Annotated in this window: 58 protein-coding genes, 1 pseudogene and 1 riboswitch (1 of these 60 only partly in view); of the genes and pseudogenes, 33 read left to right on the top strand and 26 right to left on the bottom strand. The window is 70.6% G+C overall.

The window, feature by feature from the left end:
- Window positions 1-308, top strand: partial view of a cyclase family protein gene (locus Psi02_RS16930; protein ID WP_308442245.1) — the 3' portion only. The gene continues 607 nt to the left of window position 1, outside the view; only the last 308 of its 915 coding nucleotides appear in the window; its start codon lies off the left edge, out of view; it ends in the stop codon at window positions 306-308.
- A 44-nt stretch (window positions 309-352) separates the two neighbouring features.
- Here Psi02_RS16930 and Psi02_RS16925 read toward each other — a convergent pair whose 3' ends face one another.
- Entirely contained in the window at window positions 353-1,216 is an 864-nt protein-coding gene (locus Psi02_RS16925) for an NAD-dependent epimerase/dehydratase family protein (protein ID WP_203975160.1), read from the bottom strand.
- A gap of 156 nt (window positions 1,217-1,372) precedes the next feature.
- On the opposite strand from Psi02_RS16925, the gene Psi02_RS16920 reads away from it, so the two are divergent.
- On the top strand, window positions 1,373-2,251 hold the full coding sequence (locus tag Psi02_RS16920) for a LysR family transcriptional regulator (protein ID WP_203975157.1): 879 nt from the start codon (window positions 1,373-1,375) through the stop codon (window positions 2,249-2,251).
- Between the two features lie 3 nt (window positions 2,252-2,254).
- Here Psi02_RS16920 and Psi02_RS16915 read toward each other — a convergent pair whose 3' ends face one another.
- Window positions 2,255-2,764 (bottom strand): HIT family protein, encoded by a 510-nt coding sequence (locus tag Psi02_RS16915; protein WP_203975156.1) that lies wholly within the window; start codon window positions 2,762-2,764, stop codon window positions 2,255-2,257.
- Window positions 2,761-5,019, bottom strand: coding sequence for an NACHT domain-containing protein (locus Psi02_RS16910; protein ID WP_203975154.1), 2,259 nt, complete (start codon window positions 5,017-5,019; stop codon window positions 2,761-2,763). The genes Psi02_RS16915 and Psi02_RS16910 overlap by 4 nt, the downstream gene beginning before the upstream one ends.
- A 131-nt stretch (window positions 5,020-5,150) precedes the next feature.
- Between Psi02_RS16910 and Psi02_RS16905 the strand changes: the two genes are divergently transcribed.
- Together Psi02_RS16905 and wrbA are read left to right on the top strand one after the other, a co-directional pair.
- On the top strand, window positions 5,151-7,853 hold the full coding sequence (locus Psi02_RS16905; protein WP_203975152.1) for a helix-turn-helix transcriptional regulator: 2,703 nt from the start codon (window positions 5,151-5,153) through the stop codon (window positions 7,851-7,853).
- Between the two features lie 147 nt (window positions 7,854-8,000).
- The gene (gene wrbA, locus Psi02_RS16900; protein ID WP_203975151.1) at window positions 8,001-8,633 is read left to right on the top strand and encodes an NAD(P)H:quinone oxidoreductase; all 633 of its coding nucleotides are present in this window, start codon (window positions 8,001-8,003) and stop codon (window positions 8,631-8,633) included.
- Window positions 8,634-8,794: 161 nt separating this feature from the next.
- On the opposite strand, the gene Psi02_RS16895 is transcribed toward wrbA, so the two are convergent.
- A complete protein-coding gene (locus Psi02_RS16895; RefSeq protein ID WP_239094944.1) occupies window positions 8,795-9,508 on the bottom strand; it encodes a ferritin-like domain-containing protein in 714 nt (237 codons plus the stop codon).
- A gap of 447 nt (window positions 9,509-9,955) precedes the next feature.
- On the opposite strand from Psi02_RS16895, the gene Psi02_RS16890 reads away from it, so the two are divergent.
- Window positions 9,956-12,145, top strand: a complete 2,190-nt coding sequence (locus Psi02_RS16890; RefSeq protein ID WP_203975150.1) for an NACHT domain-containing protein — start codon at window positions 9,956-9,958, stop codon at window positions 12,143-12,145.
- Here Psi02_RS16890 and Psi02_RS41070 read toward each other — a convergent pair.
- Window positions 12,027-12,374 (bottom strand): annotated as a pseudogene (locus Psi02_RS41070) (hypothetical protein); the annotation flags it as partial. The gene Psi02_RS16890 and the pseudogene Psi02_RS41070 overlap by 119 nt on opposite strands.
- A gap of 113 nt (window positions 12,375-12,487) precedes the next feature.
- On the opposite strand from Psi02_RS41070, the gene Psi02_RS16880 reads away from it, so the two are divergent.
- Complete coding sequence (locus tag Psi02_RS16880) at window positions 12,488-13,009, top strand: SRPBCC family protein (protein ID WP_203975149.1); 522 nt, start codon at window positions 12,488-12,490, stop codon at window positions 13,007-13,009.
- Between the two features lie 142 nt (window positions 13,010-13,151).
- Here Psi02_RS16880 and Psi02_RS16875 read toward each other — a convergent pair whose 3' ends face one another.
- Window positions 13,152-15,470, bottom strand: a complete 2,319-nt coding sequence (locus Psi02_RS16875) for a hypothetical protein (protein WP_203975148.1) — start codon at window positions 15,468-15,470, stop codon at window positions 13,152-13,154.
- 18 nt (window positions 15,471-15,488) lie between these two features.
- Window positions 15,489-16,016 (bottom strand): ricin-type beta-trefoil lectin domain protein, encoded by a 528-nt coding sequence (locus tag Psi02_RS16870; protein WP_203975147.1) that lies wholly within the window; start codon window positions 16,014-16,016, stop codon window positions 15,489-15,491.
- A 304-nt stretch (window positions 16,017-16,320) separates the two neighbouring features.
- Here Psi02_RS16870 and Psi02_RS16865 point away from each other — a divergent pair, with 304 nt between their 5' ends.
- Genes Psi02_RS16865 through Psi02_RS16855 form a run of 3 tightly spaced genes read left to right on the top strand, consistent with a single transcriptional unit; the run spans window position 16,321 to window position 18,793 of the window.
- Window positions 16,321-17,529 carry an RNA ligase RtcB family protein gene (locus Psi02_RS16865; RefSeq protein WP_203975146.1) on the top strand — a complete coding sequence of 403 codons (1,209 nt, stop codon included), beginning with the start codon at window positions 16,321-16,323 and terminating at the stop codon, window positions 17,527-17,529.
- Entirely contained in the window at window positions 17,526-18,227 is a 702-nt protein-coding gene (prfH, locus tag Psi02_RS16860) for a peptide chain release factor H (RefSeq protein ID WP_203975145.1), read from the top strand. The genes Psi02_RS16865 and prfH overlap by 4 nt, the downstream gene beginning before the upstream one ends.
- A gap of 59 nt (window positions 18,228-18,286) precedes the next feature.
- Window positions 18,287-18,793 carry a DUF6933 domain-containing protein gene (locus Psi02_RS16855; protein WP_203975143.1) on the top strand — a complete coding sequence of 169 codons (507 nt, stop codon included), beginning with the start codon at window positions 18,287-18,289 and terminating at the stop codon, window positions 18,791-18,793.
- An 81-nt stretch (window positions 18,794-18,874) separates the two neighbouring features.
- Here the strand turns inward: Psi02_RS16855 and Psi02_RS16850 are convergent, their stop codons facing one another.
- On the bottom strand, window positions 18,875-19,579 hold the full coding sequence (locus Psi02_RS16850) for a GNAT family N-acetyltransferase (RefSeq protein WP_203975141.1): 705 nt from the start codon (window positions 19,577-19,579) through the stop codon (window positions 18,875-18,877).
- 45 nt (window positions 19,580-19,624) lie between these two features.
- Window positions 19,625-20,128 carry a DinB family protein gene (locus Psi02_RS16845; RefSeq protein ID WP_203975139.1) on the bottom strand — a complete coding sequence of 168 codons (504 nt, stop codon included), beginning with the start codon at window positions 20,126-20,128 and terminating at the stop codon, window positions 19,625-19,627.
- A gap of 174 nt (window positions 20,129-20,302) precedes the next feature.
- Here Psi02_RS16845 and ltaE point away from each other — a divergent pair, with 174 nt between their 5' ends.
- Window positions 20,303-21,307 carry a low-specificity L-threonine aldolase gene (gene ltaE / locus Psi02_RS16840; RefSeq protein ID WP_203975136.1) on the top strand — a complete coding sequence of 335 codons (1,005 nt, stop codon included), beginning with the start codon at window positions 20,303-20,305 and terminating at the stop codon, window positions 21,305-21,307.
- 115 nt (window positions 21,308-21,422) lie between these two features.
- On the opposite strand, the gene Psi02_RS16835 is transcribed toward ltaE, so the two are convergent.
- Entirely contained in the window at window positions 21,423-21,959 is a 537-nt protein-coding gene (locus tag Psi02_RS16835) for an SUKH-3 domain-containing protein (protein WP_203975135.1), read from the bottom strand.
- Window positions 21,960-22,079: 120 nt separating this feature from the next.
- Between Psi02_RS16835 and Psi02_RS16830 the strand changes: the two genes are divergently transcribed.
- Complete coding sequence (locus Psi02_RS16830) at window positions 22,080-22,820, top strand: hypothetical protein (RefSeq protein ID WP_203975133.1); 741 nt, start codon at window positions 22,080-22,082, stop codon at window positions 22,818-22,820.
- 204 nt (window positions 22,821-23,024) lie between these two features.
- Here Psi02_RS16830 and tenA read toward each other — a convergent pair whose 3' ends face one another.
- Window positions 23,025-23,720 (bottom strand): thiaminase II, encoded by a 696-nt coding sequence (tenA, locus tag Psi02_RS16825; protein ID WP_203975131.1) that lies wholly within the window; start codon window positions 23,718-23,720, stop codon window positions 23,025-23,027.
- Window positions 23,718-23,829: riboswitch (TPP riboswitch) on the bottom strand. (Overlaps the previous gene by 3 nt.)
- Before the next feature lie 116 nt (window positions 23,830-23,945).
- Between tenA and Psi02_RS16820 the strand changes: the two genes are divergently transcribed.
- The 6 genes from Psi02_RS16820 to Psi02_RS16795 all read left to right on the top strand — a co-directional run bounded on the left by Psi02_RS16820 (window position 23,946) and on the right by Psi02_RS16795 (window position 29,753).
- Window positions 23,946-24,551: a hemerythrin domain-containing protein gene (locus Psi02_RS16820; protein ID WP_203975129.1), complete on the top strand. Its 606-nt coding sequence runs from the start codon at window positions 23,946-23,948 to the stop codon at window positions 24,549-24,551.
- A 171-nt stretch (window positions 24,552-24,722) separates the two neighbouring features.
- Window positions 24,723-25,721: a FecCD family ABC transporter permease gene (locus tag Psi02_RS16815; RefSeq protein ID WP_203975127.1), complete on the top strand. Its 999-nt coding sequence runs from the start codon at window positions 24,723-24,725 to the stop codon at window positions 25,719-25,721.
- Window positions 25,718-26,758: a FecCD family ABC transporter permease gene (locus Psi02_RS16810; RefSeq protein ID WP_203975125.1), complete on the top strand. Its 1,041-nt coding sequence runs from the start codon at window positions 25,718-25,720 to the stop codon at window positions 26,756-26,758. Before Psi02_RS16815 ends, Psi02_RS16810 begins: the two co-directional genes overlap by 4 nt.
- Window positions 26,758-27,594: an ABC transporter ATP-binding protein gene (locus Psi02_RS16805; protein WP_203975123.1), complete on the top strand. Its 837-nt coding sequence runs from the start codon at window positions 26,758-26,760 to the stop codon at window positions 27,592-27,594. Before Psi02_RS16810 ends, Psi02_RS16805 begins: the two co-directional genes overlap by 1 nt.
- Before the next feature lie 25 nt (window positions 27,595-27,619).
- The gene (locus tag Psi02_RS16800; RefSeq protein ID WP_239094943.1) at window positions 27,620-28,594 is read left to right on the top strand and encodes an ABC transporter substrate-binding protein; all 975 of its coding nucleotides are present in this window, start codon (window positions 27,620-27,622) and stop codon (window positions 28,592-28,594) included.
- A gap of 172 nt (window positions 28,595-28,766) precedes the next feature.
- Window positions 28,767-29,753: a helix-turn-helix transcriptional regulator gene (locus tag Psi02_RS16795; protein ID WP_203975122.1), complete on the top strand. Its 987-nt coding sequence runs from the start codon at window positions 28,767-28,769 to the stop codon at window positions 29,751-29,753.
- A 29-nt stretch (window positions 29,754-29,782) separates the two neighbouring features.
- Here the strand turns inward: Psi02_RS16795 and Psi02_RS16790 are convergent, their stop codons facing one another.
- Window positions 29,783-30,058 carry a helix-turn-helix domain-containing protein gene (locus tag Psi02_RS16790; RefSeq protein ID WP_203975121.1) on the bottom strand — a complete coding sequence of 92 codons (276 nt, stop codon included), beginning with the start codon at window positions 30,056-30,058 and terminating at the stop codon, window positions 29,783-29,785.
- A gap of 63 nt (window positions 30,059-30,121) precedes the next feature.
- Here Psi02_RS16790 and map point away from each other — a divergent pair, with 63 nt between their 5' ends.
- Window positions 30,122-30,889, top strand: coding sequence for a type I methionyl aminopeptidase (gene map / locus Psi02_RS16785; RefSeq protein WP_203975120.1), 768 nt, complete (start codon window positions 30,122-30,124; stop codon window positions 30,887-30,889).
- 45 nt (window positions 30,890-30,934) lie between these two features.
- Here the strand turns inward: map and Psi02_RS16780 are convergent, their stop codons facing one another.
- Window positions 30,935-31,447, bottom strand: coding sequence for a MarR family winged helix-turn-helix transcriptional regulator (locus Psi02_RS16780; RefSeq protein WP_203975119.1), 513 nt, complete (start codon window positions 31,445-31,447; stop codon window positions 30,935-30,937).
- A gap of 61 nt (window positions 31,448-31,508) precedes the next feature.
- On the opposite strand from Psi02_RS16780, the gene Psi02_RS16775 reads away from it, so the two are divergent.
- Complete coding sequence (locus Psi02_RS16775; protein WP_203975118.1) at window positions 31,509-32,780, top strand: amidohydrolase family protein; 1,272 nt, start codon at window positions 31,509-31,511, stop codon at window positions 32,778-32,780.
- Here the strand turns inward: Psi02_RS16775 and Psi02_RS16770 are convergent.
- A complete protein-coding gene (locus tag Psi02_RS16770; RefSeq protein ID WP_203975117.1) occupies window positions 32,777-33,313 on the bottom strand; it encodes a hypothetical protein in 537 nt (178 codons plus the stop codon). The two genes, Psi02_RS16775 and Psi02_RS16770, sit on opposite strands and share 4 nt — an antisense overlap.
- 73 nt (window positions 33,314-33,386) lie before the next feature.
- Between Psi02_RS16770 and Psi02_RS16765 the strand changes: the two genes are divergently transcribed.
- Window positions 33,387-34,220: a hypothetical protein gene (locus tag Psi02_RS16765; RefSeq protein ID WP_203975116.1), complete on the top strand. Its 834-nt coding sequence runs from the start codon at window positions 33,387-33,389 to the stop codon at window positions 34,218-34,220.
- Window positions 34,217-34,585 carry a GntR family transcriptional regulator gene (locus Psi02_RS16760; protein ID WP_203975114.1) on the top strand — a complete coding sequence of 123 codons (369 nt, stop codon included), beginning with the start codon at window positions 34,217-34,219 and terminating at the stop codon, window positions 34,583-34,585. Before Psi02_RS16765 ends, Psi02_RS16760 begins: the two co-directional genes overlap by 4 nt.
- A gap of 46 nt (window positions 34,586-34,631) precedes the next feature.
- Here Psi02_RS16760 and Psi02_RS16755 read toward each other — a convergent pair whose 3' ends face one another.
- On the bottom strand, window positions 34,632-35,495 hold the full coding sequence (locus tag Psi02_RS16755; protein WP_203975112.1) for a helix-turn-helix domain-containing protein: 864 nt from the start codon (window positions 35,493-35,495) through the stop codon (window positions 34,632-34,634).
- 236 nt (window positions 35,496-35,731) lie between these two features.
- Between Psi02_RS16755 and Psi02_RS16750 the strand changes: the two genes are divergently transcribed.
- From Psi02_RS16750 to Psi02_RS16740, 3 genes are all read left to right on the top strand, one after another.
- Window positions 35,732-36,760 (top strand): aldo/keto reductase, encoded by a 1,029-nt coding sequence (locus Psi02_RS16750; RefSeq protein ID WP_203975110.1) that lies wholly within the window; start codon window positions 35,732-35,734, stop codon window positions 36,758-36,760.
- 202 nt (window positions 36,761-36,962) lie between these two features.
- A complete protein-coding gene (locus Psi02_RS16745) occupies window positions 36,963-37,778 on the top strand; it encodes a helix-turn-helix domain-containing protein (RefSeq protein WP_203975108.1) in 816 nt (271 codons plus the stop codon).
- Window positions 37,779-37,857: 79 nt separating this feature from the next.
- Window positions 37,858-38,178, top strand: coding sequence for a plasmid stabilization protein (locus Psi02_RS16740; RefSeq protein WP_203975106.1), 321 nt, complete (start codon window positions 37,858-37,860; stop codon window positions 38,176-38,178).
- Here Psi02_RS16740 and Psi02_RS16735 read toward each other — a convergent pair.
- A complete protein-coding gene (locus Psi02_RS16735) occupies window positions 38,100-38,540 on the bottom strand; it encodes an NUDIX hydrolase (protein WP_203975104.1) in 441 nt (146 codons plus the stop codon). The two genes, Psi02_RS16740 and Psi02_RS16735, sit on opposite strands and share 79 nt — an antisense overlap.
- A 205-nt stretch (window positions 38,541-38,745) precedes the next feature.
- Between Psi02_RS16735 and Psi02_RS16730 the strand changes: the two genes are divergently transcribed.
- From Psi02_RS16730 to Psi02_RS16720, 3 genes are read left to right on the top strand one after another with little or no spacing between them, the layout of a single operon-like run.
- Entirely contained in the window at window positions 38,746-39,633 is an 888-nt protein-coding gene (locus Psi02_RS16730) for an alkaline phosphatase family protein (RefSeq protein ID WP_203975102.1), read from the top strand.
- Window positions 39,634-39,635: 2 nt separating this feature from the next.
- Window positions 39,636-40,961: an MFS transporter gene (locus Psi02_RS16725; RefSeq protein WP_239094942.1), complete on the top strand. Its 1,326-nt coding sequence runs from the start codon at window positions 39,636-39,638 to the stop codon at window positions 40,959-40,961.
- Complete coding sequence (locus Psi02_RS16720; RefSeq protein WP_203975100.1) at window positions 40,958-41,974, top strand: TolB family protein; 1,017 nt, start codon at window positions 40,958-40,960, stop codon at window positions 41,972-41,974. The genes Psi02_RS16725 and Psi02_RS16720 overlap by 4 nt, the downstream gene beginning before the upstream one ends.
- A gap of 167 nt (window positions 41,975-42,141) precedes the next feature.
- Here the strand turns inward: Psi02_RS16720 and Psi02_RS16715 are convergent, their stop codons facing one another.
- Window positions 42,142-42,636, bottom strand: coding sequence for a hypothetical protein (locus Psi02_RS16715; RefSeq protein ID WP_203975098.1), 495 nt, complete (start codon window positions 42,634-42,636; stop codon window positions 42,142-42,144).
- Window positions 42,637-42,729: 93 nt separating this feature from the next.
- On the opposite strand from Psi02_RS16715, the gene Psi02_RS16710 reads away from it, so the two are divergent.
- The 3 genes from Psi02_RS16710 to Psi02_RS16700 are packed head-to-tail and all read left to right on the top strand — an operon-like array spanning window position 42,730 to window position 45,318.
- On the top strand, window positions 42,730-43,410 hold the full coding sequence (locus Psi02_RS16710) for a response regulator transcription factor (protein WP_203975096.1): 681 nt from the start codon (window positions 42,730-42,732) through the stop codon (window positions 43,408-43,410).
- Window positions 43,407-44,684 carry a sensor histidine kinase gene (locus tag Psi02_RS16705; protein ID WP_203975095.1) on the top strand — a complete coding sequence of 426 codons (1,278 nt, stop codon included), beginning with the start codon at window positions 43,407-43,409 and terminating at the stop codon, window positions 44,682-44,684. The genes Psi02_RS16710 and Psi02_RS16705 overlap by 4 nt, the downstream gene beginning before the upstream one ends.
- A 46-nt stretch (window positions 44,685-44,730) precedes the next feature.
- The gene (locus Psi02_RS16700; protein ID WP_203975093.1) at window positions 44,731-45,318 is read left to right on the top strand and encodes a PepSY domain-containing protein; all 588 of its coding nucleotides are present in this window, start codon (window positions 44,731-44,733) and stop codon (window positions 45,316-45,318) included.
- 45 nt (window positions 45,319-45,363) lie between these two features.
- On the opposite strand, the gene Psi02_RS16695 is transcribed toward Psi02_RS16700, so the two are convergent.
- Both Psi02_RS16695 and ccmA read right to left on the bottom strand, forming a co-directional pair.
- Window positions 45,364-46,947: a DUF6297 family protein gene (locus Psi02_RS16695; protein ID WP_203975091.1), complete on the bottom strand. Its 1,584-nt coding sequence runs from the start codon at window positions 46,945-46,947 to the stop codon at window positions 45,364-45,366.
- Window positions 46,944-47,570, bottom strand: coding sequence for a heme ABC exporter ATP-binding protein CcmA (ccmA, locus tag Psi02_RS16690; RefSeq protein WP_203975089.1), 627 nt, complete (start codon window positions 47,568-47,570; stop codon window positions 46,944-46,946). Before ccmA ends, Psi02_RS16695 begins: the two co-directional genes overlap by 4 nt.
- A 154-nt stretch (window positions 47,571-47,724) precedes the next feature.
- Between ccmA and Psi02_RS16685 the strand changes: the two genes are divergently transcribed.
- Complete coding sequence (locus tag Psi02_RS16685) at window positions 47,725-47,919, top strand: DUF3099 domain-containing protein (RefSeq protein ID WP_203975087.1); 195 nt, start codon at window positions 47,725-47,727, stop codon at window positions 47,917-47,919.
- 25 nt (window positions 47,920-47,944) lie between these two features.
- Here the strand turns inward: Psi02_RS16685 and Psi02_RS16680 are convergent, their stop codons facing one another.
- The 6 genes from Psi02_RS16680 to Psi02_RS16655 form a co-directional block, all read right to left on the bottom strand.
- On the bottom strand, window positions 47,945-48,445 hold the full coding sequence (locus tag Psi02_RS16680) for an isochorismatase family protein (RefSeq protein ID WP_203975085.1): 501 nt from the start codon (window positions 48,443-48,445) through the stop codon (window positions 47,945-47,947).
- Window positions 48,446-48,509: 64 nt separating this feature from the next.
- On the bottom strand, window positions 48,510-49,016 hold the full coding sequence (locus tag Psi02_RS16675) for an HAD domain-containing protein (protein ID WP_203975083.1): 507 nt from the start codon (window positions 49,014-49,016) through the stop codon (window positions 48,510-48,512).
- A 77-nt stretch (window positions 49,017-49,093) separates the two neighbouring features.
- Window positions 49,094-50,311 (bottom strand): PP2C family protein-serine/threonine phosphatase, encoded by a 1,218-nt coding sequence (locus Psi02_RS16670; RefSeq protein ID WP_203975081.1) that lies wholly within the window; start codon window positions 50,309-50,311, stop codon window positions 49,094-49,096.
- Between the two features lie 100 nt (window positions 50,312-50,411).
- Entirely contained in the window at window positions 50,412-50,687 is a 276-nt protein-coding gene (locus tag Psi02_RS16665; protein WP_203975079.1) for a hypothetical protein, read from the bottom strand.
- Between the two features lie 101 nt (window positions 50,688-50,788).
- Entirely contained in the window at window positions 50,789-51,199 is a 411-nt protein-coding gene (locus tag Psi02_RS16660) for a VOC family protein (RefSeq protein WP_203975077.1), read from the bottom strand.
- Window positions 51,196-52,062 (bottom strand): AraC family transcriptional regulator, encoded by an 867-nt coding sequence (locus Psi02_RS16655; RefSeq protein WP_203975075.1) that lies wholly within the window; start codon window positions 52,060-52,062, stop codon window positions 51,196-51,198. The genes Psi02_RS16660 and Psi02_RS16655 overlap by 4 nt, the downstream gene beginning before the upstream one ends.
- 234 nt (window positions 52,063-52,296) lie before the next feature.
- On the opposite strand from Psi02_RS16655, the gene Psi02_RS16650 reads away from it, so the two are divergent.
- Window positions 52,297-52,941, top strand: coding sequence for a carboxymuconolactone decarboxylase family protein (locus Psi02_RS16650; RefSeq protein WP_203975073.1), 645 nt, complete (start codon window positions 52,297-52,299; stop codon window positions 52,939-52,941).
- A 301-nt stretch (window positions 52,942-53,242) separates the two neighbouring features.
- Window positions 53,243-54,007: an SDR family NAD(P)-dependent oxidoreductase gene (locus tag Psi02_RS16645; RefSeq protein WP_203975071.1), complete on the top strand. Its 765-nt coding sequence runs from the start codon at window positions 53,243-53,245 to the stop codon at window positions 54,005-54,007.
- A gap of 70 nt (window positions 54,008-54,077) precedes the next feature.
- On the opposite strand, the gene Psi02_RS16640 is transcribed toward Psi02_RS16645, so the two are convergent.
- Window positions 54,078-54,987, bottom strand: a 910-nt coding sequence (locus tag Psi02_RS16640; RefSeq protein WP_239094941.1) for a glycoside hydrolase family 64 protein, incomplete at its 5' end; no start/stop codon positions are given.

Below are 54,987 nucleotides of genomic sequence, written 5' to 3'. Positions count from 1 at the left end.
GCGACGACGCCCGGTTCGGCTCACCGGCCTACGCCGAGGACCCCCACTTCCTCACCCGGGACGGCGCCGCCCACCTCGTCGACCGGGGCGCCGCGCTGGTCGGCATCGACGCGATCAACATCGACGACGTCGCCGACCTCGAACGGCCCGCCCACACGCTGCTGCTCGCCGCCGGCATTCCCGTCGTCGAGCACCTGACCGGTCTCGGGCGCCTCCCGCCCACGGGGGCCCGGTTCACCGCCGTGCCGCTGCGCATCGAGAAGTTCGGCACGATCCCCGTCCGTGCCTTCGCGCGCCTGCCCGAGTGAGTCCGCCCTCGTGCGTCCCGTTCGAGCGGGGGATGACAAGAAGATCAGCCGGCCAGGCCCTTCAGCACGTCGCGCGGGGCGGGCTTCCAGCCGAGCTCCGTGCGGGCCCGGGCGGCGGTGAACCGCTGGTCGAGGGCGAACGCGTCGGCGATCGGGCCCATCCGCTCACGAGCCTGCGCGAGCGTGACGGAGGCGACCTTTCCCGGGTGCCCGGCCGCTGCACTGACGGCGTGGGCGATCTCCAGCACGGTGGGCGCCTCGGCGTCGACGCCCGCGTATCGCGCGCCGGCCTCGGCCCCGAGGGCCAGTACGTACAGCTCGGCGATGTCGTCGACGTGCACGAGCGCCCATCGGTTCGAGCCGTTCTCGATGTAACGGACCTCGCCGTCGTCCCGGGCGGGGCCGGTGAAGAACCCCTCGATCAGCCCGCTCGCCCTGCCCCACACGACGCCCGGCATCACGAGCACCGGCCTGCCGCCTTCGGCCGCACGTGCGAGGACCCGCCTCTCGTTGTCCAGCCGCCAGGCGACGACCGGAGGCGGTGACAGCGGGGCGTCCTCGTCGGCGAGACCGTCGGTGTCGCCGTAGATCCAGACACCTCCGGTGTGCACGTACGGCCGGTCGCCGGCGCCGTCCTGCATCGCGGTGGCCGCGGCCAGATCGACCCCGGCCACGTCGGGGCCCTGATGCTGGGCGAGGTGGATGACGCCGTCCGCCCCGGCCGCGGCGCCGCGCAGGACGTCGAGGTCGGTCAGCCCGCCGGGGATGACCTCGGCCCCGAGGGCGGTCACGGTTCGTGCGGCGGCGTCGCCCCGCGCGAGCGCGGCGACGGTGTGCCCGTGTTCGGCCAGCGCGCGGACGACGGCCTGGCCGATGTAGCCGGAGGCCCCGGTGACGAAGACCTTCATTTCCTGCTCCTTCAGATGGCACTCAGAAGATGGATCGGCGGGCCGGCCGGATCCCACCGTGGACGCGTGCGAAGACGCGTTCTACGAGGTCAACTGTGGTCCCGAAGGGCGGTGGCCGTCCAAGACCTATATCCGAGCAGGTAATACCCTGAAGGTATGGCACACGCGGATGTCGACCTGCGGAAGCTGCGCTACTTCGTGGCGCTGGCCGAGGAGCTGAACTTCGGCCGGGCCGCCGAACGGCTGCACATCGCCCAGCCCGTCCTGTCACGGCAGATCCAGGCACTCGAGAAGGAGCTGGACGCGCAGCTGTTCGTGCGGGACAAGCGCCGCACCAGGCTGACGCCGGCGGGGGAGCAACTGGTCACCGAGGCCGAGCTGGTTCTGGCCGGCGCGGAGGCGCTGCGCCGCCGGGTCGCTCAGGCGGCCCGGGCCGTCGACACGCTCACCGTCGGCTTCATGCCCGGCCTCACCGTAACCGGTCCGGTCCGGGCGCTGGGCGAGGCGCATCCCGGGCTCACGGTCGAGGTGCTGCGCACGAACTGGACCGACCAGGTGAGTGTGCTGCACGACGGCCGGGTGGACGTCGGCTACATGCGGCTGCCGGTCGACTCCGCCGGGCTTGAGTTGCGTCCGCTCTTCGGTGAACGGCGGATGGCCGTCCTCCCCGCCGATCATCGGCTCGCCGGCGAGACGTCGGTGAACATCACCGATCTCGCCGACGAACGCCTGCTGCAACATCCCGACTCGGTGCCGGAGTGGGGCCGGGTGTCGCGGATGTCCCGGGGGCCGCGGGAACGTGGGGAGACGCCCGCCTCGGAGACGCGCAGCGTGGAGGAGAAGCTCGAGCACGTCGCGGCAGGCCGGGGGTTCAGCATCCTGCCCGAGTCGACGGCCGCCTATTACCAGCGGCCCGACGTGGTCTGCGTGCCCATCCTCGACATACCGCCGAACGAGGTGGCACTCGCCTGGGTGGCGGCCCGTCACCATCCTCTGATCGGCGAGTTCGTCGAACTCGCCGTCGCGATGCGCTGACGGTCAGTCCCCGTCCAGGTGCGCCCGGATGCGGGCGGCCACCTCGGCGGCCCGCTCGGGCGTCTGTGAGACGACGCCGTTCTCGGTCATCAGCGCGTAGTGCTGCTGCCGGCCGTACGGGACGCCCGGCGGGAGCGGCGCGACGTGCCAGTGCAGGTGCGCGTTGCCCTGCCCGCTGCCGAGCGACAACAGGTAGGTGCGCTCGGTGGGGACGCTCGCCTCGACCGCGAGGGCGACGCGGCGGACGAGCGCCATCAGCGCCAGATAGTCCCGTTCGGCGAGGTCGCGGACGACGTGCTCGATGTGGGGCTTGGGCGCCACCAGCGTCCTGCCGACCATCGTGGGATGGCGGTCGAGGAACGCGATGTGCCGCTCGTCCTCGTAGACCACCTCGTGCCGGTAGCCGGGGTCGCCGCCGAGGAGGGAACAGATGAAGCAGGGGCCCTGCCGGGCGCGCACCTCGTAGGCGGTCACGTCGAACGGCACGCGCCGATCAGCAACCGGATCGTTCATGACCTCTCGACCTCCCGGGTGTCGTGCGGCGAGGCCGGGGCGTTCCCGGCCGGGCCGTACCGCTGGTGGAGCTGAGCGAGGCGATCCTGAAGTCTGGCGTGGCGGAACTGGTAGACCGGGCCCGCCTGGCGGAGCAGGCCCATCCGGTGGGCGTCCTCCAGAAGGCTCATCAGCCGCCGCGGCGTCCGGCCCCGGAGGCGGAGCATCGACACGGCGACGAAGTAGATCGAGCTGGCGCCGGTGAATCCGAAGGTGAGTGTGAAGACCACACCGCCCGCGATCCCGAAGGCGATCCCGGCCTCGACTCCCCGCAGAAGCCCGGAGAATCCGTTCACCAGCGTTCCGGCGATTCCGAAGGCGAGGCCGAGCGCCAGCCCGAAGGTCAGCGACCGTCCGTACACCAGCTGGAGATCGCGCCGCAGGGTGATCAGCGGGGCCTGCGGCCGGTCGCTCGTCAGCGGAGTCGTCACCCACCGGTTCAGGCCGAGGGTGAGCCCTCCGACGGTCCCGACGACCAGCCCGAAGAAGATGAAGTCCCCGGCCTCCGAGCTGATCCCGGCGACGCGCCACAACGCGTACGCGGCGATCATGCCGACGGGAAGCACGAGGACCAGCCCCAGCGTGAGCTGCCCGGCGAGCCGCTGGAGATGGCCGCCCAGCCGTAGGTTCGCGTAGGCCGGCTCGAGCGTGGAGCCCTTCAGCCGCTCCAGGATGAACCCGCCGGTGAGACCGCCCACCAGTCCGCCCACGGGACCTCCGGCGAGCCCGAACAGGAGCGCGTTCCAGAGGCTGCCCTCGTGCGGGCTGCGGAGGGCGACGATGGCGTCGCTGGTCAGCCCGACCGTCAGGCCGACCGTGAGTCCCACGGTCACGCCGCCGACCAGTGTGCTCCAGCGCCGGGACACCGCGCGGTGCAGGTGCCACCACCGGAAGTCCCGGGTGCCGGTCACGGACATGTGATGGGCGACGAAGGACAGCCAGCGTCTGGCGTCCTCGGGATCCCACGCGCGGTGCGGCCGGAACGGATGGTCGTGGTCGTGCGGGTCGGCGGGGTCGTGGTCGGGCGGAGTCGCCGCGAAGGTGGCCTGAACGAGGTTGTCGAGGAGGTGCTCGGTGACGGCCTCGGCCGTCGGAAAGCGCGCGGTGTCGCACAACGGGGCGGGGTCGGCGTGGGTCTCGATGTAGACCTTGCCCAGCAACCACAGCGCGAGCGGGGTGGACAGGGCGTCGGCGAGGGGCCCGTCCGGATCGTTCTTGATCGCGGACAGCAGGCCGGTCCAGCTCGCCGCCTGCCGCGGCGCCAGGCGGTTGCGGACGTACGCGATCACATCGGCGTTCTTGACGGGGCGAGGCTCGATGACGGCCCCACCGGCGAGCACGTCGCCGCCCGGGAGGCTGACGGCGGTCAGGTACTCCCTCGTGCGGCAGGTCAGGATCACCGCCTCGGTGGTCGGAGCCGCGTTCAACGCGGTGATCACCCTTGGCTGCACCTTGTCGGGCAACTCGTCCAGGCCGTCGAGGACCGGCAGGATGCGCCGGTGCGCGACGAGGCCGCGCGCGGCGTCGGGCCCGAAGTCGGGGGCCCGGAGTGCGGAGTAGTTCTCGCGGAGCCGCCTGACCAGCCACGTGTGCACGGACTCGGCTTCCGGATCCCAGCCCGACATCGACAGCAGCACGGGCACGGGGTCGCCGGGCTGCGGATCCTCCAGGAGTTCCCTGAGCAGCAACACGGCCAGAGTGGTCTTGCCCATTCCCGGCTCGCCCAGAATCACCAGGCGGCGCCGGGCGAGCTTGCGGAAACGCCCGGCCATCTCCGGCATCCGGTCGGTGCGCCCGTCGAACCGCACGCGGCCCAGACCGAACCAGGAGCGGAGGAACCTCGGCCGGTCGACCCGGTCGTCCTGGTCCATGACGTCGAGGCCGGAGATCCGCCAGCGGACCGGCAACGGGGACGGCTCGTCGAGCTCGCGGATGAGGATCTCCTCACGCCACTGGGCGCGCACGAGCACCCGCAGCGCCTGCTCCGCCCGGTCGACCTGGTCGGGGGTGCTCGTCCTGCCGGGCCGCCGCTCCCGCCAGGTGCCGACGACCGGGGGGATCAGCGCCAGGACGCCGAGGGCGACGCTGGCGAGTTGCGCCCAGTTGGCGGCCTTGTCCGACTCGGACAGCTCGGCCAGGGCGTAGCTGATCGCGATGATGACCGCCACGGCTGCGACCGGGACCGCGACGCGTCGCCACCCGGGCAGGCCTCTCATTCCCCCATGGTGACAGCGTTGAAGATTCACTGCGGAAATTGGCCGCATTAGGACAGCGCGGTCAATGCTGTCGGATTATGGGCCTGATCTGCTCAAACGTGGGATATGGCGAGCGCAGGGTAACCTCAACCGTGCTGTACGGGAGAGACCGGGAGACGGCGGAGCTCGACCGGCTTATCGACGCGGCTCTGCGGGGGCGGGGCGACGCGTGCGTGCTCTGGGGCGATCCGGGCATCGGCAAGACGGCGTTGCTTCGCTACATCGAGGGCCGGGCCGAAGGCCTTGCCGTTCTCAGGAGCAGGGGGACGCGGTCGGAATCCGCCATGGCCTTCGCCGCGCTGCACGAGCTGCTCTGGCCCGTGCTTGATCGCGTGGACGCGCTCCCCGCCCCCCAGGCGGCCGCGCTGCGTGCCGCCTTCGGCCTGGGCGAGGGCAGGACCGACAGCCTTCTGCTCGGCGCGGCCACGCTGACTCTGCTCTCGGAACTGGCGCGCCGGCGGCCGGTGCTGATCCTGGTGGACGACGCCCAGTGGATCGACACGGAGTCGGCGAGCTGTCTGGCCTTCGTCGCCCGGAGGCTGCGCACTGAGCCGATCACCCTGGTGGCGGCCCACCAGGGTGATCCGGCCGACGGCAGATGGAGTGGCGTCCAGGGACTTCATGTCGAGCCGCTGGACGAGGCCGCCGCACATGAATACCTGCGGGCCGAGCATGCCGAGCTCACCGAGCCGGCCGCCAAGGCGGTCCTGCGTTCCGCCCACGGCAATCCCCTGGCGCTGCATGAGTTCTCCGGAATGGCCGACGTGGACCCCGCCGAGGGGGACACGCTGTCCCCGGGGCCGCGGCTGCGCCAGGCGTTCCTGGCCACGGTCGCGTCCCTTCCCCGGGCGGCGAGGACCCTGCTCCTCCTGGTCGCAGCGGAGGACCGCGGCGACCTCGGGACGGTGAACACCGCGGCCACCGCGCTCGGGATCGGCGCCGAGACGTGGGACCAGGCCGTCGTGGGCCGGTTCCTCGACCTGACGGGGACGCGGGTGAGTTTGCGGCACCCCCTGATCCGCAGCGTGATCTACGAGGCGGCGCTCCTTCCCGAACGGCAGGCCGTCCATCGTGCCCTGGCCGCAGCACTCGGGGGCCAGGACGACACGGACCGCCGGGCCTGGCATCTCGCCGAAGCGACGCTCGAATCGGACGCGGAGGTCGCCGACCTGCTGCACCATTCGGCGCAGCGGGCCTTGGCCCGAGGCGGATGCGCGGCGGCCTCCAGGGCGCTGCGGCGTTCGGCCGAGCTGACACCCGATGCGGTGCAGGCGGGTGGCAGGTACGCCGTGGCCGCACGCGCCGCCTGGGAGTCGGGGGAGCCGGAACGCGCGCGCGAACTGCTGGCGCAGGCGCGGAGCCGGGCCCCCGAGGCTGTCGTCACGACGCTCAGCGGAGGGTTGCGGGGCCTGCTCGAGTTCGTCCACGGTGAGCAGGCGCGCGCCCATCGGCTGCTGCTGGCCGAGGCGCTCATCGTCGAGGATCCCCGGCTGGCGGTACAGCTCGCGTGCCTCGCGCTGCGGGCCGCGTGGAACATCGACTCACCTGAACACTGGGCTCGGGCACTGGGGGTCCTGGACGGATTGCCCGCGACGGGGGATGAGCGGATCGATCTGCTGGTCACGGGGTTTCGCCATTGGTGGTTCGAGGAGGCGCTGCCCGACCGCCAGGCGATGCCGGAGATCACGCCGGGAAACGACCTGGACCTGCTCATATGGCTGATGGTTCCCGCTCCCATCGCCCTCGCCTGGGGCCTGGAGGAGCAGGCGCGGGCCTGCTACCAGGGAGCCGCCGACCGGTTGAAGGAGACAGGGGTGCTGTCCGGGCTGGCCCTCCTGCTGTCGCAGGTCGGCCTGGTCGACATGATGGCCGGTCACTGGCCGGAAGCACGGATCAACGTGAGCGAAGGACTCCGGCTCGCTGAAGACATGGGGGCATGCAGTGTCATCGCCCAATGCCTGAACGTGATGGGGTGGCTGCGAGCCGCCACCGAGGGGGAGACCGCCGCGGACGAGATGGTCCAGGAGGTGCGACGGCACCGGTCCAACTGGTCGTCTCGGGCGCTGATGGGCGCGTCGTACTGGCATCAGGGGGTGGCGGCGCTCGGTGCGGGGCGCGCCGAGGACGCCTCGGACCTGCTGGACAGATTGATCACGCCGGGCGGCCAGGCGGCGCATTCGACCTTCGCGGTGCTGGCGGCGGCGGACGCGGTCGAGGCCGCGGTCCGCGCGGGACGGCCGGACGGCGCCTCGGAGTGGGTGCGGCTCATCGAGGAGTGGGCGGACCGGAGCGGGGCCGCCTGGGCGAAGGGCGCGGCCTTCCGCTGCCGGGCCCTGACGGCCGAACGCGCGGAGGCGGAGGACCTTTACCCGCTGGCGCTGGCCGGATACGCCGAGGCCGACCGCCCGTTCGACCACGCCAGGACCGAGCTTCTCTACGGCGAGTGGTTGCGCAGAGCCCGCCGCAGGGCTCAGGCCAGAGGACATCTGCGCGCCGCCAGGGAGACCTTCGCCCGGCTGGGGGCGCATGACTGGCTGGCCCGGGCGACGACGGAGCTCGAACTGGCCGGTGAGGCGGGCATTCAGGCGGAGCAGGCCACCGGTCCCACCGAGTTGACGCCGCAGGAGACACGGATCGCCGGACTCGCCGCGCAGGGGCGGACCAACAAGGAGATCGCCGCCTCCCTGTTCATCAGCCCCCGGACGGTCGGCCATCATCTGTCCAGCGTCTTCCTCAAGCTGGGCATCACCTCCCGCACCGAGCTCAGGGAACTCGCCGAGACGCTGAGCGAATGACCGGCCCGCCTGCCGTACGGGCTTGGCGGCGCCCTGCCTGACGCGATGGCCTATGCGATGGCCTATGCGGCGACCGATGTGCGCTCCGATGGCCCCGGCCTAAGTTCTCATTTTGCTTCATACCGGAAAATGAGAGAGAGATCATCTATGTCCCTGCAAGAGGCCGTCCGGGTATCCGTCATCTATTACTCGTCGACGGGAACGGTCTTCGAGCTCGCCAAGGCCGCCGCGACCGCCGCGGAGAAGGCGGGCGCGGAGGTGCGGCTGCGCAAGGTGCGCGAGTTGGCCCCCGCCGAAGCCATCGCCTCCAACCAGGGATGGAGCGACCACGCCGCCGCCACGCAGCACATCGTGGAGGCGTCCCTGGACGACCTGGTGTGGGCCGATGCGATCATGTTCGGCACGCCCACCCGCTATGGACTGCCGGCGGCGCAGCTCAAGCAGTTCATCGACACCGCCGGCAGCCTGTGGGCGCAGGGCAAGCTGATCGACAAGATCGGCTCGTCGTTCACTTCCAGCGGCACCCGGCACGGTGGGCAGGAGACGACGATCGTCGCGCTGAACAACACCTTCTACCACTGGGGATCGATCATCGTCCCGCCCGGTTACGCCGACCCGATCCAGTTCCAGATGGGCAACCCGTACGGCACCAGCCACACGTCCAACAACGCCGAGGTTCCGCCCGGCGAAATCGAGCTGGCCGCGATGGAGTTCCAGACCCGCCGCGTCGTCGAGACCGCGGCCACGTTCAAGCGCGGACGCGAGGCCCGGTTCGTGTGATGCGAGGCCCCGGTTCGGGGGCCCAGGAGTTTCGCCTGCGGGGAGGGCGAGGGGGAGACGGTCCAGATCAGGCTTGACGGCGACCGTTCCTTCTTCGAGACGGAGGTGGGACGGCCTTCGACGCGGAGGTGGGACGGCGCCGTTCATCACGGCGCCGTTCATCAGAGCGGCGACATCACGTTCGTTACGACGGCATGGAAGCCAGCCACGACCTCGCAGGCGAAGGCGGTACGGGAAACCCCGACCGCGCGCAGGGCGTGACCGTGGTCGAGCACGACCACGGTCACCACGCCGGCCAGCGACAGCCACCACAGGACGGAGGCGGCCGCCCGCGACAAGCGGGAGAACTCCTGGAAGGACCGCCGCAGCCGGTCGCAGTGGAACGGCACGTGGCGGAGCTCGTCCGCGAGGATCCGGCCCGCCACCTCCGTGGAGAGGGGGTCGCGGACGCCGTCGTGCACAGCCCGGTAGTAGCCGAGCGCGACCACCTCGGCGAGCATCAGGACCATCAACTCCGTGCGCAGGCCGAGGAGCCGCCGCAGCCGGACGAAGACGGCGTCGGTCCAGTGGCCCGCGATCGTTGCCGCGCCCGCCGCCACGAGCAGGCGGCCCAGCAGGCGGGCGTGCTCACGCTCCTCCGCCACGAACAGGCGGACCGCGTCCGCGTACACGGGGTCCGCCGCCAGGTCGGCCTTACCCATGAGACCGCCGCCGTCGCCATCCTCCCCCACCTGGAAGCGCTGGAGGCTCCGCACCAGGGGAGGCGACAGCTGCGCCCCCTGGCCCCAGTCGGGGTCGCCCCACGTCCGCCGGAGAAGGGCCGCACCCTCGAAGTCGCGCAGCCAGTTGGTGAACTCGCCGGTTTCGACCGTCATGGCCCCCGAACCTACGAAACCGATGTGCAGATTCCCGGGGTGGGTTTGTAGAGGTTCGGTGCCCGTACGGCGGGCAGCGCATCGACACGGGGCTGCACGGCGTCGGTTCCGCCGATGATGCGCGAGGGCAGATCCCCGGGCTCGAGACAGGCTGTTGTCGAGGTGCTCGTTCGGCAGCAACTTCGAGGAGGCGGAGGCGTCGTTGGACGGGGCGCCAACCAGGCCGTTCGCGCTCGGCGTCCCAGTGCACAGCCAGTGCTGTAAGTGGTCGCCGACCGGATCAAGACGTAGATCATCTCGCGTGCAGACCCGGAACCCGACCTGCCGCCACATCATGCTGAATCGTCTCAGCTCGGCCCGCCTGCCTCGCGTTTCGATGACCACCAATATGGTCACGATTAGTGCGCAACCGCTGCCTGAGAACGTGCCAGCGATGACGATATCGACGTGACCAAAGGCAGGGTCCGCTGGCGGATCCCGCTCGCCGTGCTAGCCGTCCTCGCCGTGGGCGCGCTGGTGGTCGCGGTGTGGCGGGCGTGGACGCCGGCCGCCGAGGTCAACCTTGCCGACGTCGTCGCCGTGGCGCTGGCCGCGGCCACCGCAGTAGGCGCGGTGGTGGCCTGGGCCCGGCGTTCCACCGCGGCGGCCGTCCCGACCGACCCCGACGTGGAGACCGCCGCCCAGGTGCTGGCCGGCCTGGTCGAGCGGCAGTGGCATGCTGAAGCCCGGCACCGCCTGCTGGACGATCCCGAGCCCATCCCGGTGCAATGGCAGCTCACCACCGACCAGACCGTGATGAGTCACTCGCGCCTGATCGCCGCCGAGGGCGAGCCGCTCTTCGCCGGCCGTAGCGACGACATCGCCCGCATGGCCCGCGATTTCCGCGTGCTGATCCGGCGGCGGCTGGTCATCACCGGCGGGGCGGGCATGGGCAAGACCACCTTGGCGGTGCAACTCCTCCTGCACCTGTTGGCCACACGCCAGAAGGACAGGCACGGCGTCGCCGAGGGCGAGATCGTGCCGGTGCCGGTGCTGTTGCCGGTCTCGGGCTGGGACCTCGACGCCCACCCCCGGCTGCAGGATTGGCTCACGGTTCGCTTGGCCCAGGACTACCCGGCGCTGGCCGCCCCGCAGCTTGGCGTGGGCGCCGCGGCCGCGCTCGCCGAGGGCGGCCACATCCTGCCCGTCCTGGACGGGCTGGACGAGATCGCCGATGATGCCCGCGCCCGGGTCATCGAAGCGCTCAACGCCTCGCTGACCGCCGCCGACCAACTCATCCTCACCAGCCGCACCGCCGAGTTCGCCACCGCCATCACCGCCGCGGGTCGGCCTCTGAATGCCGCTGCGGTCATCACCCCCAAGCTCCTCACCCCGCAGGCAACCGCCGACTACCTGACCGCGTGCCTGCCCGCCACCCCACGGCCCGCCTGGCAGCAGGTCCTGGCCGCTCTGCGGTCCCGTGCCGTCCCCGGCCTGTCCCAGCTCGCCGCCACCCCCTTAGGGCTGTGGCTGATCCGCACCGTCTATCTCACCCCTGGCGCCGACCCCACTCCGCTGACCGGCCTCCTTGGCGGTGATGCCGCCGCACTGCGTGCCCACCTGCTCGACGAGCTCATTCCCGCCCTGATCGCCACCCGGCCGCCCAGCACCGACCCCGCCGACCACTTCCGACCTCGTCGTCGGCTCGACCCGGACGCCACCCGTCGTTACCTGGCCTACCTGGCCCGCGCTTTCCCTCCGGAAGCCACCCGCGACATCGCCTGGTGGCACATCGCCAGGACTGCCAACTGTTTTCGGCTGAGGGTCAGACTCGCGGCCGGGCTGTTGTTCGGGCTCGCGGCCGGGCTCACGGGAGGTCTCATGTTCGGCATTGCGGATGGGTTCAGGTTCGACCTTTGGCTCGAATTCGGTCCCGGCACTTGGTTCAATTGGGCGCTCGATGGTTGGCTCCGATTTGGGATTGCGTTCGGCGTAGCGGCCGGCGTTGCGTCTGGGATCACGACCGGCACATGGGTTGATCATCGCCCTGGTTACGCCAGCCTTCACCTGAGCGGACGAACGAACATCCTCATCCGATCAATTAAGAGATCATCGCTCACATACGGGCTTGTGCTCGGGCTTGTGCTCGGGGTCGCGTTTTTGCCACAGGTCGGCATCGCAACTGCTTTCCTGATCGGGTTCGGAACCTGCCTCGCCGCCGGGTTCACGGACGGACTGATCGAGTGGTCTGAACAACCCAGTCTCACGTCAACCAGCACGCCCCGTTCGAGTTGGCGAGCCGACAAGACCCTCACTTTCCTCCGAGCGATCACTGGTCTCGTTGTTGGGCTCACGTTGGCGGCTGGATTCGCGCTCATGTCCACACCCGGGTTGTCGCTTGGGGAAGGCCTCGTGTTCGGACTTCTGGGAGGCCTCGTGCTCGGCCTTGCGTATGTCCTAAACGGGAGTCATCACGCATGGCTGGCCTGGGCACTATCCCGCAGCACACTTGCCTTTGCACACCGGCTTCCCTGGCAGATCATGGACTTCCTTGACGACGTTCACCGGCTGGGACTACTACGCGCTGTCGGGCCGGTCTACCAGTTTCGCCACGCCGCCTTGCACGACCACCTAGCTGCAGCCGACAACCCCCGTTGAGATCTGCGGATCTGGCGATGTCCGACGGCACCGTTCGCTGGCCGGGTTCGGCCTGAAGCCATTCGAGCATCACGGCGACGACGCTCGGCTGGGAAGCGGCGCTGATCGACTGGCCGGTCTCGTCGTGTTTGGTGAGGATCACCTCGTCGGCGTAGGCCTCCTCCAGCGGGACGGTCGGCACGAACTGATGGCAAGGGACAGCACGAAGCGCCGCTTCAACGCGTGCGGTGCATACAACTCTCTACTCGCGAAGCCGGTCGACCAGCGCGTGTCGGGGTTGAAAGCGGGGGAAATGGCGGCCTCTCCGGATCTTTCCGAGCGCGGCCTGATTATGGTTGCCGGATGCGATACGAGTGGGGCGAGTACGCCTTTGACGGAGGGGTCACCGTGGAGTGCCCTTCCGCGGACGTCCTGCGCTGGCTGGTGATGCCCGATCTCATGAGCAGGTGGATAGCCGGCCTGGACGCAGTCACCCTCATCGATTCGCAGCCCGATGTCGTCGGCGCCCGCACCAGGCTGGATTACGGAGGTGGCGCACGCAGCCCAGGCACCTTTCATGGGGAAGTCGTGGAGCTGAGTGACCAGGTACTCGTCCGGTGCTACCGGCCTGCGTTCGGTCAAGACAAGTACGAACGGACCGTCCGCTACGACTTGCGCGCCATCGGTGCGGCAACCGCATTGCGCTGCTCGGTGCAGACCAGGCTCCTCGGTGTGCCCGCCGTACTCAGGCGGCTCCCGCAGCGGAACGAACAGGTGCATCTGAACCGCAGTCTGGAACGGCTGCGCTCCTTGGCTGGAGGGCGGCAACAGCTGCCACTCCTGCGTCGGATCCGCGACTCCGGGCTGCAGTCGCAGCCTCTCTAGCGGCTCGCCGCACATGATTGGCCGGTGGCGAGATCCCTCGAGGGGCCCTCTCACCGGAGGACCATCGACTCGGATCCCGCCTAGTCCGTGCCGCGCGATCTTCTCTCGGCCCATGGCGCAACCCGTCCGACAAGGTTTCAGGTCACGCCGATCGGGCGAGCCTGGCGAACGAGAGCACGACCACCGTCGACAACAACCAGCCCAGCAGGCCGGCCACGTTCAGCAGCGTCGAGACCAGCGAGCCGTGAGCGCTGCGCGTCTCGGGATACCACGTCGCCCGCTGGCCCAGTGAGATGAGTGGCACGACGGTGTCCACGCTGTAGAACAGCGGGTCGAAGCAGCGCACCTGCCCGTCCCCGCACGGCCCCGGACGGGCGGCGCGCGGCGCCGCCGCTGCGGTGGCGTCTTGTCCCGCTGCCTCGCCGTCGACCGTGACGAGCCGCCCGTCCACCGCGTACACGTTGCCCCGCGGGTCGGTGGCCCGCATGGTCTGCTGGACCGCGGGAGTCGCCATCATGACCCCCACCACGACGAGTAACGCGCCGAGCAGCCACAACGTGCGTCCCGGCCGATAGCCGTAGCCGACGCTCAGACCGTACAGCAGGTCGAGCGCGCCTTGGATCCACTGGCGGGGCGAGCGGCCGCGCGCGGCCGCCGCCTTCCGCGCCTGTCGGCGCTGCTCGATGAGCAGCCGCTCGGCCTCCGTCGCGCGGCCGTGCTGGCGTAACACCCTGGCCGCCTGCTCGTACGGCCCGGCGTCGAACGAGCTCATCCCGCGCAGCCAGTCCCTGCGGACCCGCCAGTCCCATGAGCCGTCGAAGCGGTCGTAGACGAATCCGGCGATCGCCGCCGCGCGCGGCCACCGGTCGGGGTCGTCGGTGAGCACGGTGGTGGACGCGCCCGTCAGGTCGACCACGGGCGGCACCTGCGCCCATCGCAGGCGCATGCCTCCTCGCGCTGTGGCCGCCACCGCCCAGAGTCCTTCGCCGAACGTGCCGCCTTCACAGTCGAGGCGCCCCTCCACCGTGCACCTGTTCAGCAGCACCCGGCCTTCGGCGGAGAAGCCTCCCGACAACGAGACCGAACCGCGCACCACGGCCCGCTGGAGTGACAGCGCCTCACCGCCCGGGTTGTTCAGCCGGGCGTCATGGGCGTCCACGATGCCGCCGACGGTCGCGGAGCGGAACCTCAGCCGGCCGCCGTTCGCCTCCAGCCTCCGCAGGTTCACCACGTTGTCGACGACGACCCCTTCCGCGGCGATGAGCGAGCCGCCCTCCGGGTCGCTCCACGTCGTCCCCTCGAGGGTGAGGTCGCCCCTGATGTGGGTTCCGGCCAGCCGCAACGTGCCGCGGACCGCCACGCCGTCCTCAATGAAAAGGCTGGAGCGCAACTCGGCATTGGTCAGGTCGAGCGCACGCCCGCCGCCCGCGGCCAGCTCGCATCCCCTGTGGATGCGGATGGTGCTGAACGAACCCATCGCGAGGTCGACCCCGCCTTCGATGCGGCAGGCGCCTTCGACGCTGAGGTCTCCGCCGACGTACAGGCCGGGCGCGCTCACCGCGGTGCCCCCGCTGCGGCTATTCGAATAGCCGGCTCCTCTGACCTCTTCCGTGGGTTCGACGGTCACGTTGCGCACCAGCACTTGCCCGGAGATCCGGGCGTTGCCGAGGTCGAGGCGGCCACGGATGAGTGGACGGCGGCCCGTCCAGTCGTCGACGAGGAAGAAGCTTCCGCCGATGTGCGCATCGCCCAGATCGAGGGCCAGCCCCCGGTCCGGCCGGGTCAGCCGGGCTCCGGCCAAGTCCAGCGAGCCCTCCACCTGAGCTCCGATCAGCCGGATCCCTCCACGCGCCTCGAATCCGTGGAGCAGCCGGATCGTCCCGCCGACCCGCATCCGGTCGGCCTGTACGGCCCGCATACGTGAGTCGATGACCGTGTCCAGGCAGAGGATGCGGCCGCCGATCTCCGACTCGCAGAGCCAGACCGCCGCCGTGCACGAGGTGCTCGCGGACGTCCACAGGTCACCCGTGATGCGCGATCGCGACAGATCCAGATCGCGGCGCACGCGCATGCCGTTGCCCAGAAGTCCCGGCACCGTGCAGGCGTCCAGGGTCAACACGTGCAGGTCGGCGCCGTCCAGATTGACCGGCCGGTCGAAGGAGCAGCCGACGAAACGCAGAGGAAAGGGAACCTGCATCCCGCTCAGGTCGAGGTCGCCGTCGATCCTGGCTCCCTCGATCGTCAGCCCACGCGGGTCGACCTCCTCGCGCCCGCCGCGGCACAGCTCACGCACCAGCCTGGCGGGCACGACGAGGCCCTCACCCTCCCGGGCGCGTACGGCTCGGCCGGCCGTACAGGCCTGGGCGAGGGCCGCCGCGCTGAGAACTCGCACCCTTCGGGGCCGGACCTCCGCCGTGCCGAAGAACTTGAACGCGTCCGCCAGCCGATCCGTCAAGCGCATGAAAGCCGAGACTATTCGTCAGATGACGAAGACGGCGTATTCATCGAAATGCGGAACGCAGGCCCCGACCGAGGAGGGACCGGTGGGATTGACTTTGAGGCAGTCTCCCGGAACGCCCTGCACGAAACTCCGGACGTAGTACACCTTCGCCTCGCCCCAGGTCGACGTGCGCTGGAGCAGCCACCGCTGGTACGGCCCGTTGTCACAGCCGTACAGGACCACCGCCGTGCTCGTCGCCGGGCTGGGCACCTTGCCCAGGCACAACGGCGTTCCGATGACGGCCAAGGTGACCACCTGGAATCCCTGATAGGTGGAGACGACGGTCATGTCCCACACCAGAGGGTTGCCGGTGAGCGTGTTCACCGGGGCTCCGAAACCGAGCCCTCCTTGCACTCCGACGTGCCTGTCCATGCCCGCAGTCAGCGGCCTGATGTAGACGGCGGAGGGGACGGCTGCCGCCGCCGGTGTGACGGGCGCCCCGGCCAGCGCCGCGGTCAGCAGGATGCTCGCCGCCGCCGTCAGCGCGCGGCGCACTAATCGCTTCATGACAGGGCTGCCCTTCCGCCGACGAAACCCTCCCAATTGTGAACGGAAGCCAGGGCGATCACCATCGGCGCCGATCAGGCATTTCGCCGGCCCCTGTCCGGGTACAGGGTGCGCACGCGCACGTCGTTAGATGGCGGCATACAGGCCTATACGCCCGAAAACCGTTTGCCTCGCCTGGTGGGCTCAAGGAAAGTTGTGTCCATGACGCTCTGACGGACAGCACCCCGGCTACTCCCGAAATGCCACGGCGCCGACGCGCGCCGTAATGCCGTCCGCCCGTACCTTTTTCAGCGAAGAGAGCTCTTTGTCTCAGCAACACTCCCGGCAGGAGTCACTGCTGCCGTCCGCCCCGGCCATGGGTTCGGCCACCGTCGCCGTGTTCGCCTCCCCCGAAAGCTGGATCGAGTCTGATGCCCTCGCGCAGTGCCACCAGGTGGCAGCCCTCGACGGCATGATGCACGTCGCCGCGATGCCGGACCTGCACCCTGGCAAGGGCGCCCCCATCGGGGCCGCCATGGCGTCGACCGTGTTGTATCCGTTCCTGGTGGGTTCCGACATCGGTTGCGGCATCGCCGTGTTTCCCATCAAGCTCAAGCGCGCCGTACCCACGAAGGTCGCCGCGCGATTCCCCGACCTCGATCGCGCCCTGGACCCTGAGCGGGATGCCGACCACCCGGCCTGGGCCGTCGTGCAGGGCGATGTTCCAGCCGGCCACCTCGAGGGCCTCGGGACGGTCGGCCGGGGCAACCACTTCGTCGAACTGGCGCGGATCGGAACCGTCTTCGAGCCGGGCCACGCGAGCCGTCTCGGACTCGCCGCCGACGACCTGGTTCTCATCGTCCACAGCGGTTCCCGAGGACTGGGCGAACGGATCCTGCGGGCGCACACCGCGGTCCACGGCGCGGGCCCCGCCCCTGATCCCGGCGCCTACCTGGCGATGCACGACGAGGCCGTACGCTGGGGATCGCTCAACCGGCGGCTGATGGCCGCCCGGGTCGCCCATGCCCTGGGCGCCGAGCCCACCGAGCCGCTCGTCGACCAGTGCCACAACCTGGTCGAGATCCGCGACGGGGTCTACCTGCACCGCAAGGGGGCGGCGCCGGGTGACGGCCGCGACGTGCTCATCGCCGGTACGCGAGGCACCCATTCCTACCTCGTGGCCGCCCACGCCGGGCCGGACGCCAACCATTCCGTGGCGCACGGCGCGGGCCGCAAGATGTCGCGTGCAGACGCCCTGCGCCGGGGCCGGGCCAAGCACACGGTCGAGGAGCTGCGCCGTACGCCGGTGGGGTCGGTGGTGGTGTGCGGCGACCGTCAGCTGCTCTTCGAGGAGGCACCAACCGCCTACAAGCGCATCGAGCAGGTGATCGCCGACCTCGTCGACCATGACCTGGCCACGCCCGTGGCCACCACGGTCCCGCTGGTCACCTACAAGACGCCCGACCTCGGGTCCACGTCCCGGCGTGACCACCGAGACGATCGGGACCACCGCCGCAGGCAAGGCCGGCCGTGAGCGTCCACCTGCTCCTGTCGGCCGGGCGTGGCCCGCAGGAGTGCGCCTGGGCGCTGGCCCGGCTGCTGCATCGCCTGGAAGCCGACGCCACCCGGCAGAATCTGGAGACTCGTCGGGCCGAGACCGTTCCCGGTGACCGGCCCGGCACCTACCGATCGGTCCTGATCCAGATCGCAGGAACCGGCGCCGAGGCGTTCGCCGCCTCGTGGACCGGAACTCTGTGTTGGCAGGCCCCCAGCCCCTACCGGGCCAGCACCGGCCGAAAGAACTGGTACGTCATCGCCCAGCCGTGCCAGGTCGACACCCCGCGCACGACCTTCGCGGAAGCAGACGTCGACATCGTCGCCTGCCGTACCGGCGGCCCCGGCGGTCAACATCGAAACAAGGCCAGCACGGCGGTGCGGGCGACCCACCGGCCCTCGGGGATCGTCGTCGTGGTCGACACCGAGCGGCAGTTCAGCCTCAATCGCCGCCTCGCCATGCAGCTGCTGCGACAGCGCATCGAGCGCGGCGAGGAGGCGGCAGGGCGCGCCGTCACCACCGCCCGCTGGCGCATCCACGACGAGCTCGTACGCGGCAACCCCACGCGTATCGAGCGTCCGGAAGTGTCGAAGCAGGACCCGGCCCCCCAGGAGCAGACGCACCAGCGGCGGCAGTCCACCCGACCACGCCCACCGAGGAAGGAGAATCGCACCTGACAACATGAGGATCGCTAGGACAAGAACACGCGTAGTGATGATTGCGGCAGGATGAGCAGGTGCTCATCGTGCGCGGGACCAAGAAGCTGCTCGACCGTATCGGCCCGCCCAGCCTGGGTGAAGGCGAGCACTCCACCACCTTGTTGGGCCAGTGGTACGCCACAGCCGTGTTCTGGAAACCCCAGGTCGCGCTGTTCGTCAACGAATCGACGCTGCTACCCGTGCTGATGCCGCTGGCCCCCGCAGCGACCCTGCTGGCCAGATTCCCGCAGCAGGTCGCCACGGTGCTCGCCGCGCATGGAACCCCCGACACGATCATCGACGATGAAGTGCGGCAGATGCGCGACCGTTGCCTCGCCAAGACCGCCAACCGCAGCGTCGTCGGCATCCTGAACGAGTTCACTTACCTCGCCGAGACCTACCGCGGTGACATCCCGCCGCCGGATCTGCTCGGCCTCGCGATGCGCTTGGCGACCACACCCTGCGGACCCCTCTACAGCAAACACATCAGTCCCGACCGCGAACTGCAGGCGTTGCTGCGCGCTATCGCCCCTCGAACGAGCTGACCCATCGACGACGGCCACACCGCCGCGCAACGATCGAGGCAGGACCGGACACGATCCCCTCCGTGGCATGAGCGGATGTTGTCAGAGGCCGAACAACGGCCGGCAAGCCTCCGTCCCGTCCACCCTCACGGCGGGCCGCTTCTCCTGAGTCCACCTCTCCCGGGTGAGCCGCAGGCGGTCGGATACGACGGCCTCGTCGCCGCGGGCATCGACCGAGATGCCGTCGTACTCATAGCCGAGCTTGCGGGACACGCCCTGAGAGGCATGGTTGTCCTGGAAGACCTCGGTGAGTGCGGCACGCGCGCCGAGGTGGTCGAAGGCCAGCGTCAGCAGGCCGACCCGAGCCTCGGTTCCGTAGCCCTTGCCCTGGTGTTCGATTCCCAGCCACGCGGATGTCGTGACCTCCCGAACAACCGGGAAGTCACGCGCTCGAAGGGTGACCACGCCAAGCGGGTCTCCATGACAGAAGACTCCAAGCCCGAGCCGCCACGCTGCCACGCTCCAGCCTCCAAGCTTGCCCCAGTGTTCCTGCAGCACGAACCGGGCCCGATCCTCGGGGCTGCCGTCGGTCCAAGGCGTCAGGAACGGACGCTCGTCCGGGCGGTGCACGCCCCTGGCGGCGAGGTGAGCAAGCTCCGCCAGTTCCTCTTCACGGGGCAGGCGAAGCTCGAGTCGGGGCGTGAAGATGGTGAGGCCGTATTGGGGCCACAGATCAGCAAGCATGGACTCGATCCTGACGATCAAGCCCCCCGCCGCGCCACTGGTTTGCCGCGACAGCGCTGTCATGCAGACGAGGACGATAGAGCATCGTGATCACGGCGGGGGATTGGGCTATTCGCCGGTGACGCCGTCGATCCGCTCGCGCAGCAGATCGGCGTGGCCGTTGTGCCGGGCGTACTCCTCGATCATGTGGACGAGGATCCAGCGGTGGGAGCAGTCCTGCCCGTGGCGCTTCTGCTTGCCGATGGCGTCCAGCGGTACCTCGGCCGAGAGCTTGCGGGCGTGCTCGACCTCGGCCCGCCAGGTGGCGAAAGCCTCCTCGGCGGAGGCGGTGTCCACGTCGTTGAAGTCGGCGTCGAGGTCGTCGGTCTTGTAAAGGAGGGGGATGTCCTCGCCGTTCAGCACGCGGCGGAACCAGGCGCGCTCCACGTGTGCCATGTGGCGTACCAGCCCGAGCAGCGACATGGTCGACGGCGGCACGGAGCGTTCGCGGAGTCGCTCCTCCGAGAGCCCCGCGCACTTGACGATCAGGGTCTCGCGGTGCCAGTCGAGCCAGTTGTTCAGCATGGCGCGCTCGTCGCCGATGAAGGGAGGGGGAACGCGGTTGTCGGTCACGGCTCACGATCCTCTCACCGGGGGAAGTGTCGTCTGGTCATGGCCGATGATCCGCCGGAGTCGCTCAAAGGCGTATTGCCGGATCGCACTACACTCCTGTGACCCGTCGTCTGGCCGGCACGAGCGCTACGAGCTGCCATGGGCCATTGATGTCATCCACAGGAAGGCACCGACATGATCGACTTGCGCAGCGATACCGTTACCCGTCCGAGTCAGGCGATGTTGGCGTCGATGGTGGCAGCCGAAGTCGGTGACGACGTCTGGGGCGACGACCCGACCGTCCTGCGCCTGCAAGCGGCCGTCGCGGAGCGCGCCGGCAAGGAAGCGGGTCTGTTCTTTCCGAGCGGCACGCAGAGTAACCTCGCCGCGTTGATGGCGCATTGCAGCCGCGGCGACGAGTACATCGTCGGCCAATTGGCGCACACGTACAGGAACGAAGGCGGCGGCGCGGCCGTGCTCGGCAGCATCCAGCCGCAGCCCATCGAAAACGCCGCGGACGGTTCCCTGCCGCTCGACGAGATCGCCGCGGCGATCAAGCCGATCGACGATCACTTCGCACGCACGCGCTTGCTCGCGCTCGAGAACACGATCGGCGGGAAGGTGCTGCCGTCCGGGTATGTCGCCGAAGCGGTCGCGCTGGCGAAGGGCCGCGGTCTCGCGACGCACCTCGACGGCGCGCGCGTCTGCAACGCGGCCGTCGCGTCGGGTCAATCGATCGCCGCGCTCTGCGCACCGTTCGATTCGGTCTCGATCTGCTTCTCGAAGGGTTTGGGGGCGCCTGTCGGTTCGGTGCTGGTCGGCAGCGGCGCCTTGGTCGAGAGCGCGCGCCGCTGGCGCAAGATGCTGGGCGGCGGCATGCGGCAGTCGGGCCTGCTCGCGGCGGCATGCTTGTACGCGCTCGAACACAACATCGATCGTCTCGCGGAAGACCACGAGAACGCCGAGCATCTCGCGCGCGGGCTCGCGGAGATCGACGAGGTCCGCGTGCAATCGCACGCGACCAACATGGTGTTCGCGCAGTTTCCGCAGGAGCATTGCGCGGCGCTCGAAGCATCGCTGCACGAGCGCGGCATCCTCACGCAGATTCTGTACGGCACGCGCTTCGTCACGCACATGGACGTCAAGCGGGCGGACATCGATATGTTCGTGTCGGCAGTGAAGTCGTATTTCGTGAAATAAGCGTCGCGAACAACGCGGCCTATCTGTCGCCGCCGGCCATGCCGCCGTGACCCCCAGGACTCCCGCGGACCCCGAGGACGGCGATACTCACGTCTCGCCCAAGCCGAATCGTTGATCAGTGCCGAAGCGGCTCGCCGTGATCGTCGACCGGGGTGAACGGCTCACCGCGGACCAGGCGGATGATCGCCTCATCCGGGGTCGCGCCGATGAGGAACTCGCCGGCCTCGTGCAGGAGGTAGACCCGGCCGTCGGCGGCGCAGACGATGTCGCCGGGGCCGTCCTCGTACCAGGCGAGCGGGAACACCGGGACGCCGATGTCGGTGCCGAACGCCACGAACAGGTCGACGAGCACCCGGCCCTCGGTGGGCCACACCTGCACGTCGTAGCCGCCGCTCGTCGAGCCGGGCTGCTTGAGTTGCCGGAAGGACAGGCCGCCGAACTCATCGAGCAGTTCGCGGGCCGCCGGGTGGATCGGCAGGCGGTCGGCGGAGCCGGGGATCCCGGCGTACAGATCCCGGAGCCACGTCGACACCCAGGCACTGACGTCGCGGTCGGAGCGCCAGCCGACCGCGGTCAGCACCCGGCGCACGTCCTCCGGCAGGCTGACCGGCGGACATGACCGGGCGACCTCCGTGGCCTCATCCGGCGTCACCGACGCACACACCTCCCTATCCGGCCGACTCGCTATACAAGGTGTATATCTTGCTCTCGCCGGGCGAGGGGGCGCGGTCCGGCCGGCGCGGGCGGCGGTCCTGGATCAGTGGAGATGCGGATGAGTGATCGCGAGCTTACGACGGTCTACGTCTTCCGGCTCGGTGAGGCCTACGACGACCTGGAGCCCATGTTCTCCGTCGACGGCCGGGACTACACCGACCCCGACTCCGTGCGCGCGGACGTCCGCGCCGCGTCACTCGCGCTGAGCGAGCGGAATCTGATCGCCGACTACGAGACGTCGCAGGCCAGTCCGACGACACCGCGGACCGGGCTGCCGTCCTGGCCCCAGTGGCGGGCCCGGCACATCGAGAACGAGGAGCCGATCGGCGTGCGACCGCGTCCGGCCCACCAGGCGACCCCGCCCGGTTGGGACGACATGGGCCGCTGGCTGGAGCACTCCGAGATCTGGCTGCGCGGGCAGGTCACCGGTGCGGCCGGCGTGGTCGCGGGCGGCCGGGTTTCGGTCATCTCGGACATCGGCCCCCAGCGGGTCGGCCGCGGCTCGATCGATCTCGCCGAGGAGCAGTACCGGGTGGACTGCGCCTTCCTGGTGGTGCCGCCCGCCGGTCGGCCGATCCCGGAGCTGCTCGAGGCCATCGCCGGATGGCTGCGCGCCGCCGGCTGGACGATCGTCGAGCGGGTGGAGAAACCCCGCTCGACCACCGTCGTCGCGACGAACATGGGCCACGAGATCGCCCTGGTCTGGCCGCACCGCGACGCCTCCGTCACGCTGCTTGGGAAGTCGCCGACCGTCGACGCGACGTGGTTCGGGCGGGACGGTCCTGCCGCGGACGTTTGACGGAGGGACGTCTACGGCCTGCCCGACACGTCCGAGCCCGGCGCGGACGCGGTGTCGAGGAGGACGGCGAACATGTCCTGTGCCGTGGTGCCGTCCGGCAGAGGCCAGTCGGCGGTGATGTGCCCGATGACCTGCGGCGCCTGGGCAGCACTGCTCGGTCGAGACGAAGACCTGCCAGTGGGCGGACAGCCACTCCATCAGGCGTCAGATCGGCCACGACTCCTGTCGCCAGGCGGCGTCCCAGAACATCCATTCGTAGCGAGACGTGGTGATGAAGTGTTCCCGGGCGCGGGAGCGTTGAGCGTCGGTCGCTTCGTCCCCGACCCGGTCGGCCAGGGCGACCACCCGGCGGACCACGCTCTGAAACGCCTCGTCCCCGTAGGTGGCGATCCAGCGGCGGTAGAGCGGGTCGGGTGACGAGCGTTCGAGCAGTGCCTCGCCGACGCGGGCGTAGATCCAGTAGCAGGGCAGCACCGCGGCGAGGCCGTCAAGGAACGAGCCGCCGTACACGGTCGCGAGCAGGTAGCTGGTGTAGGCCCGAGTGGTCGGCCCCACGGGCACCGTCGCGGCCTGCTCGGCGGAGCCGCCGAGATCGGCCATGAACGCGCCGTGCATGTCCTGCTCCGCGGCGATCGCTCCCGCGGCGTCACCGGCGAAGGCTCGTACGTCGTCCTCGGCCGGCGCCTTGGCCGCGCACAGCGCCAGGGCCCGGGCGTAGTCGCGCAGGTAGTGCGAGTCCTGCACCACGAATTGCCGGAAGGCGTCGTGCGGCAAGGAGCCGTCGACCAGGCCCGTGATGAACGGATGGTCGAGGATCGCCTGGTAGATCGGGGCGATCGCGTCCCACAACTCTTCACTGAACGGCCGCTGGGTCGCGTGCGGAAAGGTCGACTCGGACATCGTTTCGGACCAGCTCCCTACGCCGGCATGACCCGGTCAGGTTCGAGCGGTCTGTGGCCGCGCCAGCCACACTCTCAGCCCGGTGCGCCGGGCTCCCGCGGTGTCGTGGTCGAGGCTAACGCACGGAACCCCTGCTACCGCAATGTCTCCGCCCTAAGATCGCGTATATGAAGAAGGGCCGCATCGCCGACATTGCCGACATCGCCCGGTGGTTGTGGCGCGAAGGTGGACCCCGGCGACTGGTCCGGTGAGGGCGACCACGAACGGACGCGGATCGTCGCCGGTCACATCGAGGGCGTGGCGACCGTCCTCCACCATCACCATCACAGCGAGGACGAGCACGTCTGGCCCTTGCTGCTGGAACGCGTCCCCGAGGATCTGGCGCCCGTCGTCCGCCTGATGGAGAGTCAGCACGAGGAGGTCGCCAGGACGGCGGCCGGGGTCGACGAGGCGATCGCCGCCTGGCGCGGCAGTGCCGGCACCGAGGCCCGCGAGGCCCTGGCCGACGTCCTCGACCGGTTCCTCCCGCTGCTCAAGGAGCACCTGGGGGTGGAGGAGGAGCACGTCGTCCCGCTCATGGAGAAGCACATCACCCTCACCGAGTGGAATCGGATGGTCCAGGCGGGAGCGGCCGACGTCGACCCGGAGGGCCTGCCGCTCGGCTTCGGCATGTTGATGTACGAAGGCGATCCCGAGATCGTCGAACTCGCCATCTCCAACATGCCGCCGGAGGCTCGCTCGGTCATCGGGACGATGGCCGCACAGGCTTTCGCGGCCCACTCCGAACTGATCCACGGGACCCCGACCCCACCGCGCAGCACCGAGTTGTGACCCCGTCGCGTCGGACGTCGTCGGAGCGGCACGCCCTCGCTCCGATGGCCTGTCAGGTATCGGATATATCGTGATTTGTCGTTCGTAATGGTCATCCCCTAGTATCCCCCCGGTTAGGTAAGCCTTACCTAGTTTGATCGGGCGAACGGGGCACAGGGTGGGCGGCGGGCGATGAGGACGAACAGGCGCCTCGCCGTACTGGCGGGGTCGGCGGTGCTGCTGGCCGCCGCCGTGTTGCTGAGCCTGGCGGCGGGCAGCCGGGGGATCGCACCCGGCCGCGTGCTGCAGGTGTTGCTGCGGCCGGACGACAGCGACGCGAGCGCCATCCTGTGGTCCCTCCGGGTGCCTCGGACGATCATCGGGCTCGCCGTCGGCGCGGGACTGGCCACGGCCGGAGTCCTGATGCAGGCGCTCACCCGGAACCCGCTGGCCGATCCGCGGATCATGGGCGTCTCGTCCGGCGCGTCGCTGGGGGTGGTCGCGGCGATCAACGTCTTCGGACTGACCACGCTGCCCTCCTACATCTGGTTCGGCATCGCCGGCGCCGCGCTGGCCGGGACCTTCGTCTACGCCCTGGCGGCCCGTGCCCGCGACGGTGCCTCGCCGGTCACCCTCGCGCTGGCGGGCACCGCGCTGGACGCCTCGCTCACCGGCGTGGTGATCGGGGTCCTCACGGTCAATGTGAAGACCTTCGACCAGTACCGCTTCTGGGCCGTCGGATCGTTGTCCGGCCGCCCGATCGAGGTCGCCCTGTGGGTGTTGCCGTTCGTGGTGGCCGGAATCGTGCTGGCCTTCGGCGTCGCCGGCGGCCTGGACGCCCTCGCCCTCGGTGACGACGTCGCCCGCGGCCTCGGCCGGAACGTCGGCCGGGTACGGCTGGCGGCCGCCGTCGCGGCGATCGTCCTGACCGGAGCCGCGGTGGCCGCGGCCGGGCCCATCGGGTTCGTCGGGCTCGCCCTTCCGCACCTGGCCCGCGGGCTGGTCGGCGCACACCACCGGTGGGTGATGGCCGTGTCGCTGCTGCTCGGGCCCGCGCTGCTGCTGGGAGCGGACGTGATAGGCAGGCTGGTCGTTCCGCCCGCCGAGATCAGAGCGGGGATCGTCACCGCGCTCGTCGGCGCCCCCTTCCTGATCCTGCTCGTCCGGCGCGGACGGACGGTGACCGCATGAGGACCGGCGCGCCGTCCTATCCGGTGGCGGGCCGTGTCGTCGTGAGCGCCGGGCCGCTGACTTTCGTGCTGCGCCGCCGCGCGGCGGGGATGTTCCTGCTGCTCCTCGCCCTCACCGCGGTCGCCGTGGTGCTGTCGCTCGGCGTGGGCAGCACGTTCGTGGCCCCCGCCGACGTCGTGCGCGCACTCGCGGGCGACGGGCCCTTCACCATCGTCGTCCAGGATCTGCGGCTTCCGCGGATCGTCGTGGCCCTCGCCGTCGGCACCCTGCTCGGGCTGTCCGGGGCGCTGCTGCAGGCGGTCAGCAGGAACCCGCTCGCCAGTCCCGATGTCATCGGCGTCAGTCAGGGCGCGGGATTCGCCGCGACCGTCGTGATGAGCACCGACCTGGGCGCCGCGTGGCTGGGGCCGTTCGCGCTGCTGGGCGGCCTGACCGCGGCCACGGTGGTGTTCACGCTGTCGTGGCGCTACGGCCTGGCCGCCCGCCGCTTCGTGTTGTGCGGGATCGCGGTCGCGCTGGCGACGAAGGCGCTCACCGAGATCTTCATCGTGGGCGCCGACGCCATCGACGGGCAGCGCGCCCAGGTCTGGCTGGCGGGCAGCGTGGCGGGGACCGGCTACGCCGAGGCGCGGATCCTGCTGATCCCGCTGGTGGTGCTCCTGCCGGTGCTGCTGTGGGCCGGACGCGCGATGGACACCACGGCCCTGGACGACGGGGTCGCCCGCGGCCTCGGCGTACGGGTGACGCAACGACGTCTCCTGCTGGGCGTGGTGGGGGTGATCCTCGCCGCGCTGGCCATCTCGCAGGCGGGGGCCGTCGACTTCGTCGCGCTCGCCGCCGCCCAACTCGCCCGTCGCCTCGTGCGCGCCGAGCGCCCGCCGCTGGCCTGCTCCGCCCTCGCGGGAGCGCTGCTGACCGTGGTCGCCGACCTGGTCGCCCGTACGGCGTTCGCGCCCGTCCAGCTTCCCGTCGGCGTGCTCACCGCCGTCCTCGGGGGCCCCTATCTGCTGTGGCTGCTCGTACGGAGGACGCCCTGATGACAGATGAGCACGTGCCGCCGTCCCCGACGGACGGCGGCGAGTCGCGCGCGCCCGTACGGCTGGCCGCCCGCGACCTGAGTGTGGGATACGGCAACCGGCTGGTCATCGAGGGACTCGACCTGGAACTGCCGGCCGGCGCCTTCACGGTGATCATCGGCCCCAACGCCTGCGGGAAGTCCACCCTGCTGCGCACGATGGCGCGACTGCTCGCCCCTCGCGGCGGCGCGGCGCTCATCGACGGGGTGGACCTGCACGCCCAGCCCACCCGTGAACTCGCGCGCCGGCTCAGCGTCCTGCCGCAGAGCCCGGTCACTCCCGAGGGGGTGACCGTGGCGGACCTGGTGGCCCGCGGCCGCCAGCCGTACCAGCGGTGGTTCCGGCAGTGGGGTGCGGAGGACTCCGTTGCCGTCGAGCGGGCGCTGGCCCTGACCGGGCTGGCGGATGTGCGCGACCAGAGCGTGGAGGCCCTCTCCGGCGGCCAGCGGCAGCGGGTGTGGATCGCCATGACGCTCGCGCAGGACACCGACGCGCTCCTGCTCGACGAGCCCACCACATATCTGGACCTCGCCCACCAGGTCGAAGTCCTCGACCTGCTGCGGCGGCTGAACCGCGACGGCGGGCGCACCGTGATCGCCGTGCTGCACGACCTCAACCAGGCGTGCCGATACGCCGACCACCTCGTCGTCATGAAGGACGGCCGGGTGGTCGATCAGGGCGCGCCGGACAAGGTGATGAGCGCCGAATGCCTGGCCGAGGTGTTCGGCCTCGGCGGCGTGGTGGTGCCGTGCCCGGTGACAGGGGCGCCGATGGTCGTGCCGGACGCACCGGCGTAACTGGAAAGCGATAGGAGAAGACACAGTGAGGTTCCACGGATTCAGCCGGCTGGCCAGGGGGGTGGCCGTCGTGGCGATGGCCGGTCTGGCCCTGACCGCGTGCGGCGGCGGGAGCGGCAGTGGCGACTCCGGCTCGCCGGCCGGCGCCACGCGCACCGTGAAGCACGCCATGGGTGAGACGAAGGTGCCCGAGCACCCGTCGCGCATCGTTGTGCTCGACACCGACAAGCTGGACTCCCTCTACACGCTCGGCATCACTCCGGTCGGCGCAGCCCTGCCGGACGAGCAGTCCGGTATCCCGAAATATCTGGGTCCGTCCTTTGCCACGATCAAGTCGGTCGGAACGCTCCAGGAGCCCGACCTCGAGGCGATCGCCGCGCTGCAGCCCGATCTGATCCTCGGCTCGAAGTTCCGGCAGGAGAAGTTCTACGACGAGCTGTCGAAGATCGCGCCCACGGTGTTCACCGAGAAGGTCGGCATCACCTGGAAGGAGAACTTCCTGCTGGACGCGGACGCGGTCGGCAAGAAGGCCGAGGGGGAGCAGAAGCTCCAGGCGTACGAGGCGCAGGCCAAGGCGGTGGGGCAGGAGCTCGGCGACCCGGCCAAGCTGAAGATCAGCCTGATCCGCTTCAGGCCCGCTGAGATCCGCGAGTACGGGCCCGACTCGTTCGCCGGGATCGTGCTGAACGACATCGGCGTCGGCCGTCCGCAGCAGCAGCTCCTCGAGGGCAAGGCCGACCGGCGGTTCGCCCCGATCAGCCCGGAGCAGATCGACCAGGTCGACGGTGACATGATCTTCGTGAGCGCCTTCGGGGCGGACGCCGCCAAGCAGCAGGCCCAGGTGACCGCCGGACCGCTGTGGAACAAGCTCAGCGCCGTCAAGGCCGGGCACGTGCAGGTCGTGGACGACGAGATCTGGATGACCGGCATCGGGGTCACCGCCGCGGGAAAGGTCGTCGACGACGTCAAGAAGGCCCTGACGCCGCTGGTTCAGAAGTGACCGTGCGCACCCGCGCTCGCTGAATCCGCTCGCCGATTCAGGCAGCCCCCGGCCGATGGCCGGGGGCTGTCTGGAATGACCGACTTTTTGCAATAAACAACCATTTTGTCAACATGTGTCACGTACGTTATGGCGCAGAGATTTGAGGACCGAAGAACAGATAGCCGTTCACATGGAACAGAACGCCTCACAGCCGCCGGCTTCGCCGATCGGCGCGCCCTCGGCGGACCCGCCCGGCGACGACTGCCGCACCGCGTTTCAGAGGCTACGGGTCACCGTGCTGAGCAAGCCGACCACGGTCACGCCGGTGCAGCGCTTCGGGTGGATCGGGCCGGTCTCGTTCGGTGAGGCCATCCACGGGGTGGATCTGCGGGTGGAGGGCAGCGAGCTGCGGGCGAGTTACCACCTGAATCTTCCGATCTCCGGCCACGTCGAGACCCGGCATCGCGGCGTGGACGTCGTCGCGACGCGGGACAGGGCCGTGGTGTTCCGGCCCGAGGGCGACACCGTCCTGACAAGGTGGGCCGGAGACTGCCGGCTGGTCTGCGTGGGGTTCGAGCGGACCGCGCTCGACCGGGCGCTGGAGGCACTGCTGGGGCAGCCGGTGACCTCGCAGATCCCCTTCGCGTCGAGCCTGGACATGACGACCGGTCGCGCCCGGAGCTGGGCGCGGATGCTCATGATGCTCAACCATCAGCTCGGTGACGCCGACAGCGTCGTCCTGCAGCCACTGGTCGCGCCGCCGCTCGTGGACGGCTTCATCCGCGGCTTCCTGCTGGCCACGGATCATCCGTACCGCGAGATGCTCGACGCGCCGGCCGAGGCGGGCCGTCCGATCGCGATCCGCACGGCGATCGACATCATGGAGGCCGAGCCCCAGACGCCGCTGACGATCTCCACGCTCGCCGCGCGATGCCACGTCAGCGTACGGACGCTGCAGGAAGGCTTCCAGCGCCACGTCGGGATGCCGCCCATGGCCTATCTCCGCAAGGTACGGCTCCGTCGCGCGCACGACGACCTGCGCGCCGCGGACCCGTCGGTGCAGACGGTGGCGTCGATCGCGCGTTCCTGGGGGTTCACCCACCTGGGCCGGTTCGCCGCCGCGCACGAAGCGGAATACGGCATGTCACCGGTCCGCGTCCTGCGTGCGCCGCGCTGAGCGTGCCGGCAGGGCCCGCGCGCGCACGGTCAGGCGGGCAAGGCCTGCGCCCGCCCGTCGGCGCCCTTCGAACAGGCTCCGGCCAGTTCGTCCAGGGACATCTCCAGTGCGGCGGCCAGGGCCGCGACGGTGAAGAAGGCCGGGGTCGGCGCACGCCCGGTCTCGATCTTGCGCAGCGTCTCCGCGGACACTCCGGCCGCCGCCGCGATCTCCACCATGCTGCGCTCGCCGCGCGCCTGGCGCAGCAGCGAGCCGAACCGTTCTCCGCGCTGCCGCTCCCACGGAGTCAAAGGAGTCCTCACCATGCCCGTGATACTAATACCGGTATAAGAATTGGACCGCCAGTCGGGGGTTGGGAGTCGCACGAGATGGTCGAGATCAAATCCGACACGGCGCTGGACGCGATGCGGGAGGCCGGGCGCGTCGTCGCCCACGCGCTCGCCGCCGCCCGCGAAGCGGCGGACGTGGGAGTGTCACTGCGCGAACTGGACGAAGCGGCCCGCGCCGTCCTCGGCGAAGCCGGGGCCGGCTCACCCTTCCTGGGCTACCGGCCCGCCTTCGCCTTCAGTCCCTTTCCCGCGGTGATCTGCACGTCGGTCAACGACGCCATCGTGCACGGCATCCCCACCGACTACCGTCTCCGCGACGGCGACCTGGTCAGCGTCGACTGCGGCGCGGAGCTCGACGGCTGGACCGGTGACGCCGCCGTCAGCTTCATCGTCGGCACCCCCAGGCCCGCCGACCAGGCGCTGATCGATGCCACGCAGAAGGCCCTCGACGCCGGCATCGCCGCGGCGATGCCGGGCAACCGCATCGGCGACATCGGCCACGCCATCGGCGCCGTCGCCCGGTCGGCTCGCTGCGGCATGCCCAAGGACTTCGGCGGCCACGGCATCGGCCGCCGCATGCATGAAGACCCCCACGTGCCCAACCGGGGGCGGCCGGGCCGCGGATTCCCCCTGCGTCCCGGCCTGACGCTCGCCATCGAGCCGATGTTCATGGCCGGCGGGCGTGACGACTACCGCACCGCCTCCGACGGATGGACCCTGCAGACCGTCGACGGCAGCCGGGCCGCCCACATCGAGCACACCGTCGCCGTCACCGAGGAGGGGCCCCGCATCCTCACCCTGCCCTGAGTGGGTCCGCGCCGCCGGCCGGGGATCCGGGTGTGTCACCGCCGGTCAGCGGAAACGCCGGCCGCCGATGACCAGGAGGAGTTCGCGAAGGGCGTCGGCGGCCTGCCGTACGGCGTCTTCCGGAACGTCGCGCAGGATTTCGCCGTGTGCCCGGACCGAGGCGGCCAGCGCGGCCTCCGTGACCCGCACACCCTCCTCGGTCAGGCGGACCCAGCGGCTGCGCGCGTCTCCCGTGTCCGCCTCGCGCTCGACGTGTCCCGCCGCCGTCAGCCGCTGCAGGACGTTGCTCGTTCCTCCTGACGTGAGGAAGAGGGACCTGGTCAGCTCGCTGGGCTTGAGCCGGTACGGCTCGCCCGCGCGGCGCAACGCGGCCAGCACGTCGAACTCGGCGTAGGTCAGGCCGAGTTCGGCGAGCGCGTTCCTGATCGCCTGCTCCAGCAGCCCGCCGACGCGCGACACCCGCTTGCTGAGCTCGAGCCAGGCCACGATGTGCGGCTCCATGCTCGACTCCCACGCCGGAACAAGCGCGTCGACCTCGTCTCGTTCCCCTTCGTGCACGGGTCGAGAGTACCTCTCTCGCCACATTGCTTTTAAAAAAGCTTTTCTCTAAGCTTTCGGCATGACTACAAGACTGCTCATCAAGGGCGGCGTCGCCGTCGACACCGACCCCGTCACGGTCGCTCCCGCCGACGTGCTGGTCGAGGACGGCAGGATCGCGGCCGTGTGGCCGGACCTGCCCGAGCCCGAGGGCGCCGAGGTGATCGACGCGCGCGGCATGCTCGTGCTGCCGGGCTTCGTCGACACCCACCGGCACACCTGGCAGGCGGGGATCCGGGCGATCGGCCCCGACATCGCCTTCTCCGGTTATCTCGAGCGCGTCCTCGGGAGACTGGCTCCCGCCTACCGGCCGGAGGACGTCTACGCCGGCAACCTGGCAGGAGCCCTGGAGTGCCTCGACGCGGGCATCACGACGCTCGTCGACTGGTCGCACATCCAGTTCACCCCCGATCACACGGCGGCGGCCGTCGAGGCGCTGCGTCGTTCGGGGATCAGGGCCGTCTTCGGATACTGCCACCCCCAAGGCGGCGATCCCGAAGCGCTGGCCGCGCAAGGACGCCGGGTGCACGCCGAACACTTCGGCACGGCAGGCGGCACGGTGACGATGGCGATCGCCCCCCTGGGACCGGAGATCGTCAGCGAGGAGGAGGCGCTGCACGAGTGGCGCCTGGCCCGCGACCTCGACCTGCCGGTGACCGTCCACATGGGCTACGACACCGAGCGCGCCGACCGCGGGCTCGACTTCCTGGAGCGGAACGGTCTCCTGGCCCCGTCGACGAGCTACGTCCACGGCAACCACTACTCCGACGATGCGCTCAAGCGGATCGCCGCCAGCGGCGGCGCCGTATCCGTCTCACCCGTCGTCGAGGTGGAACTGGGACTCGGCTACCCGATCACCGGGCGTGCGGTGGCGGCGGGCGCCCCTGCGGGGCTCGGGGCGGACACCGTGGTCAGCGGCCCCGGCGACATGTTCAGCCTGATGCGGGCGGCGTACGCCCTGGAGAGGGCACGCCCGAACATGGGCTTCACGACCCGCGACGCGCTGCGGACGGCCACCATCGACGGGGCGCGGACCGCCGGGCTCGGCGACGTCGCCGGATCCCTCGGCGTGGGCAGACACGCCGACCTGGTGCTGCTCAGGACCGACCTGCTCGGAATCGCCCCGGCTCACGACGCGGTGGGTGCGGTGGTGCTCTCCGCCGACACCCGGTCGGTCGACACCGTCATCGTCGGTGGCCGGATCGTCAAGCGGGACGGCCGGCTGCTCCACCATGTCGTCGAGGACGTCCTGGCGCCCCTCGCCGAGTCTGCCGCCCGCCTGGCCGCCGTCTAGCCACCGGATCGGGCACAGGCCGCCTCGACCACCCGGTGTCGCCAGTCGGGGAGCCGTCCGTCCTTCCACGCGAGTCGTATTTCATGACCGCCGCGCGGGCCGTAGACCACCATCTCCAATGACCCATCGGGAGGTTCCGGCCCGCACGGGACCTGGAGGTCGAGGATCAGCGGCCGTCCCGCGCCCCCAGGCAGCGTCTCGGCTTCACCGGGAAGTGAGAGGAGCTCGCCGCCGGCGTCGGGGGCGTGCGGTTCGACGGCGCGGACGGGCAGGGTCGTGCCCGGCGAGATCGACCACGGCTCCGTCCGGACCAGTCCCTCGTTGCGCACCCACACGTGAAGCCGGACGCTCCCGGCCGGCCCGCCGGGCTCGACCAGCGTGGGGGTGACGCTCAGCCGCGGGACGACGGCGCCGGCCCACCAGGCCGTGACCGCGAGCACGGCCATGACGAGGAGGATGGAGGCGGCGACGGCCGTGCGCCGTGTCCGTGATGGGCGGGGGGCGATCAGCGCCCAGGTCTCATCGGTGACCACGACGCCTCCAATTGATCCTGGTGTATTAATATATTGATACATTCAGCCGCCGGTCGCAACGCCGGGAGGAACGATGTCGTCGTCGCTGGGCCTCGCCGTAGCCTTCGCAGGGATCTTCGCCGTGCCCACCCTGGCGCTGCTGGCCGGATTCGCGCCGGTCAGCAGGAGGCGGCTCGACGTGTTCGCCCAGGAGGGCGGCGTCACCGTCACGCCGGACAACGGGCGTGTCCTGATCGGCTATCTGGCCCGGGTGCCCCGGTGGCGGGCCGTCGGCGGCGCGGCCGGCTGGATCGCCGGTGGCGTCTTCGCCCTTCCCGGCGCCTCCTACTTCTGGGGTGCTGCCGGTTATCTGGTGGGCGCGCTCGCCGCCGAGATCGGCGCGTCGGTCCGGTGGGCGCCCACCGCCGGCCCCCGGCGAGCCGCATTGGACCAGCGCCGGTCCGGCGACTACCTGTCCTGGGGCGCCCGCTGGGGTCCGCTGCTCGTCGTCGCGGCCCTGGCCTGCGAGATATGGGGTTACCGGCTCTGGCCGGGCGAAGGCGGGCCGGACCTGCGGCCGTCGACGGTGATCCTGGCCGTCGGCGGCATGGCGGCGGTGGCGGTGGTCATGTGGTCGGCGCGACGGCTCATCATCGGCCGTGCCCGGCCGGTGCTGCCGGCCGATCTGGGAGCGGCGGACGACGCGATCCGCTCTCGCTCGCTGCAGACCATCAGCGGTGCGTCGCTCGCCCTGATGTGCCTGGCCGCCACCAATGTGATGTGGGCGATCCAACTCGATCTCGACGCTCCCGAGCCGTTCAACTGGATCCTCTCCTGGCTGACCTTCGGAACGTTGTTGTCGGCGGTGTACGCCTGGTTCCGGGTCCGGGTACGTGTGCGCCGGTTCTCGCCGAGGGCGACGACGTGATCGTCGAGATCGACGTCGAAGCGCCCCTTCCGCCCTACGAGCAGCTGAGGACGCAGATCGCCGCGTTGATCCGCACCGGTGAGCTGAAGGAGGGGGTCAGGCTGCCGAGCATCCGGCAACTCGCCGGCGACCTCGGCCTCGCGTCCGGGACCGTCGCACGGGCCTACCGCGAGTTGGAGAGCGCCGGATACCTGCGCGGCAGGGTGGGCCACGGCACCGTCGTGCGGGCGATCCCCGAGATGACCGACAAGGAACGCGACACGCGGCTCGCGGAGGCGGCCCGGGCCTACGCGACGGCCGTGCGCGAACTCGGCGTGGATCTCGACGCCGCCCTTCTCGCCGCCAGGCGTCAGCTCGCGGGCTAGGGCCGTGTCTCCCTGGGCGGGCCGGGCGGAATCGACCGTGTGGGCGTCAGGCGACGCCCACGCCGACCCGGTCCGCCAGCATCCGCAGCCGCTCCTCCGTCGCCGACCCCTTCGACGCGGTGTACGTGCACAGCCGCTGGCCCGGGTCGGTGGGGAGCGGGAACGACTCGAAGGTCACCATGAGGTCGCCCACCTCGGGGTGGCGGATGTGTTTGGTGCCGATGTCGGGATCCAGCACGGTCTGCTCGTCCCAGAAGCGACGGAACTCCTCGCTGGCCTCCCGCAGGTCGCAGATGACCTCCCGCACCCGGGCCCGGCCGACGTGCTGCGCGGCCTCGGAACGCAGGATCGCCACGATCCCCTGCGCCACGTTCTCCCACTCCGGGTACAGCGCCCTGGCCTCGGGGCGGAGGAAGACCAGCCGGGCGGTGTTGAGCTCGGCCTCCGCGAGCGCGTCGAAGTCGAACGCGACCCGGCCGGCCAGCCGGTTCCAGGCCAGCAGGTCCATGCCCGGGCCGTACACGAAGGCGGGGACGACGTCGCCCATCGCGTCCAGCAACTCCCGGATCTGCGGCCGCACCTCGGGGCGGGGACCCGATCCCTCGCAGGTGCCCCTGCCGGCTCGCCGCCCGGGTGCGGTGATGTTGCGCAGGTAGGTGTGCTCGGCAGAGGTCAGGTGCAACGCCCGCGCCACCGCGTCGAGCACCGCGTCGGAGATGGCGGGCGCGCGGCCCTGCTCGATGCGCGTGTAGTAGTCGACGCTGATCCCGGCCAGCTGGGCGACCTCCTCGCGGCGCAGACCGCGCACCCGCCGCCGGGCGATCCCGTCCGGGAGACCGAGCGTGGCGGCGTCGAGCGCGGCCCGGCGCGCCTTCAGGAATGGAGTGATCTCGTCCTCGGCATGCCCCATGCCTGACATACAAGCACATGCATTGACTGCTACATCTCTGACCTGCGAGCCCACGGCTACAAGGTCCCGCCGTTCCCCGTCAAGACGACCACCGGAGCAGCGACCGCCATCGGGTGTCGGCCGAGGCGGTAAGTGGTTCTGACAGACCCAGGTTGAGCCAGGCCTGGTGCCCGGTCGGCGAGGTAGCGGAGGCTGTGTCCGTATCCCCGAAAACGATCTGCTGGAGGCAGCACTCAATGAAGCGCAGAATCCTCGGTGGCACCGGGATCTCGGTGAGCGAGTACGCGCTCGGCACGATGATGTTCGGTGGCCTGGGAAACAAGGACCACGACGAGAGCGTCCGGATCATCCACCGCGCCCTCGACGCCGGGATCAACTTCGTCGACACCGCCGACGTCTACTCGGCGGGGGAGTCGGAGGAGATCGTCGGGAAAGCCCTCAAGGGCCGCCGTGACGAGGTCGTCCTGGCGACCAAGGCCGGCCTCTCGGTGGACGAGGAGGCCAACCACGGCGGCGGCTCCCGGCGCTGGCTCGTCCGCCAGGTGGAGAACAGCCTGCGGCGCCTGGGCACGGACCACATCGATCTCTACCAGGTCCACCGGCCCGATCCGCGCACGGACATCGACGAGACCCTCTCCGCCCTCACCGACCTGGTCCGGGCGGGCAAGGTGCTGGCAGTGGGCAGTTCCACCTTCCCCGCCGAGCAGATCGTCGAGGCGCAGTGGGTCGCCGAACGGCGCGGCCACGTGCGTTTCCGCACCGAGCAGCCGCCGTACTCGATCCTGGCGCGCGGTGTGGAGGCGGCGGTGCTGCCGGCGGCGCAGAAGTACGGCATGGGCGTGCTGACCTGGGGCCCTCTGTCGGCCGGCTGGTTGTCCGGCAAGTACACGCAGGCGGCGGACATCGACCTGGCGAGCTCGGGACGCGCGTCCGTCGAGCGGCACAAGTTCGACCCGTCGCTGCCGGAGAACGCGCGCAAGCTGCAGGCCGTCGGCGAGCTGACGAAACTCGCGGAGGAGGCGGGCCTGCCGCTGCCCCACCTCGCGCTCGGATTCGTCCTGGCCCACCCGGCCCTCACCTCGGTGATCCTCGGGCCGCGCACCATGGAGCACCTGGACGGACTGCTGGCCGGGGCGGGCACGGTGTTGAGCGAGGACGTCCTCGACCGGATCGACGAGATCGTGCCGCCGGGCACCGATCTGAACCCGGCGGACAACTACTTCGTGCACCCGGCGCTCGCGGACAAGGCGCTGCGCCGGCGGTAGCCGCCGGATCGCGGCGTCACATGCCGGCGATCACCTCCACGGAGGGTGGTCGCCGGCATGTGACCACCGTGGTGTCGGGGGCGCCCGGAACGCTGAAAAGGAGGGAGTGTCCGGCAAATTGCCTGCAAAATCTCCCGGTGAGGGGAAGCCCGCAACGCCCCCTTTTAATCGTTTTTACCCGAGTTTTTCTAGTCTGCCTGGCATGAAAAGTCCCTTGGGCGAGTTCCTGCGCGCCCGCCGTCAGGCCGTCACCGTTGACGAGGTGGGCCTGCCGGACGTCGGACGCCGGAGGACGCCGGGGTTGCGGCGCGACGAGGTGGCACTGCTCGCGGGGGTCAGCGCCGACTACTACATCAGGTTGGAGCAGGGGAGAGAACGCCATCCTTCCGATCAGGTGCTCGCCGCCCTCGCCCGGGTGCTCCGGCTCAACGCCGACGCCACCGAGCATCTGTACCGGCTGGCCAACCCCCGGCCATCCAAGCGCATGGGGCGCCCGTCGGCTCACGTCGACCGCAACGTGTTGCGGCTCATCGGCAGCTTGGACCGCATGCCCGCACTCGTGACGAACGACCGGCTGGACGTCCTTGCGCGAAACGCGGTGGCCCGCGCCCTCTACGAGGGGCTGGCGCACACCGACAACCTGTTGCGGCTGACGTTCCTCAACCCGGAGTCGCGCAAGCTCTATCCGGACTGGGAACAGGAGGCATCGTCCAAGGTGGCGCATCTGCGGGCGGTGGCGGGGCCCGGGCCCGATCCGTCCCTGCTCCGTCTGGTGGAGGAGTTGTCCCGGGGGAGCGAGGACTTCCGCCGTATCTGGGCCCGTCATGACGTGGGCACCAGAACCCAGGAGTTCAGGCGCATCGTCCACCACGAGGTCGGCGAGCTGATCCTCTGGCATGTGACGTTCTCCATCGACGGTTCCCCCGGCCAGCGGATCTTCATCGCGCAGGCCGAGCCGGGCAGCTCGTCCGAACGTGCTCTGACCCGGCTGTCCATGACTCACCCCGTCGGCGGATGACCGCAGGGCATGGCGTGTGTCGGCCCGGGCTTCACGGGTAGCCCGCAATGAGACGAGCCGATTCAGCGAGGTGGGGAACATGCCACGTGGTTCCAGCCCCAAGCGGGAACGCCAGTACGAGCACATCAAGGACAGCGTCAAGAAGCGCGGAAAGAGCGACAAGGTGGCCAAGGAGATCGCCGCCCGCACCGTGAACAAGGAACGGGCCCGCGCGGGGGAGTCCCGCACCAAGAGCCGCACCTCCATCGACGACATCTCCTCCTCCCGCCGTGGAGGGCTGCGTTCGCATTCCGGGGCCGGCGGCCGCACCAAGGAGCAGCTCTACGCGGAGGCCAGGCGGCGCGGCATCAAGGGCCGCTCGGCCATGAGCAAGGCGCAGTTGGAGAAGGCGCTCGGCTGACCGGCGGCACCGGGCGACGTCCCCCGACGGTCTCCCGTCGTGGTGTCGATGGTGCGGCGGATCGCCGTGGACACCCAGGTCCTGGTCGGCACCGGTACCCGCGGCGGGGACCGGATCAGGGAAACGTCGCCGGCGTGACCGTGCGCCCGGGCCTCGAAGACGCCCAGGAGTTCGGCGGTCGCGGGGAGGACGGCGACGGCCAGTTCCTCGTCGATCTCGCGCGTGAGGGTGTCGAGGTCGGTCTCGCCGGGCTCGCGTTTCCCGCCGGGGAAGTAGTAGACGTCCTTGCCCCGCGTCCGGGTGCTGAGGACCTTGCCGTCCTCCAGGTGTATCCATGCGATCTTGTCGATGGTCGCGGGCATCGCCGTTCTCCGGGGCTCGTTCGTAGGGACGTGGAGGAGTCTCCCACCGGCGAAGGCGGCTCCGCCGCGTGCCATCGTCGGCCGCCGCCCCGGCGAGAGATGGAACCCCAATGTTTGAGTGCTATTCATCTCGCTTCACTGAGTGAATCTTTCTGAGTGGATCTACCCTGACATCGCCTCGCAGCCCCCTGTACGAAGGACAGTCATGGTCGTATCCGTCAGAAAGACGCGTGTCCGCAAGGCGCTCGTCTCGGTCGCCTCCGCCCTCGGGATCGTCGCCGCGATCGGACTGTGGACCGGGACCCAGGCGAGCTCCGCTGCCACGGTGCCGTCGCCGAGTCACATCGTCGTGGTCGTCATGGAGAACCACGCCTACTCCCAGGTCATCGGCAGCTCCAGCGCCCCCTACATCAACTCGCTGGCGAAGGGCGGTGCGAACCTCACCAACATGTACGCCGAGACGCACCCGAGCCAGCCGAACTACTACGCCATGTTCTCCGGCTCCACGCAGGGCATCACCGGCGACGGCTGTGTCACGATCGGCTTCAGCTCCGCGGCCAACCTGGCCTCGGAGACGATCGCGGCCGGCAAGACCTGGGCCAGCTACAACGAGGGCCTGCCCAGCCAGGGCTCGACCGTCTGCACCAACAGCTCCGGCAAGTACGCGCAGAAGCACAACCCCTGGTTCGGCTTCAAGAACGTGCCGACCTCCTCGGCGTACACGTTCGCGCAGTTCCCGACGGACTTCACCAAGCTCCCGAAGATCTCGTACGTCACCCCGAACCTGTGCAGCGACATGCACGACTGCTCGGTCTCGACCGGCGACACGTGGGTGAAGAACAAGCTCGGCGCGTACGCGACCTGGGCGAAGGCCAACAACAGCCTCCTCGTCGTCACCTTCGACGAGGACAACAGCCTGAGCGGCAACAAGATCGCGACCGTCGTGTACGGCCAGCCGGTCATGGCGGGCAGCACCTCCGCGACGAAGTACAACCACTACAACCTGCTCCGCACTCTTGAGGACATGGTCGGCACGAGCACGCACGCGGGCAACGCCGCGTCCGCCTCGGACATCACCGGAATCTGGAGCTGAGCTTGTACCTGGCTGATCGCGGCCCGACCGCCGCCACCGCGCCCACCGACGCGGACCAAGGTCGGACTGATCGGGCCGCTCAGCCGGGCCGGGCGCTGCGGGCGATCCCGGCCACGGTTCTCGCGCTGGGAACGGTCAGTCTCATCACGGACGTCTCCTCGGAGATGGTCACCGCCGTGCTGCCGCTCTACGTGGTGGCCGGTCTCGGCCTCAGCCCGCTCGGGTTCGGCGTGCTCGACGGCGTCTACAACGGGGTCAGCGGGCTCGTGCGCCTGTTCGGCGGCCACCTCGCCGATCGGGGGCGCCGCCACAAGGCGGTCGCGGTGGCCGGCTACGGCCTGTCCGCCCTCTGCAAGCCGCTGCTCCTCTTCGTGCACACCCTGCCGTTGATCAGCGGGGTACTGGCCCTCGACCGGACCGGCAAGGGGATACGCACCGCTCCACGGGACGCGATGATCTCCCTGGCCTCGACCCCGGAGAACAGGGGACGGGCCTTCGGCGTGCACCGCGCGATGGACACGGGCGGAGCCCTTCTCGGCCCCATCGTCGCGTTTCTCGTCCTGGGCATGGCCGCGGACGGATACGACGCCGTCTTCACGGTGAGTTTCTGCATCGCCGCGCTGGGCGTCCTGGTCCTCGTGCTCTTCGTCCCCGGAGGCCGTGCCCCCGCGGTCACGGCCGGCCCCGCCGGCGCTGACGCCGCTCCGGCCGGCGACGGCGCCGCGGCCGCCTCCCCGCCGGTCACGCTGCGGTCCGCGCTGGCGCTACTGCGGATCCCCGACGTACGGCGGCTGACCGTCACCGCGACGCTGCTCGGGCTCACCACGGTGAGCGACGCGTTCGTCTACCTGATGGTGCAGCACCGGCTCGGGATCTCCGAGCGCCTGTTCCCGCTGCTGCCGCTCGGCACCGCCTTCTTCTTCCTCGTGCTCGCCATGCCCCTGGGCGTGCTCGCCGACCGGGTCGGCCGCAGGCGCGTGTTCCTCGGCGGCCATGTCGCGCTGCTGCTCGCGTACGGCCTGCTGCTGATGCCGCTGCACAACGACGCTCTGCCGTTCGTCGTGCTCGCCCTGCACGGGACCTTCTACGCCGCCACCGACGGTGTGCTCCCGGCCGCCGCGGCCGGTGCCGTACCGGCCGAGTTGCGGGCGAGCGGGCTCGCGCTGATCGGGACGGGTCAGGCGCTCGCCCGGTTCTGCTGCTCGATCGCCTTCGGCGCCGCGTGGACCGTGATCGGCGACCAGGCCGTCCTCGGCATCGCCATGGCGGGTCTCGCCGTGTGCGCCGGGTGGGCGGCGTACGCGCTGCGCGGGCCGGAGACCGCATGACGGCCCGGACGCGTCTGATCACCCTGGTGGTCGCGGTGGCGGTGCTGGGGACGGTGGCGTTCGCCTCGGTGATGCGCGCGTCGCACCGGGCGGGGGAGCGTGACACGGCGCAGCCGGGCGGCCCGCCGATCTCGGCCGGGGCCGTGAGCCTCGCGGGCGCGGGGCGGATGGTCTTCCGGAACATGGCCTGGGGGCCGTACCGGGACGACCTGGTCTCCGTGCCGGTGAACGACCCGGGCGGAGCACGCGTCGCCGCGCCGGTCCGCTGCCTGCGCTTCTACGCGGCGGCCGGGACCGGGGTGTGCCTGCGCAAGGAGGACGGCCCGCTGCAGGAGACCTACTTCGCATCGATCCTCGACTCGCGGCTGCGGACGCTGCACGACTTCCCGATCGCCGGCATCCCGACCCGGACGCGGGTCTCGCCGTCCGGGCACATGGCCGCGTGGACGGTCTTCGTGGGCGGCGACTCCTACGCGGGGAGCGACTTCTCCACCCGGACCTCGATCGTCGACACGCGGACGTGGGCGCTGACCCCGAGCCTGGAGACATACAAGATCATCAAGGAGGGCAAGCCGTACCACGCCGCCGACGTGAACTTCTGGGGCGTCACCTTCGCCGACGACGGTCACTTCTACGCGACGCTCGCCACCAAGGGCCAGACCTACCTCGTGCACGGCGACGTCGCCGCGCAGACGTTGACGACGATGCGCACCAACGTCGAATGCCCGTCGTTGTCGCCGGACGGCACGCGTCTGGTCTTCAAGAAACGGGTCCCCGGCGCCGACCCGGACGAGCCCTGGCGGCTGTACGCGCTGGACCTGAAGACCATGGAGGAGACGCCGCTCGCCGAGTCACGCAGCGTCGACGACCAGGTCGTCTGGTCGGACGAGCACACCGTGATGTACGGCCTGGCCGGCGACTACGGCGACGACCTGTGGTCCGTCCCGGCCGACGGGACCGGCAAAGCCGCGCGGGTGGCCGTCGCGGCGCTCAACCCCGCCTTCATCGGGTAAGAAATCTACGGTGTAAAGGCGGTGGGCCTGGTCGGCGGACGTCGCGATGGGTGGCGACGAGATCCAGCACAGGGAGGGGCGCTCATGGCGAACCTTCCGCGAGGGGTCTAGACGATTGCCACACGAATCCGCGAGTGTTCCTGCTGATCGGCCCGCCGTGGCCCAGGTCAGTGGTCTTTGACCGTTTCCACGGGGCGATCGCCGGAGCACCGCACCTCTATCTCGGACTTGGAGCCGTGCCGCTCCTCGCTTTCGAACTTCACCCGCACCCTGTCCCCTGGGCCTCGCTCGGCGTCGTCGACCTGGTATCCCGGGGCCGGGGTCAGCGACTCCAGTGTGGCCACGCCCGCGGAGCACCGGGCGACGACGACGCCCCCGGACAGCGTCATGACGCGGGCCGTACCCGCCCTTCTGGGGGACGCGGACGGCGACGGCACGGACGCGGTCGGGGAAGGCGGCGACGGCGACGCGGCCTGCGGAGTCGCGGTCGGGGTGGCGTCCGAGGTCTCGAGCGCCCGCTGGACCTCGTCGGCCGAAAGCGGGCGGCTTCCGAGTTCGGTGATCGATTCTCCCAGGAGGGTGGTCAGCGTCAGGCCCGCGCCCGTGGCGATGAGCCCGACCGTCAGCCATCCTGTGATCACGAGGAGCAGACGCCGGTTCATGGGCCGATCCTTCCTGCCGGAGCGATAAGGCGGGGTTAAGGGCGTGATAAGCCCCTTATGTCGGCGGCTCGGGACCAGTTAGCGTTAATCCACATGGCAAACGTCCTGCTCGTCGAGGATGACACGACCATCCGTACCGCCCTGACGCGTGGGTTGCGCGATCGCGGGCACGCCGTGTCGTCCTCGCACACCGCGCTCGACGGGCTGCGGCTGGCCCTCGCGGAACGCCCCGACCTGGTCGTGCTCGACCTCGGCCTGCCCGACCTGGACGGCGCCGAGATGTTGCGCATGCTCCGCGCGGTCAGCCGCGTCCCGGTGATCGTGGCCACGGCGAGGGACGACGAGGCGGAGGTGGTCCGCCTGCTGGACGCGGGGGCCGACGACTACGTGGTCAAACCCTTCAGCGCGGCGCAACTGGACGCCCGCGTCCGGGCGGTGCTGCGGCGGATGGCCGAGAGCCGTACAGACTCCTCGGTCAGCATCGGCGACCTGCGGCTGGATCTGCGCAGCCGCGAGGCCACTCTCGATGGGACGCCCCTCGACCTCACGCCGCGCGAGTTCGACATGCTGTACTACCTGGCCTCCCGGCCGGGGGAGGTCGTCACGAAGCGGGAACTCCTCACCGAGGTCTGGCTGGTGCCGTACGGGGGAGCCGACAAGACCGTCGACGTCCACCTGTCGTGGTTGCGGCGGAAGCTGGGAGAGAGCGCGCAGAACCCCCGGTATCTCCAGACCGTTCGCGGCGTCGGGGTCAAGCTGGTCGAGCCGTCATGAGGCGCTGGCTGGCCCTGCTGGTGGCCGCCACGACCTCGCTCGTGCTCATCGCCCTGCTCGTCCCGCTGGGACTGCTGGTCCGTCAGCTCGTCGAGAGCGGAGCCGTCAGCCAGGCGACCGCCGAGGCGCAGTCCGTCGCCGCGGTCGTGGGGACGGCCGACGCCGACGGTCTCGCACTGACGGCCGACCGCACTTCGGCGTCGAGCGGGCATGCGATCACGGTCTTCCTGCCGGGCGGAGACGTCGTCGGCTCACCCGTGCCGCGATCTCCCGCGGTGGACCTCGCCGCACGCGGCCGCAGCCTCGTGGCCGAGACGTCCTCCGGGCTGGAGGTCCTGGTCGCCGTCCAGGGCGTCCCCGGCGGCACCGTCGTGGTCCGGACGATTCTCACCCGGCGGGACCTCACCCGCGGTGTGCCGGAGGTCTGGCTCGGCATGCTCGTCCTCGGGTTCGCGCTGATCGGGGTGGGGATCTTCGTGGCGGACCGCCTCGCGCTCGCCCTGACCCGGCCCATGACCGGGCTCGCCCGGGTGTCCCACCGGCTGGCCGGGGGAGACCTGACCGCGCGGACCACCGTGAGCGGGCCTCCGGAGGTGCGCGACGTGGGGCTCGCGCTCAACCATCTCGCCGGGCGCATCAGCGACCTGCTGGCCGAAGAGCGCGAGACCGCCGCCGACCTCTCCCACCGGCTCCGCACCCCTCTCACCGGGTTGAGGCTGGAGGTCGAGTCGTTGTCCGATCCGGAGGCGGCCGCGCGGCTGCAGGCCCGGGTCGACGCACTGGAACGTGCCGTGACCTCGATCATCACCGACGTACGCCGCAGGTCGCAGGAGAGCGCCAGTTGCGACGCGGCGGAGGTGGTGCGCGAGCGCGTGACGTTCTGGGCCGTCCTGGCCGAGGACCAGGACCGGCCGATGGAGCTCGACCTGCCGCGGGGACCGCTGACGGTGGCCGTCAGCGGCGCCGACCTGACCGCCTGCGTCGACGCCCTGCTCGGCAACGTCTTCGCGCACACGCCGGAGGGCACCCCCTTCGCCGTACGGCTCGCGCCCGCGCCTCAGGGTGTACGGCTGCTGGTGGCCGACTCGGGCCCCGGATTCCCGTCGGCGCAGGGTGCGGGGGATCCCCTCGAACGGGGCAGGAGCGGCGCGGGCTCGACCGGGCTGGGCCTGGACATCGCCCGGCGAACCGCGGAGACGTCGGGCGGGTCCCTCCTGCTCGACGCGACTCCCGGGGGCGGGGCCACCGTGATCCTCGAATTAGGAACCCCTTAACGACGCGCCAGCGCGGGCTTAGCGTGCTCTCGCCGACTCTGGCGACATGACGAACACACCACGCATCAGCAAGACGGTGAAGCTGGCCCTCGTGGCGACCGGGTCGGTCGCCCTCCTCGGCCTGGTGGCCACGAGCACCTTCGCGGCGGCCTCTCCCGGCGCACCCTCGGCCACGGAGAACACAAGCACGCCCTCACCGTCCCACGGCACGAGCACCACTCCCACGGACGTGGCCGCCGCGCCCACGCCTACTCCGGAGACCGCGACCGCGACGCCGGCCACGCCCGCCGGGCCCTCGCCGGCGTCGATCACCTCCCGGCAGGCGATCGAGATCGCCGGGAAGCGCGTTCCCGGGGCGCGCGTCACCGGGGTGGAACGTGAATGGGAGCACGGCCACCGCGTGTGGGAGGTGAAACTGGTCAAGGGCGGTCTCGAGTACGACGTCCAGGTCTCCGCGGAGAGCGGGACCATCGTGCGGCTCCGTCAGGACCGCGGAGACGACGGCGTCCGTGCCGCCCGCGGCCTCGGTGACGATCCTGCCCGGCACGATGTGGGCGACGACCACGGAGGCCACGGGCACGGTAACGACGACCGCGGGCCCGACGACCACGGAAACGACAGGCACGGCGCCTGACGGTGGCGCACCCGCCCACCTGCGGCTCTACCGCAGGTGGGCGGTTCACCCTCGCCGGACGCCCGTCTTCGCACCCAGCAGGAAGGCGGCCAGGACGGCGAAGCCGGAGACGGCCTGCGCGGTGACGAAGGCGCCGGTGTCAGGCGGCTGGACCGCCAGGGCGTAGAGCATGGGCGCGCAGCCGATCGCGGCGACGTCCACTCCCGTGAACGCCCAGACGACCCAGCCCGTGGGGACGGCTCCGCTCGGAGTGTCGATCACCGGCATCGAATGGTCGATCGGACGCCGCCGCGCCATCCGCAGCGCCCCGGCAGCCAGCGCGGGTGCGGCCAGCGGGCCGAGAAGCCACCACGAGCCCGTCAGGGCTCCGGTCACCGTCAGCACCCCGAGGGCGAACGTGAGCCAGGCGGCGCTCATCAGTGCGGGCAGCAGAGCCCGGGCGGCGAGCACGGCCCGGGGATTCACGCCGAACAGGCGCGCGAGGCCAGGGTCCTCGCCGTCGCGGCGGGCACCGGCGGTGCAGACCGCCGCCGCCGTCAGCGCCCCTGCGGCCAGCACGGCCACCGCGACGGCCGACAGGCCCCCCTGGGCCTGCGCGGCCAGGGCGGGCAGCGCGGCGGTCCCGAGCAGGGCCGCCAGCCGTCCGGGCCGCCGGGCCAGCCGCCGCCAGTCATGCCAGGCCAGCGCCAGCGGGGCGGACACGGCATGCCGCGCCCACGGCGCGCCCCGGGACAGCAGCGCAGGCCACGGGCGGGACCTGAGGGCACGCGCCCGCCAGTGGTTGTCCTCCGCGGCCCAGGTCAGGGCGCCCGGATCCATGACGACGGCCGCGGCGGCGACGTGGCCCGCGCGGGTGGACGTGGCCAGAAGGGAGCTCACGTGGATGCGGCCGAGAGCTCGCCAGGCCTGCCGTACCAGGAGGAGGGCCGCGGCGGCCGACAGCCCGGCCGGCGTCGCGCCCAGTGATCGCGGCGCGCCGGTGACGGCGGCGAGCACCTGCCGTCCGGGGCCGGTCGGCGTCACCGCGGTCAGGACCTGCCGTCCGGGGCCGCTCCCCGCCACCGCGGTCAGCACGGCCGCGACGACGAGGGAGACCACCGCCCCGCGCAGCCACGACTCCCACGTAGGGGACGATTGGGCCACGACGGCCGCGGCCATCCCGCCGACGGCCGCGGACAGTCCGACGAGCACCGCGGTGGCCAGGACCAGCGTGCCGTGGGCCGCAGACCCGGCGAGCACGGCGAACAGCGCCAGGCTCAGCGCGGCCCCACTCGCGAGAGAGACCGCCAGCAGGATCGCCGACGTCCGTCGCAGCACGTCCCGGCGCGGAAGGGGGGAGCGGAGCAGCCAGGCCGCGTCGGCCGCCGGCAGCACGACCGGGCCGACCCTGCGGGCGAGCGAGAGGAAACCCGCGTAGGCCAGCGCGACCAAGGCGATCCCCGCACCCAGCCGGGACGGATCCACCTGACGGGAGATGGCCGTGAGCTTGGCGAACGCGCCGGTCAGGGGATCGGCCAGAACGGCCGCCGCGACCGTCAGCGCGAACAGGGAGACATACCGGTCGGACCAGCTCGTGGGCCCACGACCGCGCGACCGGATGAAGGCGCGTACAGTCCGGACGTCGTTCACGCGGCGGCCTCCAGCGTGAGCTCCCGGGCGCGGGCGTCCCGGGCGAACTCGAGGTCGTGGGTCGCCATCACCACGGTGCCGCCCGCGGCGGCGTACTCCGTCAGGATCGCCGCCAGCCGGCTCCTGAACGCCGAGTCGAGCCCGCGCTCGGGCTCGTCCAGCAGGAGGAGCAGGCTGGGCCGGAGCAGCGCCATCGCCAGCGACAGCCGTTGCCGTTGCCCGGTCGACAGGGTCGCGGGCGCCATGTCGCGCCGCTTGTCCAGGTCGAAGAGGCCGAGGGCGGCCTCGACGTCCAAACGGGACGATCGGTGGACCGCGTGCATCAGTTCCAGATGTTCCTGGACGGTCAGCCCCGGATACCAGGCCGGTTCGTCGCCGACGAGGACCACGTCACGCCAGAAACCCGAGCCGTCGGACGGTGGCCGATCGAGGACCCCGAGTTCGCCGGACGCGGGCGGCTGGAGGCCCGCGATGCAGCGCAGCAACGTCGACTTGCCCACGCCGTTGACGCCGAGCACGGCCACGATGTCGCCACGGGCGACCGTGAGGTCGACATCGCGGAGAACGGCGGTGCCACCCAGTTCGACGCGCACGTCCCTCACCACGATGATCGGTTCAGTCACCGTTCGAGCCTAGGGACCCCGTTCCGTCGCCGCGCACGCGGTGCCGGTCCATTTCTCCGCCGTCGTGTGCCGGTCCGGGCCGTCAGGAGCCGGTGCGGGTAGTGATGAGGTGGACAGGTTCGGACGAGCCGGGGTTCGGAGGCGGGAGGACGTCATGCGGAACCGTCGTCGGGTCTACTTCATCCTGATGGGGACCTGCCTGGCGCTCTTCGTCCTGGCCGGAACGGTGATCGCGCGCTTCTCGGTGCCGGCGGCCATCGCGGTCTCCATCGTGGCGCTGGCGATCCCGCCCTTCGCGGTGATCATCGCCAACCGCGGCAACGGCGACGGCAACGGCGACCGCGGCTAGCGCGTCCGGCCGAGGCCGGTGCCGGTCAATGGCCGAGGGCGACGTAGGCGCCGGTGTTCCGCACCGTGCCGAACCGAGGGAAGATCTTCTCGATGGTGAAGTCGTGCTCGTCGGCGGCGAGCCCGGACATCGCGTCGGCGACGAACTCCAGCTCATAGCCATGATCACTGGCCGCGCGCGCCGTGGACTCCACCCCCATCGTGGTGACCAACCCCGCGAGCACCAGCGTGGTCACGTCGCGACGACGCAACTGGTCGTGCAGATCGGTCTGGTGGAACGCCCCGATGGTGCGCTTGACGACCACGATGTCACCCTCCTCGACCAGGCCGTCGACGAGGTCGCTGCCAGGCGGCTGCTCGGTCACATTCGGCCGTTCGACCCGGACCAGCGCCACAGGGCGGTCATTCGCCCGGAAGACCTCAGCCAGCCGGCGGCTGCGTCGGAGCACCTCCTCGCCGGAGTGCGGGGCAAGGGGCAGCGCGATGATTCGGGGCATGAGGTCGATCAGGACGAGCGCGGAGGTCATGAAGATGATCATAGGCCGGAGCCGCGCGCCTCGCCGACGGCCCTGACACCCGGATACGTCAGCGTCAGGAAGCGCCCGCCGTACGCGTGAGCCACTCGCGCACCTGGGCGAGATGACCCGCGTCGAGGCCGTGACGTGCGTCGACGTCGACCAGCAGGAAATCGCCCACCCCCTCGTGGGCCCGGAGATAGTCGTGGTCGGCGGCGCCGAGCCCGTCGTCGAACCACGCGAACGGCCGGCCGTTCACGTAGTCGGCGACCGCTCGGGTCTTGAAGTGTTCACCGGCGCTGGAGACGGGGTCTCCGGTCACCTGGATCACCGGAAGGCGCGGCAGCCCGACGCGCGGGGCGATCTCCACGTTGGCGTGCTCCTCCCAGGTCGTGGCCCAGACGAGCTCGGCGTCCGTTTCGCGGGCCAGCGAGAGCAGCAGGGGGCCGTGCCGCTTGTCGAGCAGCAGCTTGTACAGGCCGCCGTCGACCACGCAGGTGTGACGCCGATACCGGAGCGACGAGCGGCGGGACGGGTTCAGCACGCCGTCCACGTCCAGCAACAGCAGGGGTTTCGACCGCATGGTCCAATGATCACTCATCGGCGCGTGGTGCGTGCGCCCTCGTCCCGGTCGTCCGGTGTCTCGATCTCGCCGCCGCGTCACAGCGTGAGCCGGTCATGACGCTGGGCGCGCCACTCGACCAGCACCACCGTGGCGTCGTCCTGCAGCACCCCGCGCTGATGGTCCAGGATCGTCTGGATGAGCCGGCGCAGAGTCTCCGGTGCGGGCATGCCGTCGGCCTCGCGGCGGATGACGAAGTCGATGAACCGCTCCAGCCCGAACACCTCGTTGTCCGGACTCCTGGCCTCGATGATCCCGTCGGTGTAGAAGAGCAGCCGGTCGCCCGGTTCGAGCTGGTAGTTCGCGGGCCCGACGGTGGCCCCCAGCCGCAGACCCATGGGAGGCGACGGCGTGGTCTCCAACGTGGCGACCTGTCGGCCGTGGCGGATCACGAGGGGCGGATGATGGCCCCTGTTGATCCAGGTCAGCGAGCCTGTCCTGGTGTCCAGGACGGCCAGGATCCCGGTGGCGAAGCGCTGGACGGCGAACTGCTCGGCGATGGCCTCATCGATGGTCTCGCTGACGGTCAGCAGGTCGGTGCCCTTGCGCCGGGTGTTGCGATAGCACCCGATCGCGACGGACGCGGTCAGCCCGGCCTCGGTGTCGTGCCCCATGGCGTCGAAGATCGACAGGTGTACCTTGTCGCCGTCGGTCGCGTAGTCGTAGGCGTCCCCGCCCACCTCGTAGGCCGGTTCGAGGACGGCGCTGACCACGATCTCGTCGTTGGCGACGGTCCCCGGAGGCATCAGGTTCCAGAGCACCTCGGCGGAGAGGGTCATCCGCTCCGCCCGGAGGAGCCGCGCGTAGGCGTCGCTGGAGTCGCGTTTGCTCACCACCAGCAGGCCGATCAGCGAGGCGAGCGAGACGGCGTGCCGTTCGGCGTGCTCGTCGTCGACGGATGCGGTCAGCCCCAGCACGCCGACCCGGTCGGTGCCGTTGAGCAGCGGCACCCACATCTTGCGCGACGCCCCGCCTCCCGCCGCCTCGGCTGCCGGGATCCGGACGACTTCCACATTCCGGTACGCCCGTCCGGCGACGGTGGCGTCGACGCCCATGACGCCGAGCGGCCGCCCCGCCTCGTCGTGCTGACCCGGCAGGGGAGCGAGGAACCGGCCTTGAAGGTCCGACAGATAGATCATCGGCTGGGAGATGCCGACGACGGCGGCGTGCTCGGCGACCAGGGTGGGGAGATCCTCCAGGGCGGCCAGATGACTGGCGGCCAGCAGCCCGCCCAGCATCCGCTCACCGTCGTGCATCGCCGCACCTCCCCCAGGCAGGCGTACCCCCTTTGACGACGGTACGCCTGCCGGCCCTCCGTGAGACCGGCATGCGGCGGGGCTTCCGGATTCCGGGTGATCACATGATCCGCCGCAGAGGGGAGCCCGCCCCCTTCGTGGGGACCAGGTCAAATGATCTTCCAAGGGCGGACAAGGCCTCCGGCGTGGGGGAGGCGGTGTCCGGACGCGGGGAGGGGGCGGGCCGCCGCCGTGACGCGTCGACGGAGATGACCACCGCCAGCACGGCCGCCGTGACGGTGACCGCGAGCACGCTCAGCACCATGGTGAGACGCTTGAGGCGGGTGTGTCCGGGATCTCGGTCATCCTGGCCGCGCCGCCGGTCGAACGTCCCCATGTCATGAAGGTAGACGGCCGCGGCGAGATCGTCACGGCCTGCGATCCGGCCCCCGCGTGGTCGCGGTCAGGTCCTGCGATCCGGCCCCCGCGTGGTCGCGGTCAGGTCTTGCGGGGCTCGCCCCGGTAGGTTCCGAACGACCACAGGTTGCCCTCGGGGTCGACGACGGTGAAATCGCGTGAACCGTAATCGGTGTCGTGGAGTTCCTGCGCCACCTTCGCGCCGGCGGCGGTCGCCCGCCGGTAGAGGCCGTCCGGATCGTCGGTCACGACGTACGCGCCGAATACGCCCGCCTGCAGCGGCCACGGGTCGTCGGGGGTGTCGCGGACGCTGCCGAGCATGATGCCGCCGCCGAGCGGCCATGAGAGCTGGGCGTGGTCGACGCGGTCGCCTTCGCCGTAGACCACGGTCTCCTCGAAGCCGAAGGCGTCGACGAGGAACCGGATCAGCCCGCGCGCGTCGCGGGCGCGCAGTGAGGGATAGACCTGGGGTGGTGGGGCTGCGTCTGTCATGACGCCGAGTCTGGCACCGGGTCACCGGCCACGCCTTGGACGTATCGGAACTCCTCGCAGAGCCATCGGCTGGGCGAGCAGCCGGCGAACTCGCCGAAGTCGCGCGCGAGATGGGCCTGGTCGTAGTAGCTGTACGCCGCCGCCACGGCGGACAGCGGAAGACTGTGATCGTCGCCGGCCTGCCGCTGGAGGAACCGGCGGGCCCGGTCGAACCGTACGACCCGTGCGGCCGCCTTCGGGCTCAGCCCGACCTCGACGCCGAACCGCCGGCTCAGGTAGCGGCCGCTCCATCCGACCTCGCGGGCCAGTTCCGAGGCGGGTACGGCTCCCGCGGTCGTCAGCAGGCGGTTCCAGGCGTGCACGACCTCATCCTGGAGTCGCGCGCCCGCGTCGAGCCGTGCCGACAACACCTCGTCGAGTACGGTGAACCGCGCCGCCCAGCCGGAGGCGCACAACACCTGCTCCCTCAGCCGGTTCGCGAACGGTCCCAGGACGTCGGCGGCGTCGAGGACGGCACCCGCGAGCTCGCCGGAGGGCAGGCCGAGCAACGCGCGGGCGCCGAGCGGCGAAAGGCTCAGCTGGATGCCCGACTGCCGGCCGTCGTGCGTGATCAGGACAGGGGTCGTGTGGAGGCCGCCCACGAGCGTGCCGTACTCGGCCGGCGGAGTGCGCGGGTCCGGGTGGGCGGCGATGACGAGCGGCTCGTCCAACGCGATGATCAGGGTCAGATACGGGGACGGCAGGCCGCGATGCCGGCCAGGACCCATGCCGGCCTCGCGATATCCGGTGTACCAGGTGACATACGGCCGCAACGGCGCCGCGGGACGCCACTGGACGATCTCGGAAATCGGCTCTCCCGCCATGGCCGTCACCGCCTGACTCGTGCGTCGTCGCTCGTGCTCCTACGATCCTCGCCGCCCGTGCATGGCGGAAGACCGGATTTCTCAGCACGGATCACGGTCAGCCGGTGCCGGGTTGCGAGGCTCGTGCGCCGAATGTCTTGACCGCCGCTTCGGCGCTGGTGCAGCATCGGGTGTGCAAACGATTGCGGCGTTCTGAGTCGGGGGAGCGGGACGACCACCAGATGGGAGCGCACTGTGACGAACACGAATCGCATCAGCTACGTACCGATGGAGTCGATGGACGAGGCGATGCGGGAGGAGATGCACAGATGTGCTCGTGAGGGCACGCCCCGGCCGGAGAGTTCGGCCGTCCGCGCGCACGCGCCGAACGCCTTCTGGGCGTTCGCCGACTCCTGGAAGGCCCTGTTCCACAGCGGAGTCTGCGACCACGCGATCAAGGAACTCTGCCGCGTCTACATCTCCCGCACGGTGAAATGTGAATTCTGCGGCAACCAGCGCTCGATCAAGGCGAACGCCGCGGGCCTGGTCGAGCAGCAGTACGACGATCTGCTGAACTTCGAGTCGTCCTCGAAGTACGACGAGCGGCAGCGCGCCGCGCTCTCCTACGCCGAGGCCATCGCGTGGGGCCTCGAGGCCGACGACGCGTTCTGGGAGCGGCTGCACCGGCACTTCTCCGAGGCCGAGCTCGTCGAGCTCGGCTGCTGCATCGCGCTGACCTACGGCCAGCAGAGCTGGATCAGGCTGCTCGGCATCGACCACCATGAGTACCTGCCGGGCACGGCCGCGTCCATGGCTCCGGGCTTCGAGACGGCCGAGGCCGCGGCGTCGTCGAGGGCCTCGGGCGACTACTGGGCGGCACAATCGAGCGACCGGGCGTGACCCGTCTCGTCTCGTCTCGACTCGACTCGACCCGACCCGACTCGTCTGGTCCCGACCGACCCGACTCGTCTGGTCCCGACCGACCCGACCCGTCTCGTTTCGACCCGTCTCGTTTCGACGCGTCTCGTTTCGACTCGGCCGCGGAGACCGGCATTCTGGCGCGGGACTCCCTGGAACGACGCGGGACCCTCTGGAATAAGGTGTCGCGGGCGCCGCCGGACTCATGCGCGGGCATCGTCTGCTGCCCGGTCGCGGTACGGCTCCAGCGTGGCCGCATCGGGGGACCGGAGAGTTATTGATCATGGTGAAACCGTTCGAAGGCAGGACCGCACTGGTCACGGGGGCCGGCCGCGGAATCGGCCGAGCCGTCGCGGTCGAGCTTGCCCGGGCCGGTGCGCGGACCGTCCTCCTGGCCCGCTCACAGGGTGAGCTCGCCGAGACCGCGCACCTGGTCCGGGCCGAGGGCGGCGAGGCTCTCGTCGTACGCGGAGACCTCGCCCACCCCGACCGGATCGCCCACCTGCTCGGCGGCGTGGGTGACGATCTCGGTCACGTCGACATCCTCGTCAACAACGCCGGTGTCGTCTGGCCGCTCGGCCCCAGTGCCGCTGTGGACGCCGCGGAGTGGGCCGCCGCGATCGACGTCAACGTCGTGTCCGCCGCGACCCTCACCTTCTCGCTGCTGCCGGCCATGCTCGGCCGCGGATGGGGGCGTGTCGTCAACGTCTCGAGCGGGGTCGCGGAGCGGCCCACGTCCATGATCGGGGCCAACGCCTACGCGACGTCCAAGGCGGCGCTGGAGGCCCACACGGTCAACCTCGCCGCGGAGCTGGCGGGCAGCGGCGTCACCGTGAACGCGTTCCGGCCCGGACGGGTCGACACCGCCATGCAGGCGTGGATCCGCGAGCAGGACCCTGATCAGATCGGCGCGGGCCTGCACGAGCAGTTCAGCCGCTATCACCTGGCCGGGACGCTGATCAGCTCCGAACAGTCCGCCCGATCGCTGGTCTCCCGGCTGCCGGGAGACGCCACCGGCCAGATGTGGAACGTGTCCGACCCCGTCTGACACGCCCTGGGGTCGGGCGAAGCCGGCCCGAGCGACCCCGGCGGGACGCGCCGGGGTCGCCCATGCGGTGTCACCAGCCGACGGCGACCAGGAGCCATTGAGGGTTGCCGTGGGAGATGAAGGACGACTGCCCGGCGTAGTCGTCGTAGGGGAAGCCGTAGGACAGACGGTTGATCGCGTGGTCGTGCCAGAACTTGGCGTAGTAGTTCGCCGGCGCGGCCTGGTAGTACACGGCGGGGTTCGACCACTGCGACTGGGGAAGCTGCGCGACGTGCCGGTTGAGCGCGGCGCACATCCCGGGCTCCTCGGCCAGCGGACCGGCGCAGCCGAAGATGTCGGAGGTCGCGGCGGACACGCCGGCCGACGCCGCGTAGGCGGTGAAGTAGCCCGCGTTCGCCCCGCCGGCCCGGAATCCGCTGTAGCTGCCCGGCGCCGGGATCCGGTACGGGGCCTGGACCTGCGCCAAGGGCTTGAACTCGGCCGGAACCTCGTTGATGAACCGCTGGAAGGTCACCGCACGGTCCTCCTGGAACGTCGGGTAGTCCTCGCCGACGGACACGTCGTAGCCGTCGTGTGCGTGGAGCCGCATCGCGAGCTTGAGGCCGAACGCGTCGACGCGCGTCGTGTTGCCGTTGAACACCGAGGCCCCGACCGTGAACTCGATGAAGTCGAAGTACTGGCTGTTCGGCGAGCCGAGGTAGAAGTACATCCGCCCGGCCGAATTCACCGGCATGTCGAAGTACGGCTGCTCCGCAATCGAATGCATCTGCCCGTTGTAGCTCCAGTAGACCTGGCTGTCGGGGTACTTGCCGTTCGTGCGGTTGAGGATCTTCACCATGACGACGTTCTGCGCGGCGGGGATGGTGCTCGTGTCGCCCCAGAACGACGCCGGCGGGTTGGTCGAGCCGGGCGGCGGCGTGGGGGTGATCGTCGGAGTCGGGCTCGGGGTCGCCGCCCCGCCCGTGGTGTGGACGGCGAAC

The sequence above is a fragment of the Planotetraspora silvatica genome, from assembly GCF_016863315.1.
Lineage (GTDB): Bacteria > Actinomycetota > Actinomycetes > Streptosporangiales > Streptosporangiaceae > Planotetraspora > Planotetraspora silvatica.
Note: the sequence above shows the minus strand (reverse complement) of the source record. Positions and strands in the feature narration are given on the sequence as shown.

Coding starts and splice junctions, on each gene's coding strand:
- Psi02_RS16925 (WP_203975160.1), bottom strand. CDS start 1,216: ATGAAGGTCTTCGTCACCGGGGCCTCCGGCTACATCGGCCAGGCCGTC.
- Psi02_RS16920 (WP_203975157.1), top strand. CDS start 1,373: ATGGCACACGCGGATGTCGACCTGCGGAAGCTGCGCTACTTCGTGGCG.
- Psi02_RS16915 (WP_203975156.1), bottom strand. CDS start 2,764: ATGAACGATCCGGTTGCTGATCGGCGCGTGCCGTTCGACGTGACCGCC.
- Psi02_RS16910 (WP_203975154.1), bottom strand. CDS start 5,019: ATGAGAGGCCTGCCCGGGTGGCGACGCGTCGCGGTCCCGGTCGCAGCC.
- wrbA (WP_203975151.1), top strand. CDS start 8,001: ATGTCCCTGCAAGAGGCCGTCCGGGTATCCGTCATCTATTACTCGTCG.
- Psi02_RS16895 (WP_239094944.1), bottom strand. CDS start 9,508: ATGACGGTCGAAACCGGCGAGTTCACCAACTGGCTGCGCGACTTCGAG.
- Psi02_RS16880 (WP_203975149.1), top strand. CDS start 12,488: ATGCGATACGAGTGGGGCGAGTACGCCTTTGACGGAGGGGTCACCGTG.
- Psi02_RS16875 (WP_203975148.1), bottom strand. CDS start 15,470: ATGCGCTTGACGGATCGGCTGGCGGACGCGTTCAAGTTCTTCGGCACG.
- Psi02_RS16870 (WP_203975147.1), bottom strand. CDS start 16,016: ATGAAGCGATTAGTGCGCCGCGCGCTGACGGCGGCGGCGAGCATCCTG.
- Psi02_RS16850 (WP_203975141.1), bottom strand. CDS start 19,579: ATGACAGCGCTGTCGCGGCAAACCAGTGGCGCGGCGGGGGGCTTGATC.
- ltaE (WP_203975136.1), top strand. CDS start 20,303: ATGATCGACTTGCGCAGCGATACCGTTACCCGTCCGAGTCAGGCGATG.
- Psi02_RS16830 (WP_203975133.1), top strand. CDS start 22,080: ATGAGTGATCGCGAGCTTACGACGGTCTACGTCTTCCGGCTCGGTGAG.
- tenA (WP_203975131.1), bottom strand. CDS start 23,720: ATGTCCGAGTCGACCTTTCCGCACGCGACCCAGCGGCCGTTCAGTGAA.
- Psi02_RS16815 (WP_203975127.1), top strand. CDS start 24,723: ATGAGGACGAACAGGCGCCTCGCCGTACTGGCGGGGTCGGCGGTGCTG.
- Psi02_RS16810 (WP_203975125.1), top strand. CDS start 25,718: ATGAGGACCGGCGCGCCGTCCTATCCGGTGGCGGGCCGTGTCGTCGTG.
- Psi02_RS16805 (WP_203975123.1), top strand. CDS start 26,758: ATGACAGATGAGCACGTGCCGCCGTCCCCGACGGACGGCGGCGAGTCG.
- Psi02_RS16795 (WP_203975122.1), top strand. CDS start 28,767: ATGGAACAGAACGCCTCACAGCCGCCGGCTTCGCCGATCGGCGCGCCC.
- Psi02_RS16790 (WP_203975121.1), bottom strand. CDS start 30,058: ATGGTGAGGACTCCTTTGACTCCGTGGGAGCGGCAGCGCGGAGAACGG.
- map (WP_203975120.1), top strand. CDS start 30,122: ATGGTCGAGATCAAATCCGACACGGCGCTGGACGCGATGCGGGAGGCC.
- Psi02_RS16775 (WP_203975118.1), top strand. CDS start 31,509: ATGACTACAAGACTGCTCATCAAGGGCGGCGTCGCCGTCGACACCGAC.
- Psi02_RS16765 (WP_203975116.1), top strand. CDS start 33,387: ATGTCGTCGTCGCTGGGCCTCGCCGTAGCCTTCGCAGGGATCTTCGCC.
- Psi02_RS16755 (WP_203975112.1), bottom strand. CDS start 35,495: ATGGGGCATGCCGAGGACGAGATCACTCCATTCCTGAAGGCGCGCCGG.
- Psi02_RS16750 (WP_203975110.1), top strand. CDS start 35,732: ATGAAGCGCAGAATCCTCGGTGGCACCGGGATCTCGGTGAGCGAGTAC.
- Psi02_RS16745 (WP_203975108.1), top strand. CDS start 36,963: ATGAAAAGTCCCTTGGGCGAGTTCCTGCGCGCCCGCCGTCAGGCCGTC.
- Psi02_RS16740 (WP_203975106.1), top strand. CDS start 37,858: ATGCCACGTGGTTCCAGCCCCAAGCGGGAACGCCAGTACGAGCACATC.
- Psi02_RS16735 (WP_203975104.1), bottom strand. CDS start 38,540: ATGCCCGCGACCATCGACAAGATCGCATGGATACACCTGGAGGACGGC.
- Psi02_RS16730 (WP_203975102.1), top strand. CDS start 38,746: ATGGTCGTATCCGTCAGAAAGACGCGTGTCCGCAAGGCGCTCGTCTCG.
- Psi02_RS16720 (WP_203975100.1), top strand. CDS start 40,958: ATGACGGCCCGGACGCGTCTGATCACCCTGGTGGTCGCGGTGGCGGTG.
- Psi02_RS16715 (WP_203975098.1), bottom strand. CDS start 42,636: ATGAACCGGCGTCTGCTCCTCGTGATCACAGGATGGCTGACGGTCGGG.
- Psi02_RS16710 (WP_203975096.1), top strand. CDS start 42,730: ATGGCAAACGTCCTGCTCGTCGAGGATGACACGACCATCCGTACCGCC.
- Psi02_RS16705 (WP_203975095.1), top strand. CDS start 43,407: ATGAGGCGCTGGCTGGCCCTGCTGGTGGCCGCCACGACCTCGCTCGTG.
- Psi02_RS16700 (WP_203975093.1), top strand. CDS start 44,731: ATGACGAACACACCACGCATCAGCAAGACGGTGAAGCTGGCCCTCGTG.
- Psi02_RS16685 (WP_203975087.1), top strand. CDS start 47,725: ATGCGGAACCGTCGTCGGGTCTACTTCATCCTGATGGGGACCTGCCTG.
- Psi02_RS16680 (WP_203975085.1), bottom strand. CDS start 48,445: ATGACCTCCGCGCTCGTCCTGATCGACCTCATGCCCCGAATCATCGCG.
- Psi02_RS16675 (WP_203975083.1), bottom strand. CDS start 49,016: ATGCGGTCGAAACCCCTGCTGTTGCTGGACGTGGACGGCGTGCTGAAC.
- Psi02_RS16670 (WP_203975081.1), bottom strand. CDS start 50,311: ATGCACGACGGTGAGCGGATGCTGGGCGGGCTGCTGGCCGCCAGTCAT.
- Psi02_RS16665 (WP_203975079.1), bottom strand. CDS start 50,687: ATGGGGACGTTCGACCGGCGGCGCGGCCAGGATGACCGAGATCCCGGA.
- Psi02_RS16660 (WP_203975077.1), bottom strand. CDS start 51,199: ATGACAGACGCAGCCCCACCACCCCAGGTCTATCCCTCACTGCGCGCC.
- Psi02_RS16655 (WP_203975075.1), bottom strand. CDS start 52,062: ATGGCGGGAGAGCCGATTTCCGAGATCGTCCAGTGGCGTCCCGCGGCG.
- Psi02_RS16645 (WP_203975071.1), top strand. CDS start 53,243: ATGGTGAAACCGTTCGAAGGCAGGACCGCACTGGTCACGGGGGCCGGC.